Annotated in this window: 46 protein-coding genes and 1 pseudogene (2 of these 47 only partly in view); 18 read left to right on the top strand and 29 right to left on the bottom strand. The window is 60.1% G+C overall.

Translation table 11 applies throughout. The features are described from left to right. From AO388_RS24870 to mexE, 5 genes are all read right to left on the bottom strand, one after another. Positions 1 to 291: the 5' portion of a histone-like nucleoid-structuring protein, MvaT/MvaU family gene (locus AO388_RS24870; RefSeq protein WP_058417361.1), read on the bottom strand. 72 nt of this gene lie to the left of the window's left edge; the window shows 291 of its 363 coding nt (coding positions 1-291); it begins with the start codon at positions 289 to 291; its stop codon lies beyond the left edge, outside the window. A 485-nt stretch (positions 292 to 776) separates the two neighbouring features. After that, the gene (locus AO388_RS24875; RefSeq protein ID WP_024663677.1) at positions 777 to 1,871 is read right to left on the bottom strand and encodes a HEAT repeat domain-containing protein; all 1,095 of its coding nucleotides are present in this window, start codon (positions 1,869 to 1,871) and stop codon (positions 777 to 779) included. Positions 1,872 to 2,013: 142 nt separating this feature from the next. Continuing rightward, positions 2,014 to 3,411 carry an efflux transporter outer membrane subunit gene (locus AO388_RS24880; protein ID WP_003364436.1) on the bottom strand — a complete coding sequence of 466 codons (1,398 nt, stop codon included), beginning with the start codon at positions 3,409 to 3,411 and terminating at the stop codon, positions 2,014 to 2,016. Next, positions 3,411 to 6,602 (bottom strand): efflux RND transporter permease subunit, encoded by a 3,192-nt coding sequence (locus tag AO388_RS24885; RefSeq protein WP_024663676.1) that lies wholly within the window; start codon positions 6,600 to 6,602, stop codon positions 3,411 to 3,413. Before AO388_RS24885 ends, AO388_RS24880 begins: the two co-directional genes overlap by 1 nt. Positions 6,603 to 6,614: 12 nt before the next feature. Continuing rightward, positions 6,615 to 7,856, bottom strand: coding sequence for a multidrug efflux RND transporter periplasmic adaptor subunit MexE (gene mexE, locus AO388_RS24890; RefSeq protein WP_004413738.1), 1,242 nt, complete (start codon positions 7,854 to 7,856; stop codon positions 6,615 to 6,617). 317 nt (positions 7,857 to 8,173) lie between these two features. On the opposite strand from mexE, the pseudogene AO388_RS30470 reads away from it, so the two are divergent. Both AO388_RS30470 and AO388_RS30475 read left to right on the top strand, forming a co-directional pair. Further along, positions 8,174 to 9,196 (top strand): annotated as a pseudogene (locus AO388_RS30470) (methyl-accepting chemotaxis protein); the annotation flags it as partial. Positions 9,197 to 9,397: 201 nt separating this feature from the next. Then, a complete protein-coding gene (locus AO388_RS30475) occupies positions 9,398 to 10,102 on the top strand; it encodes a methyl-accepting chemotaxis protein (protein ID WP_371914164.1) in 705 nt (234 codons plus the stop codon). A gap of 67 nt (positions 10,103 to 10,169) precedes the next feature. Here AO388_RS30475 and AO388_RS24900 read toward each other — a convergent pair whose 3' ends face one another. The 8 genes from AO388_RS24900 to AO388_RS24935 all read right to left on the bottom strand — a co-directional run bounded on the left by AO388_RS24900 (position 10,170) and on the right by AO388_RS24935 (position 18,620). After that, complete coding sequence (locus AO388_RS24900) at positions 10,170 to 10,967, bottom strand: amino acid ABC transporter ATP-binding protein (protein ID WP_004413734.1); 798 nt, start codon at positions 10,965 to 10,967, stop codon at positions 10,170 to 10,172. Beyond that, the gene (ehuD, locus tag AO388_RS24905) at positions 10,960 to 11,610 is read right to left on the bottom strand and encodes an ectoine/hydroxyectoine ABC transporter permease subunit EhuD (protein ID WP_004413732.1); all 651 of its coding nucleotides are present in this window, start codon (positions 11,608 to 11,610) and stop codon (positions 10,960 to 10,962) included. Before ehuD ends, AO388_RS24900 begins: the two co-directional genes overlap by 8 nt. Before the next feature lie 3 nt (positions 11,611 to 11,613). Then, on the bottom strand, positions 11,614 to 12,291 hold the full coding sequence (gene ehuC, locus AO388_RS24910) for an ectoine/hydroxyectoine ABC transporter permease subunit EhuC (RefSeq protein ID WP_003383635.1): 678 nt from the start codon (positions 12,289 to 12,291) through the stop codon (positions 11,614 to 11,616). Between the two features lie 57 nt (positions 12,292 to 12,348). Beyond that, on the bottom strand, positions 12,349 to 13,221 hold the full coding sequence (ehuB, locus tag AO388_RS24915) for an ectoine/hydroxyectoine ABC transporter substrate-binding protein EhuB (protein ID WP_003364424.1): 873 nt from the start codon (positions 13,219 to 13,221) through the stop codon (positions 12,349 to 12,351). A gap of 243 nt (positions 13,222 to 13,464) precedes the next feature. Continuing rightward, complete coding sequence (locus tag AO388_RS24920; RefSeq protein WP_058417362.1) at positions 13,465 to 15,108, bottom strand: dipeptide ABC transporter ATP-binding protein; 1,644 nt, start codon at positions 15,106 to 15,108, stop codon at positions 13,465 to 13,467. Further along, positions 15,105 to 16,037, bottom strand: a complete 933-nt coding sequence (locus tag AO388_RS24925; protein ID WP_072366039.1) for an ABC transporter permease — start codon at positions 16,035 to 16,037, stop codon at positions 15,105 to 15,107. Before AO388_RS24925 ends, AO388_RS24920 begins: the two co-directional genes overlap by 4 nt. A gap of 4 nt (positions 16,038 to 16,041) precedes the next feature. After that, positions 16,042 to 16,992, bottom strand: coding sequence for an ABC transporter permease (locus tag AO388_RS24930; RefSeq protein ID WP_058417363.1), 951 nt, complete (start codon positions 16,990 to 16,992; stop codon positions 16,042 to 16,044). After that, complete coding sequence (locus AO388_RS24935; protein ID WP_058417364.1) at positions 16,989 to 18,620, bottom strand: ABC transporter substrate-binding protein; 1,632 nt, start codon at positions 18,618 to 18,620, stop codon at positions 16,989 to 16,991. The genes AO388_RS24930 and AO388_RS24935 overlap by 4 nt, the downstream gene beginning before the upstream one ends. A gap of 514 nt (positions 18,621 to 19,134) precedes the next feature. On the opposite strand from AO388_RS24935, the gene AO388_RS24940 reads away from it, so the two are divergent. Together AO388_RS24940 and AO388_RS24945 are read left to right on the top strand one after the other, a co-directional pair. Beyond that, positions 19,135 to 23,187, top strand: coding sequence for a CHASE domain-containing hybrid sensor histidine kinase/response regulator (locus AO388_RS24940; RefSeq protein ID WP_058417365.1), 4,053 nt, complete (start codon positions 19,135 to 19,137; stop codon positions 23,185 to 23,187). An 18-nt stretch (positions 23,188 to 23,205) separates the two neighbouring features. Next, complete coding sequence (locus AO388_RS24945) at positions 23,206 to 24,168, top strand: GGDEF domain-containing response regulator (RefSeq protein WP_004413720.1); 963 nt, start codon at positions 23,206 to 23,208, stop codon at positions 24,166 to 24,168. A 9-nt stretch (positions 24,169 to 24,177) separates the two neighbouring features. Here AO388_RS24945 and AO388_RS24950 read toward each other — a convergent pair whose 3' ends face one another. Beyond that, the gene (locus tag AO388_RS24950) at positions 24,178 to 25,062 is read right to left on the bottom strand and encodes a LysR family transcriptional regulator (protein WP_004413719.1); all 885 of its coding nucleotides are present in this window, start codon (positions 25,060 to 25,062) and stop codon (positions 24,178 to 24,180) included. 139 nt (positions 25,063 to 25,201) lie between these two features. On the opposite strand from AO388_RS24950, the gene AO388_RS24955 reads away from it, so the two are divergent. From AO388_RS24955 to AO388_RS24970, 4 genes are all read left to right on the top strand, one after another. After that, positions 25,202 to 26,314 (top strand): NADH:flavin oxidoreductase, encoded by a 1,113-nt coding sequence (locus AO388_RS24955; RefSeq protein WP_003364407.1) that lies wholly within the window; start codon positions 25,202 to 25,204, stop codon positions 26,312 to 26,314. Between the two features lie 113 nt (positions 26,315 to 26,427). Further along, entirely contained in the window at positions 26,428 to 26,721 is a 294-nt protein-coding gene (locus AO388_RS24960) for a metal-sensing transcriptional repressor (protein WP_004413716.1), read from the top strand. A 7-nt stretch (positions 26,722 to 26,728) separates the two neighbouring features. Beyond that, a complete protein-coding gene (locus AO388_RS24965) occupies positions 26,729 to 27,604 on the top strand; it encodes a nickel/cobalt efflux protein RcnA (protein ID WP_003364402.1) in 876 nt (291 codons plus the stop codon). Between the two features lie 177 nt (positions 27,605 to 27,781). Then, on the top strand, positions 27,782 to 28,207 hold the full coding sequence (locus tag AO388_RS24970; RefSeq protein WP_003364399.1) for a VOC family protein: 426 nt from the start codon (positions 27,782 to 27,784) through the stop codon (positions 28,205 to 28,207). A gap of 54 nt (positions 28,208 to 28,261) precedes the next feature. Here the strand turns inward: AO388_RS24970 and AO388_RS24975 are convergent, their stop codons facing one another. Further along, entirely contained in the window at positions 28,262 to 29,134 is an 873-nt protein-coding gene (locus AO388_RS24975) for a LysR family transcriptional regulator (protein ID WP_003364397.1), read from the bottom strand. Between the two features lie 98 nt (positions 29,135 to 29,232). Then, positions 29,233 to 30,141 (bottom strand): LysR family transcriptional regulator, encoded by a 909-nt coding sequence (locus AO388_RS24980; protein WP_003411176.1) that lies wholly within the window; start codon positions 30,139 to 30,141, stop codon positions 29,233 to 29,235. A 107-nt stretch (positions 30,142 to 30,248) separates the two neighbouring features. Between AO388_RS24980 and AO388_RS24985 the strand changes: the two genes are divergently transcribed. Together AO388_RS24985 and AO388_RS24990 are read left to right on the top strand one after the other, a co-directional pair. Continuing rightward, complete coding sequence (locus tag AO388_RS24985; protein ID WP_058417366.1) at positions 30,249 to 31,067, top strand: phytanoyl-CoA dioxygenase family protein; 819 nt, start codon at positions 30,249 to 30,251, stop codon at positions 31,065 to 31,067. 87 nt (positions 31,068 to 31,154) lie between these two features. Next, positions 31,155 to 32,123 (top strand): ABC transporter substrate-binding protein, encoded by a 969-nt coding sequence (locus AO388_RS24990; RefSeq protein ID WP_054081105.1) that lies wholly within the window; start codon positions 31,155 to 31,157, stop codon positions 32,121 to 32,123. A gap of 92 nt (positions 32,124 to 32,215) precedes the next feature. On the opposite strand, the gene AO388_RS24995 is transcribed toward AO388_RS24990, so the two are convergent. Together AO388_RS24995 and AO388_RS25000 are read right to left on the bottom strand one after the other, a co-directional pair. Further along, entirely contained in the window at positions 32,216 to 34,069 is a 1,854-nt protein-coding gene (locus tag AO388_RS24995) for an ABC transporter ATP-binding protein (protein ID WP_024663666.1), read from the bottom strand. Positions 34,070 to 34,148: 79 nt separating this feature from the next. After that, on the bottom strand, positions 34,149 to 34,775 hold the full coding sequence (locus tag AO388_RS25000; protein ID WP_004413707.1) for a TetR/AcrR family transcriptional regulator: 627 nt from the start codon (positions 34,773 to 34,775) through the stop codon (positions 34,149 to 34,151). Between the two features lie 110 nt (positions 34,776 to 34,885). Here AO388_RS25000 and AO388_RS25005 point away from each other — a divergent pair, with 110 nt between their 5' ends. Beyond that, entirely contained in the window at positions 34,886 to 36,091 is a 1,206-nt protein-coding gene (locus AO388_RS25005; protein ID WP_024663665.1) for an MFS transporter, read from the top strand. Between the two features lie 21 nt (positions 36,092 to 36,112). Here the strand turns inward: AO388_RS25005 and AO388_RS25010 are convergent, their stop codons facing one another. The 8 genes from AO388_RS25010 to AO388_RS25045 form a co-directional block, all read right to left on the bottom strand. Then, positions 36,113 to 37,039, bottom strand: coding sequence for a PfkB family carbohydrate kinase (locus tag AO388_RS25010; protein WP_024663664.1), 927 nt, complete (start codon positions 37,037 to 37,039; stop codon positions 36,113 to 36,115). Then, entirely contained in the window at positions 37,029 to 38,498 is a 1,470-nt protein-coding gene (locus AO388_RS25015; RefSeq protein ID WP_004413701.1) for a purine-cytosine permease family protein, read from the bottom strand. Before AO388_RS25015 ends, AO388_RS25010 begins: the two co-directional genes overlap by 11 nt. Before the next feature lie 160 nt (positions 38,499 to 38,658). Continuing rightward, complete coding sequence (locus AO388_RS25020) at positions 38,659 to 39,672, bottom strand: ADP-ribosylglycohydrolase family protein (RefSeq protein WP_024663662.1); 1,014 nt, start codon at positions 39,670 to 39,672, stop codon at positions 38,659 to 38,661. Then, positions 39,669 to 40,388, bottom strand: a complete 720-nt coding sequence (locus tag AO388_RS25025) for a GntR family transcriptional regulator (RefSeq protein ID WP_003364375.1) — start codon at positions 40,386 to 40,388, stop codon at positions 39,669 to 39,671. The genes AO388_RS25020 and AO388_RS25025 overlap by 4 nt, the downstream gene beginning before the upstream one ends. A 190-nt stretch (positions 40,389 to 40,578) precedes the next feature. Then, complete coding sequence (locus tag AO388_RS25030) at positions 40,579 to 41,055, bottom strand: thioesterase family protein (protein WP_024663661.1); 477 nt, start codon at positions 41,053 to 41,055, stop codon at positions 40,579 to 40,581. 107 nt (positions 41,056 to 41,162) lie between these two features. Beyond that, a complete protein-coding gene (locus AO388_RS25035) occupies positions 41,163 to 42,128 on the bottom strand; it encodes an L-carnitine dehydrogenase (protein WP_058417367.1) in 966 nt (321 codons plus the stop codon). Positions 42,129 to 42,185: 57 nt separating this feature from the next. Then, positions 42,186 to 43,073 (bottom strand): 3-keto-5-aminohexanoate cleavage protein, encoded by an 888-nt coding sequence (locus AO388_RS25040; RefSeq protein ID WP_058417368.1) that lies wholly within the window; start codon positions 43,071 to 43,073, stop codon positions 42,186 to 42,188. 74 nt (positions 43,074 to 43,147) lie between these two features. Next, the gene (locus AO388_RS25045) at positions 43,148 to 44,092 is read right to left on the bottom strand and encodes a choline ABC transporter substrate-binding protein (RefSeq protein WP_003435536.1); all 945 of its coding nucleotides are present in this window, start codon (positions 44,090 to 44,092) and stop codon (positions 43,148 to 43,150) included. A gap of 193 nt (positions 44,093 to 44,285) precedes the next feature. Between AO388_RS25045 and AO388_RS25050 the strand changes: the two genes are divergently transcribed. Next, a complete protein-coding gene (locus tag AO388_RS25050; protein ID WP_024663660.1) occupies positions 44,286 to 45,230 on the top strand; it encodes a GlxA family transcriptional regulator in 945 nt (314 codons plus the stop codon). 174 nt (positions 45,231 to 45,404) lie between these two features. Here AO388_RS25050 and AO388_RS25055 read toward each other — a convergent pair whose 3' ends face one another. Next, positions 45,405 to 46,319, bottom strand: a complete 915-nt coding sequence (locus tag AO388_RS25055; protein WP_058417369.1) for a LysR substrate-binding domain-containing protein — start codon at positions 46,317 to 46,319, stop codon at positions 45,405 to 45,407. Between the two features lie 310 nt (positions 46,320 to 46,629). On the opposite strand from AO388_RS25055, the gene AO388_RS25060 reads away from it, so the two are divergent. From AO388_RS25060 to pgm, 5 genes are all read left to right on the top strand, one after another. Next, the gene (locus AO388_RS25060) at positions 46,630 to 47,652 is read left to right on the top strand and encodes a zinc-dependent alcohol dehydrogenase family protein (protein ID WP_003435530.1); all 1,023 of its coding nucleotides are present in this window, start codon (positions 46,630 to 46,632) and stop codon (positions 47,650 to 47,652) included. Positions 47,653 to 48,241: 589 nt separating this feature from the next. Further along, a complete protein-coding gene (locus AO388_RS25065; RefSeq protein ID WP_003435527.1) occupies positions 48,242 to 49,744 on the top strand; it encodes a hypothetical protein in 1,503 nt (500 codons plus the stop codon). A 91-nt stretch (positions 49,745 to 49,835) separates the two neighbouring features. Then, positions 49,836 to 51,242 carry an aminotransferase-like domain-containing protein gene (locus tag AO388_RS25070; RefSeq protein WP_003364356.1) on the top strand — a complete coding sequence of 469 codons (1,407 nt, stop codon included), beginning with the start codon at positions 49,836 to 49,838 and terminating at the stop codon, positions 51,240 to 51,242. 105 nt (positions 51,243 to 51,347) lie between these two features. Beyond that, positions 51,348 to 53,675, top strand: coding sequence for an ATP-dependent DNA helicase (locus AO388_RS25075; RefSeq protein ID WP_058417370.1), 2,328 nt, complete (start codon positions 51,348 to 51,350; stop codon positions 53,673 to 53,675). 163 nt (positions 53,676 to 53,838) lie between these two features. After that, entirely contained in the window at positions 53,839 to 55,485 is a 1,647-nt protein-coding gene (gene pgm / locus AO388_RS25080) for a phosphoglucomutase (alpha-D-glucose-1,6-bisphosphate-dependent) (RefSeq protein ID WP_003435518.1), read from the top strand. A gap of 74 nt (positions 55,486 to 55,559) precedes the next feature. Here the strand turns inward: pgm and AO388_RS25085 are convergent, their stop codons facing one another. Continuing rightward, complete coding sequence (locus AO388_RS25085) at positions 55,560 to 55,835, bottom strand: peptidylprolyl isomerase (RefSeq protein WP_002553334.1); 276 nt, start codon at positions 55,833 to 55,835, stop codon at positions 55,560 to 55,562. 123 nt (positions 55,836 to 55,958) lie between these two features. Between AO388_RS25085 and AO388_RS25090 the strand changes: the two genes are divergently transcribed. Continuing rightward, entirely contained in the window at positions 55,959 to 57,128 is a 1,170-nt protein-coding gene (locus tag AO388_RS25090) for a PilT/PilU family type 4a pilus ATPase (protein WP_044307970.1), read from the top strand. 50 nt (positions 57,129 to 57,178) lie between these two features. On the opposite strand, the gene AO388_RS25095 is transcribed toward AO388_RS25090, so the two are convergent. Continuing rightward, positions 57,179 to 57,671, bottom strand: the end of a protein-coding gene (locus tag AO388_RS25095; protein WP_003435513.1) for an ABC transporter ATP-binding protein. The gene runs 1,085 nt beyond the window's last position; the window shows 493 of its 1,578 coding nt (coding positions 1,086-1,578); its start codon lies beyond the right edge, outside the window — the gene reads right to left on this strand; the stop codon is at positions 57,179 to 57,181.

A 57,671-nucleotide genomic window follows, 5' to 3' on the forward strand; every position in this document is an offset into this window, starting at 1 on the left:
GCCGCCCTTGGTTTCAATCAGCTCACCCGTGTGCGGATTCTGGTAAACCTTGACCACACGTGCGCGGCGACGCTTTGGACCTGCGGGTGCGGCCAGTGAGGTAGCGCTTGCAGGGTCAAGGATTGCAATGATGTCACGCAGGCTTTTGCCGTAGGTGCCCATCAGGTCCTGGAGCTTTTGCTCGAATTCGATCTCCTTTTTCAATCCGGCGTCATTCTTCAACGATTCCAGCTGTGCAAGCTGTTCCTGAAGGGCTTTCTCTGCTGCTCGAAACTCGGCAAGTCTGGACAATTAATATACTCCAACAATGTAATGGCTGTTGTCAGCCCTATAAAGCGATGAGACAAAACTGATGACCGATTCGCTCACTCGAGGGTGCCCGATACCTGCGGTTTCTATGCTGAAACTTGGCCTTCGCGGCTTGTCATTGCGCAGATAGAGGGTATTTATAACTCAGTCGCCCGCAAATGATGCACTTTTTTTTTCAGTTAGAAAATAGCCTTTTTCAAATTCGTTAAATGAAGCGGGGAGACGATGTTGGATATAGGGGATGATGTCCGTGTTGTACGCGGAGGGGCAGTGTAAGTTATTTCCGATATTAGCCACGGATGGAAAACGTGTCATGAGAGAGTGGGTAGCTTAAAAAGAGAAATATCCGACAGGCAATAGGACTATCGGATGAGGAAATGGCAGAGCAGTGCGAACGCCGCGGACTGAAAGGCGTGTAGACCATGCAAAGATAGCCTTTGGCCTGTCTCGGCGTTGCGTTTCTGACCCTACAGTCCCTGTTGCAGCACAGGGTCATCCGGGTTCTGCTGTTCGAGCTCGGCCAGCAGAATCTGCACGTTCTGCAGCTGACCGTTCTCTTTCCAGTACTGGATCAGCAGCACTCTGGCCTTGCGATTGGCGGGCTGGTTTTGAACGATCTGAGTCAACTGCCGCTGTGCCGCTTCAAGCTCGTTCAACGAGTGCAGGGCAACCGCCAGGTCATAGCGATAGTCGTTGTTATCGGGCGCCAGTTCCGTGGCCTTGGCCAGGCTGAGCACGGCGAATTCAGCCTGGCCGTGGTTCAGCAGCCACATGCCGAGGGCATGCTGGAGCAGGGACGAGCCAGGGTTATGCTCGAGCAGTTGCGCGAAAAGGCTGCGCGCCTGCTCGGCCTGGCCCTTGCGGTCCAGTAATTCGATATGCGCCAGCGCTGCTTCGATATTGCCCGGGTCCAGCGCGGTGGCGCGCTGTAGCGCCGCGAGCGCGGGTTCCAGGTCGCCGGTCTGCAGATACAGCCTGGCCAGTTGCAGCTGGTTTTGTGCGCTTTGCGGCTGGCTCTTGAGTGACTCCTGAAACGCCTCGGCACTTTGCTGCAGGACGGCAAAGTACAGGCCCAGCTCATCAGGTGAGAGGCCAAGCAGGGCGCTGGTGGCGCGAAACCTGACGGATTGTTCGGCGTCATCCAGCAGGGGGCCGAGCAACAGACTGCGCTGACTGTTGGAGACCAGCCTGACACTGACATCGATGGCCGCTTCGCGCACTTGCGCGGACGGGTTACTCAAGGCCGCATCAAGCAACTTGAGGGCCTGGGGGCTGGGATAGTCGCTCAGTTCGGCGAGCAGGCTGATGCGTTGCGTGTCAGACAGGTCAGTCCGTCCCAGTTGTTGATACAGCACGCGCGCGGCACCCGGTTTACCGTCGTGTGCCTGTTCCAGCGCCTGGGCATAGGTATGACTCAGCCTGGCCGGCGCGGTCTGGACGGGCGTGCGCCACCACCAGAAAACCAGCGAAAGCATCAGCAGCGCTGCAGCCGCTGCGCCGATCAGCCAGCGGCGTCGAGAAGTGGGTTGAGGCGATAACCCCATGGTAGAAAGTCTGGGCATATCGATTTCCAATGCTTGACGGGTTGCAGCTTCGGGGAGTGGCTGGCAGCTGTCAAACGGCAATCATGATGCAGCCGGATTTCAGGCAAAAAAAGCCCCGCGGCCTGATCGGGCGCGGGGTTTTTTTACCGGTTTTTCAGGTTCAGGCCTGAGGTTGCCAGCCGCCACCCAGTGCCTTGTAAATGGCCACGATGCCACGGTACAGCTCGATTTCTGCCTGCGCCTGAGCATCCTCGGCTGCCAGACGTTCGCGCTCGGCATCCAGCAGGACCAGGAAGTCCGCCGTGCCTTCTCGATATTGCACCGAGGCCAGCCTGGCCGCCGAGCGACTCGCATCGCTCTGGCGCATCAGCGAGACCAGCCGCTGCTGGCGTTTGTCGTAATCGCTGAACGCGTTCTCCGACTCCTCCAGAGCAAGCAGTACCTGCTGCTCGTAGTTGGCCAGTGCGCCCTCGGCGTCGGCGTCGGCACTGCGAATCTGCGCCCGGACACTGCCCAGATCGAAGGCCGCCCAGGTGATGCTCGGCCCCAGCGACCAGGCTCTGGCCGCTGACGAACCGATCTGCGAGCCGCGCCCAGCGGTAAAGCCCAGAAAACCGCTCAGACTGACCCTCGGGAACAGGTCGGCAGTCGCGACGCCGATACGTGCGGTCGAGGCAGCGAGTTGTCGCTCGGCTGCACGGATGTCCGGCCGATTGCGCAGCACTTGCGTCGGGTCGCCGATCGGCAAGGCCTTGGCGATGGCAGGCAGCTTGCTCGGGCTCAAGTCGACGCTGAGGTTTTCCGGGCGCTCGCCCAGTAACGTGGCGATACGATTGCGTTGGCGAGCCTGCTCGGCCTGCAACTGTGGAACGGTGGCCTCGACGGCAGCCAGTCGTGCCTCTGCACGCACCACATCCAGCTCGTTGCCCACGCCCGCATCACGCAATTGCGTAGTCACGTCCTGAGAACTCTGCTGGTTTTTCAGGTTGTCGCGGGCAATGGCTTCACGCAGCTGTGCGCCGCGCAGTTGACCGTAGGCGTCGACCACCTCGGCAATCAGCGTGACCTGAAGCTGATAGAGGTTGGCCTCTGCAGCATCCTGATCGGCATCGCTGGCTTCCAGTTGGCGCTGAATACGCCCGAACAGGTCCACTTCCCACGCCATGTCCAGGCCCAGGTCGTAGCGCTCGCTGTTGACCCGGCGCTCGGTGATGCCGGGTTGCTGACCCTTGCCGATGTCACTGCTGGCGCGACTGGTCACCACGGGCATCACATCGTTGGCGACGTCATCGCGTATGGCCCGCGCCGACTTGAGGCGGGCGAAGGCGACGCGCAGATCGCGGTTGCCGTCCAGTGACCTGGCCACCAGTTTATTGAGGGTCGGATCCTCGAACTGCTGCCACCACACCCTGTCCACTTTGCTGCGGTCATAGTTGCCCTGGGCGGCGGACGCCAGTTTGGCTGGCGCCGTGACCGGTGCCTGGTAGTCCGGGCCCACGGCGCAGGCCGCCAGCGCCATGACCAGCAGGCTCGGGATGAAGACTTTGTAGGCGCTCATCAATGCATCTCCGCAGGCAGGTTTTGCTGGCTGTTTGCTCTGGCGGCCTTGCGGGCCTCCTGGCGTTCGACGTAATTACGGATAAGCACGTAGAACACCGGCGTCAGCAGCAGGCCGAAGAAAGTGACCCCCAGCATCCCGGAGAACACCGCGACACCCATGGCATGGCGCATCTCGGCACCCGCGCCGCTGGACAGCACCAGCGGCACGACCCCCATGATGAAGGCGAACGAGGTCATCAGGATCGGACGCAGACGCAGGCGGCATGCTTCCAGTACCGCATCCAGCGGGCTCATCCCTTCGGCCTGTTTGTCCTTGGCGAACTCGACGATCAGAATCGCGTTCTTGCACGCCAGGCCTACCAGTACGATCAGGCCGATCTGCGTGAAGATATTGTTGTCGCTGCCGGCGATCATCACCCCGGCAATCGCCGAGAGCAGGGTCATCGGTACGATCAGGATCACCGCCAGCGGCAGGCTCCAGCTTTCGTATTGAGCCGCCAGTACCAGAAACGCCAGCAACACACAGAGCGGGAACACGAACAGCGCGGTATTGCCCGAAAGGATCTGCTGATAGGTCAGGTCGGTCCATTCGTAGATCATGCCGGTGGGCAGTTCCTCGCGAAGCAGTTTCTCGACCGCCGCCTGAGCCTGGCCAGAGCTGTAGCCTGGTGCTGCTGCACCGTTGATTTCAGCAGTGATGAAGCCGTTGTAGTGCATGACGCGGTCGGGGCCGGCGGTGTCGCTGACCTTGACGAAGGTCGCCAGCGGGATCATCTCGCCCAGGTTATTGCGCACCTTGAGCTGGCCGATCTGGTCGGCATCCTGGCGGAACTGCTGCTCAGCCTGGACATTGACCTGATAAGTGCGGCCGAACCGGTTGAAGTCGTTGGCATACAACGACCCCAGATACACCTGCAGGGTGTCGAAAATATCGCTGACTGCCACGCCGTGGGTCTTGGCCTTCTCGCGGTCAATCGCGGCATCGACTTGCGGTACGTTCACCGTGTAGCTGGTAAACAGCCCGGCCAGTTCCGGCACGCTGCGGCTTTTGGCGATGATGTTCTGGGTTTCCTTGTACAGCTCGTCATAGCCCAGGTTGCCACGGTCCTCGATCTGCAGACGGAAGCCGCCGATGGTGCCCAGGCCTTGTACCGGTGGTGGCGGGAAGATCGCCATGTAGGCTTCCTGAATCGAGGCGAACTGACCGTTCAGCGCGCCGGCAATCGCGTTGGCCGAGAGGCTCGGGTCCTTGCGCTCGTCGAACGGCTTGAGGGTCACGAACACCACGCCGTTATTCGGGCTGTTGGTGAAGCCGTTGATCGACAGACCCGGGAAGGCAATGGCGTCCTGCACGCCAGGCTGCTTGAGGGCCAGCTCCGACATGCGTTTGATGACATCCTCGGTGCGGTCCAGGCTCGCGGCGTCCGGCAACTGGGCAAATGCGACCAGGTATTGCTTGTCCTGGCTCGGGACGAAACCGGTCGGTGTGCTGGCAAAGCCCATCCAGGTCAAAACCATCAGGCCCGCGTAAACCAGCAAGGCAATGCCGCTGCTGCGAATGACCCTGGCAACGGTGCCGACATAGCCGTGGCTGGCTTTCTCGAAAAAGCGGTTGAACGGGCGGAACAGCCAGCTGCCGAGCATTCTGTCGAGGAAGCGCGAGAAGCGATCCTTGGGCGCGTCATGACCTTTGAGCAATACCGCCGCCAGTGCAGGCGACAGAGTCAGCGAGTTGAAGGCGGAAATGACCGTCGAAATGGCGATGGTCAGCGCGAACTGCTTATAGAACTGACCGCTGAGTCCGGAGATGAATGCCGCAGGCACGAACACGGCGCACAGCACCAGCGCCGTCGCGATGATCGGCCCTGTTACTTCAGCCATGGCCTTGTGCGTGGCAGCGACCGGTTCCAGGCCCAGCTCGATGTTCCGTTCGACGTTCTCCACTACCACGATGGCATCGTCGACCACGATACCGATCGCCAGTACCAAACCGAACAAGGACAGCGCGTTCAGCGAGAAACCGAACATGTGCATGACCGCAAAGGTGCCGATCAGCGAGACCGGTACGGCCACCAGCGGAATGATCGATGCGCGCCAGGTCTGCAGGAACAGGATCACCACCAGCACGACCAGTATCAGTGCTTCGAACAGCGTGTGAATCACCGCCTCGATGGAACCGCGGACGAAGATCGTCGGGTCATAGACGATGCTGTAGTCCATGCCTTCCGGGAAGCTTTGCTTGAGCTCGGCCATTCGTGCCCGTACATCGTTGGAGATGTCGATGGCGTTGGAGCCGGGACGCTGGAAGATCGGGATCGCTACCGCAGGCTGATTATTCAGCAACGAGCGCAGCGCATACTGGCTGGAGCCCAGTTCGATGCGTGCAATGTCCTTGAGGCGAGTGATTTCGCCATCGGCACCGGCGCGCACGACCACGTTTTCGAACTCCTCCTCACTGACCAGGCGGCCCTGGGTGTTGATCGACATCTGAAAGCTGGTGGCATTCGGCGAGGGCGGGGAGCCCAGCTGACCAGCGGCTACCTGACGGTTCTGTTCGCGAATCGCATTGACCACATCAGTGGCGGTCAGGTTGCGTGAGGCGGTCTTGTTCGGGTCGAGCCAGACCCGCAGCGAATAATCGCCCATGCCGAACAGCTGCACATCACCGACGCCGCCCAGTCGCGCCAGCTCATCCTTGATGTTGAGCACGGCGTAGTTGGACAGGTACAGCATGTCGTAGCGTTTGTCCGGCGAGGTCAGGTGCACAACCATGGTCAGGTCGGGGGAGGCCTTGTCCACGGTGATGCCGATGCGTGTCACTTCTTCAGGCAGCTTCGGCTCGCTGCGGGTCACGCGGTTCTGCACCTGCACCTGCGCATTGTCCAGGTCAGTACCCAGTGCAAAGGTGATGGTGAGGGTCAGCTTGCCATCGGCAGTGGCCTGCGAAGACATATAGAGCATGCCTTCGACACCGGTAATTGCCTGTTCCAGTGGCGAGGCCACGGTTTCGCCGATCACCTTGGGGTTGGCGCCGGGGAAGTTGGCGCGTACCACCACGGTTGGCGGCACGACTTCCGGGTATTCACTGATCGGCAGCTGGAACAGCGAGATGGCACCGGCGATCAGGATCAGCAGCGACAACACTGCGGCGAAGATCGGCCGTGAAATAAAGAATTTGGAGAAGTTCATCGGACGAGTCCCTTAGCCGCGCGGCGCGGCAGCGCTGGCGATTTTGACGGCCGCTTTGGGCGCCACTTGTGGCAGGTTGCTGGCTTCAAGGGCCTGGCGTTGTTTGAGCAGTGCGGCGAGGGTGTCGGCGCTGGCCATCGGAGTGACTTCAGGGTCTACAGGCTGGCCGGGACGTACGCGCTGCAAGCCTTTGACGACGATGGTGTCATCCTTGCCCAGGCCATTGCGCACAATGCGCAGGCCTTCGATTTTCGGCCCCAGCTCGACAGCCCGGTAGGCAGGCTTGTTGTCCTTGTCCATGACCAGCACAAACTTCTTGCCCAGGTCGGTGCCCACTGCTTCGTCATTGATCAGCACGGCCGAGTAAGTGCCGCTGCCCACCAGTTTCAGGCGCGCATACAGGCCGGGAGTGAACGCACCGTCGGCGTTATCGAACACGGCGCGGCCACGAATGGTGCCGGTCCTCGGGTTGACCTGATTGTCGACAAAGTTCATCTGGCCCAGATGCGGGTTGCCGGGTTCGTTGGACAGCCCCAGATACACCGGCGTGCTCTGACCGCGCTGGCCTTTGCGGGCCAGTTCGGTGTACTTGAGGAACACGCGCTCGTCTGCGTCGAAGTAGGCGTAGACCTTGTCGGTGGAAACCACGCTGGTCAGGGCAGTGACATCGGCGGTGACAATGTTGCCGGCGGTGATTTCGGCACGACTTACGCGGCCTGAAATCGGTGCGGTGACACGGGTGAAACTGAGGTTCAGTCTAGCCAGGTCCAGTTGCGCCTGAATGGCCGCGACACCGGCCTTGGCTTCCTGCGCCGAGGTGGTACGCGATTCGGCCAGCTCGGCGGAAATCGCATTGTTGCTGCGCAGACGCTCGCCACGCTGGGCTTCGCTGTCACTGCGCGAAGCGACTGCGCGGGCCTGTTGCAACTGGGCTTCGAGACGGCGGACTTCCGACTGGAAGGGGCGAGGGTCGATCTGGAACAGCAGGTCGCCTTTCTTGACCAGCGAGCCGTCGGTGAAGGCTACCTGATCGATCTGACCGGAGACTCTTGGGCGAACTTCGACCGTTTCAGGTGCTTCGAGACGACCGGTAAATTCATCCCACTCGTTGACTGGCTGTTCCAGTACCTTGGCCACACTGACTTTGGCTGCGCCAGGCGCACTGGTGGCTTCCGGCGCACGGCCGCAGGCACTGATGACGATCAAGGCGAGGGCGGTGAGAGGGTAGCGCAGATGGCTGATTGTCTGGTGCATGGGAAGTTCCGCCAATAGTGAAGAATGGGGCGGATTCTGTTGCGCACGGGGTGTTATTAACGAATCGAATAAACCGAAGGTTACTATCACTGGCAATGATGAGTACCCATAGGTCTTCGAAAACCTTCAGCCGGGTGACCCGCAGGGTGGATGGCGGCCAGGCATTCGGGGCTGAGAATGCTCCCCTTATGGTGAGCCAAAAAAGCTCATGCCATATTGCTATCTCTTCGATCAATCTTTGCAATCGCCGCGGCTATCAAGTTGTCCAGCGAACAGTCGATCCTTGGTTATTGCGATAAATCCCGAGGAAAAGTTTGATGAAGTCGACATGGCTGGACAATTTGAAGGTCAGCAAAAAGCTGAGTGTAGGCTTCGGTCTGATACTGCTGGGTGTGCTGACGGTCACCGCGATCGGTTACCTCAGCACCAACCTGCTGATCGAGCGGCTGGGCAAGGCAGCCAGGGTTTCTGAGGTGAAGGCCGATGCGCTGAGCCTCAGGATCGCTGCGCAGGCCTATACCGCCAAGCCTGACGCGAGTAATTCGCAGGGCTACACGGCCGCCCTGGACAATCTGGGCAAGACCATCGAGGAAGGCCTGAAGATTCTGACCGTTCCGGCCAACGCCGATATCCTCAGAGGTATTCGCGATCAGGCGGGTGGCTTGAGACAAACGTTCAGTCAATTGGTCGATAACAATCGGCAAATTGATCAGGCCATGCAGCCGCTGATCACCATTTCCGAACAAGTGAGCGGAAGCTTTGAGACACTCCTGCAAAAGACCTTGGACGACGTTTCCCGATCGCTGGATCAAAGCGGTATCGACCAGGTAAAGATTGCTGGCGACCTGCGCAATGGCATGACCAATTTTCGGCTGGTGTTTCGCCGTTATATCAGTATCCCGACCGCTGAAAACAGGCAGATCACCTTCGATGCTGCCGACTCACTGATCGCTCAGGTGAGCAGTGCGCGCAACCAATTGCCGAACAAGGCCGGCCCGGCGGTGGATGAGGCGCTCGCGGCGCTGCAACAGTACAAGTCGTTGATGGTCTCCATCTCGCAACTGATGCAACAGAACGATCAGATTCGCGACAGCCTTCGCCAGCAGTCAATGGACATCGTCACCAGTACCGAAAAGCTGATGGCGGGCCAGGTAGTCAGTGCCAATAAAGAAAAAGACAGCGCCGTAACCCAGTTGCTCACGGTGGCGGTGATCGTATTGCTGCTGGGCATCTTCGCGGCGATTCTGATTACCCGTCAGATTACCCGTCCGCTCGATTCCACGGTGATCGCTGCGCGTCGAATTGCCGGCGGCGATTTGACCAATGACCTCAGCACCACTCGCCAGGATGAGCTGGGCCTGCTGCAAAACACCATGCAACACATGACCGTATCGCTGCGTACCCTGATTGGCGGTATCAGCAATGGTGTGACACAGATCGCCACGGCGGCCGAGGAGCTTTCAGCCGTCAGCGAACAGACCAGCGCGGGCGTTACTCAGCAGAAACTGGAAGTCGACCAGGTGGCGACCGCCATGAACCAAATGGCGTCCACCGTTCAGGAAGTGGCGCAGAACACTGAAGATGCATCGCAGGCCGCCAGACAGGCCAGTGACCGCGCAACCCACGGCAGCAGTGTGGTGCAAAACGCCACGCGTGAAATCAGCCAGCTTGCCGGTGAAGTGGGGCAACTGGGCGAGGCCATGCAGCGCCTGATTCAGGACAGTGACAAGATCGGCGGTGTCATTGATGTGATCAAGGCGGTCGCGGAACAAACCAACCTGTTGGCCCTCAACGCGGCGATCGAAGCCGCACGTGCGGGTGAGCAGGGGCGCGGCTTTGCCGTGGTGGCCGATGAGGTGCGCTCGCTGGCTCAGCGTACACAGTCATCCACGACTGAAATCGAGGCGCTGATAAAGTCCTTGCAGGATGGCACCGGCGCGGCATCGGATCTGATGAATGCCAGCCGTCAACGTACCGAAGGCACCGTGGCGCTGGCGCGGCAGGCCGAAGAATCGTTGCTTGAAATCACTCATTCGATTGTGACCATCGAACAGATGAGCCAACAGATTTCTGCTGCCGCTGAAGAGCAGAGCGCCGTCACCGACGAAATCAATCGCAGTGTCATCAGCGTACGGGACATCGCCGACCAGTCGGCTACGGCCACCGAACAAAGCGCAGCGTCTACCGTGGAGCTGGCGCGCCTGGGCAGCAACCTGCAGGACATGGTTGCGCGTTTCCGGATCTGATTGTCGCCACTTTCAAAAAGTCGCGAGGCCCAAAAGTCTCATCCTGTAAAAAGAGCGGCGCTGGCAATCAGCGCTGCTCCACCCTCTGCAGAAACCTTCGAGTCCGCTCGTTTTGCGGATTCAGCAGAATTTCGCTCGGGGTGCCGTCCGCCACGATGCGCCCGCCCTCCATGAACAGCACCCGGTCAGCGATGTCCTGAGCGAATTTCATCTCGTGGGTCACCAGTAACATGGTCATCTGAAACTCGTGGGCAATCGAGCGAATTACCGCCAGTACCTCGCCGACCAGCTCAGGGTCGAGCGCTGACGTGACTTCATCGAACAACATGACCTGCGGACGCATGGCCAGTGCTCTGGCAATCGCTACACGTTGTTGCTGACCACCGGAGAGCTGGCTCGGATAGGCATCGGCCTTGTGAGCGAGCCCGACCAGCCCGAGGTATTGATGCGCGCGTTCAAGGGCCTCTTCGCGAGGCAGCCTGAGTACCCGTAGCGGTGCTTCGGTGACATTTTCCTGCACGGTGAGGTGTGGGAACAGATTGAACTGCTGGAACACCATGCCTACCCGATGTTCCACCGGAGCCTTGCGTGCGCCAGGCCAGTGCCATCCGGATGTGCGCGCGGGCACTGCTTCGCCTGCGACTTCTATGCTGCCTTGCTGATAGTTTTCCAGCCCCTTGATGAGGCGCAATACCGTTGATTTACCCGAGCCACTGGGGCCGATCAAGGCGACTTTCTGACCTTGAGGAATGCTCAGGTCCAGATGGTCGATGATCCGGTTGCGGCCGAAGTCCTTGACCACGTGTTTCAGCTGTATCTGCGCAGTGGTGACGGGTGGGGTTGCGGTGTGTGCGAGATCAGACATGGCTGCGCCTTTCCAGGTATTTGAACAGCAACGAGGTCGGCACACTGATCGCCAGAAACATCAGCGCCATCACTGTGTACGGTTCGTTGTAACGATAGGTCATGCCGGCGACCTGCTTGGCAGCCTGAAACAGTTCAGGGATGGTGATCACCGCCAGAAGCGGCGTTTCCTTGAACATGCCGATCAGGTAATTGCCGAGCACCGGCAGCATGGGTTTCAACGCCTGCGGCAGGATGATGCGCCGCCAGGTGTCGCCACGATTGAAATCAAGGGCGCGTGCGGCTTCCCACTGTCCGGCCGGGATGTCGTCAATGGCACCGCGATACGCTTCGGCGATATAGGCCGCGTAATAGCAGCCAAGACCTATCACACCGGTGGTGATCGCCGGGAAGGTGATGCCCGCCAGCGGCAGCGCGAAGAACAGCACATACAACTGGACCATCAACGGCGTATTACGGAAAAAGCTCAGGTAGCCTTTGCTCAGGCGATGCACGATGGTTATCTGCGAGCGCAGTGTCAGGGCCAGGATCAGACCGAGCAAAACCGCGAGCAGGAACCCCAGCACCACGACCTGCACGGTCACCAGCAAGCCCTGAAACAGCTCCGGCAGAATCGACCAGACGAATGCGATATCAAACTCCATCGTTCATCCCCTGGCCGTGCGCCACGCGGTGGCGTGCTGCTCATAACGCTTGACCAGCCAGCTCAATGGCCAGGCCATCACGAAATAGCACACCAGCACGATGCTCCAGATCAGCGTTTGCTGGCCCAGCGTGGTGATCAATTGACTGCCGGTAAAGGTCAGGTCGGTGAGGGTGATGAGTGAGACCAGTGACGTGGTTTTCAGCAGCTCGACCAATTGATTACCCATCGGCGGGATCATGAACGGCAGGGCCTGCGGCAGAATGATTCGCCGAAACGCGCTTATCGGCCCGAAGTCCAGCGCACGCACAGCGTCACGTTGACCCTGGCTGACGTTGATCAATGCCGAACGAATGATTTCCGCGCCATACGCCGAAAACGTCAGGCCCAGCCCCAGCACGCCGGTGGTCATGGGGGACAGGCGGATGCCGAACAGCGGCAGAATGAAGAACAGGTAAAACAGCAGCACCAATGCCGAGATGCCACGCAGCACCTCGACATACACCGTGGCGAACCAGCGTAACGCCCGGAATGGCGACAGGCGCATCAGGGCGATTACAAATGAGAGCACCAGTACCAGCAGTTCGGCAAGCACGGTGATCTGCAGGGTGATCCAGGCGCCGTGGGCCAGTTGTCTGGCAATGAAACCTGCGGTTTCCAGTGTTGCAGCATCAACAGGCATGGCCGTACTCGTGTGGGTCAGGGCCGTTTACTGCGCGCCCTTGCGGGGCGGGGCAGATCATGGGTTGCAGCGTTGGGCTGCGGTGATGGCCGGGTCAGCCAGTTCGTTTTCGGTATAGCCGTACTTCTGCAGGATTTTCAGCAGCTCGCCCGACGCCCGGAGTTTGGCCAGTTGTTCGTTGAAGGCCTGTTCGAAGGCCGGATCGTTTTTTGGCAGGCCGTAGGCGTGGTAATTCCAGCCCGGTTTGCCACTGGCGTCCGGAATCTGCTCGAAAGGCAAGGCGCGCTCGATGTCCGGACTGTTGGCTTTCTTGATCAGACTGATGACTTCGGCGTCCGGGAAATACACCACGTCCACGCGACCCGCCTGCAAGGCGGCCAATGCCTCGGTGTCCTTGTCGAACAACACCACGTTGCCGTTGGCGATACCGCTGTCTTTGGCTTCCTGAACCTGATTGCTGCCAGGTTGAGTGGCCAGGCGCACCTTGGCGTTGCTGGCGACGTCCTTGAGGCTGTGCAGGTTCAGCGGGTTGCCGGTTTTGACAATGAACGCACCGCCGGATCGCGTCACCGGGTTGGAGAACGCGATGACCTTGCAGCGATTCGGATTGATGAACAGGCCTGCACCGATCAAGTCGAAACGACCTGCTGCCAGACCCGGCACCAGCGAACCGAAGTCAGTGATAGGCGTCTCGATCTGCTTGATGCCCAGCGGTTCGAGAATCGCCCGCAGTATCTCGACGTTGGCCCCGGTGGCTTTGCCATCGGTGCCGATGTAGGCATAGGGCTGTTCATTGGCGATGCCAGCGGTCAGGCCGTCAGTGCGGCCTTTTTCCAGCAGTCCGGCCAGGGCAGGGAATGAAACGACGGCATTCAGCAGCAGCGCTGAACCCATCAGGGCTGGGAACGACAGGGGGGTGATGCCTTTCATTGCGGGTGCTCGAAGTAGGAGGATGGGGGCTTGTTGCTGATGCGGCCTGAACATGCGAGTCAGGTGCGCAAGGTAGCCTGGTCTTGCCTGCATCCTGCTTCGGCAACGTTTGGTGCATAAGGCGAAACTCTATAGCTATTAAAAAGATAATTTAAATATCGATAAGGAATATGCATATACGCAGTCGCCGAGGCCATGGGTTGCAAACGTCGTGCGACCAATTGGTGCAAGCCCAGGCATTTGTCAGTGCGTCCCTGTTTGTAACTCCAGACGCCGGCCAGGTATCGCGGCAATCAACTCCTGGGTGTAAGCCGCTTCAGGCCTGGCAAAAACATCCTCGGCCAGACCCTGCTCGACGGTCTTGCCATGCTTGAGCACCAGTACCTGATGGGCAACGCTGGCGACCACTGCAAGGTCGTGGGACACCAGCACGTAGGCGATGCCCGATTCGGCTTGCAGCTCGACCAGCAAGTCGAGAATCTGCGCCTGCACCGACACGTCCAGTGCCGAAACCGGCTCATCGAGCAGCAGCAGATCGGGCTGCAGGGCCAGCGCTCTGGCAATGGCAATCCGCTGACGCTGGCCACCGGAAAGCTCGCGGGGCAGGCGGTCCAGATAGGCCACGGGCAACTGCACTCGCTCTATCAACCGGCGTGCGGCCTGCTCCAGTTCGCGGCCTTTGAGCAGGCCGAACGAGACCAGGGGTTCGACGATGCTTTCGAATAACGTGAAGCGTGGGTCAAGGGCCGCGAACGGGTTTTGCTGCACTAACTGGATACGCCGCCGCAGCGGTCTGAATTCGCGCCAGCCCAGGTCGGTGACATCCTGGCCGTCCAGCTGCACTCGTCCGTGGGTGGGTTTTTCCAGACCCAGTGCGATGCGCAACGCAGTACTTTTACCAGAGCCGGACTCGCCGACGATGGCCAGGGTCTGGCCGGGATACACCTTGAAGTTGACGTCTTGCAGCGCCTGGAGGTCGGCGTCTTCGCCTTTCACGTAGGGCAGACGATAGGTCTTGCCGATGTTGTTCAGGGTCAGCAGAGGTGTGTCGCTGCTCGCGACCGGTCGCACTGTTGCCGGGCTCTTGCGCTGGCCGAAAGCCGGTGCTGCGGCGATCAGTGCGCGGGTATAGGCATGGCGAGGCGCGATGAGTATCTGTTGCGGAGGGCCTTGTTCGACCAGTTCGCCCTTGTTCATCACCAGCACTTGGTCGGCCCGGTCGGCCGCCACGCCCAGATCGTGGGTGATGATCACCAGGGAAATACCACGCTCGGCCACCAGACGTTGCAGATGATCAAGGATCTTGCGTTGTACCGTCACGTCCAGCGCGCTGGTGGGCTCGTCGGCGATGATCAGGCGAGGATTGCCAGCCAGGGCGATGGCGATCAGCACGCGCTGACGCATGCCACCGGACAGTTCGTGCGGATACTGGCGAGCGCGCAATACCGGCCTGTCCAGACCGACCTGCTGCAGCAACTCCAGCACATCGGCATCCACTGCCGGGTAACGCCGGCCGTGGGGCTGAATCAGTGCTTCGGCGATTTGTCGGCCGATGCGCAGGGTAGGGTTTAGGCCGACCATCGGGTCCTGGGGCACCAGGCCGATGGTGCTGCCGCGAATTCGCCGTTTCTCGCGTTCGCCGGCATGGCCAAGATCGTGTCCATCGACGTGCAGATCGCCGCTGGTGATGGCGGCATTGTCCGGTAACAGGCCGAGTATGGCGTTGGCCATCGTCGACTTGCCGGAGCCGGATTCGCCGACAATCGCTACGGTTTCACCCCGGGCGACCTGAAAGGATACGTTGCGCACGGCCTGGTTGATCTGGCCGTCGAAACGGTAAGCGACACTCAGATGACGAATGTCGATCAGTTGAGCGGTATCGGTCATCGTTGAGTCTCTTCCAGAGTGCGGGCGATGTGGTTGAAGCTGAACACTACGCCAACCACGAACAGGCCCGGCAGCAGCGACACCCAGGGTGCGGTTATCAGGAAGTGACGACCGTTGGCGATCAACGTGCCCCATTCGGCAGCCGGTGGTTCGGCACCAAAGCCGAGGAAACTCAGCCCGGCAGTCGCCAGAATCGCTGCACCGAAATCCAGTGTGGCGAGCACCGCTACCGGGCCCCAGGCGTTCGGCAGGATGTGGCGCAGCAGGGTTCGCGTCCAGCTTGCACCGCCCAGCCGCGCGGCCTCGACGTAAGGCAGGGTCTTGACGCGCAATACTTCGGCGCGGGTGGTGCGCGCGAAGCCGGGGATGATCCCCACGCCTACTGCTATGGCTACCGGAAGGGTGCCGAACCCGATGGCGGTGACAATCGCCAGCGCCAGTAGCAAGCCGGGCAGGGCCAGCAATACATCGATCAGACGCATGATCACTGCATCGATGCGCCCGCCTGCGAAACCGGAAATCACCCCCAGGCTCAGGCCACCGGCCATGGCGATGCCCACCGCCAGCAATGCGGCCTGTACCGAAAGGCTCGAACCGTGTACCACGCGGGTATAGAGATCACGACCCAGTTCGTCGGTACCGAACCAGTGCGCTGCATTTGGCGCGGTGAGCTTGTCGCTGGGCGAGGTGGCGTAAGGTGCGTAGCTGCTCAGCAGGTTGGGTGCCAGCGCCGCCAGCAACGCAAAGGCGACCATTGCCACAGCGAGCAGAAACCCCGGGCGGCGCAGCAGGGGCCTGGCGGCCTCCACGGCGCGACTCAGGCTGCTGCGTCGCTGCCACTGCGCGGCAGGTGCGTTGTTGCCGGGAAGGTTTTGACTGGGATCAACAAGGCGGGTCAGGCGCGCAAGGCGGTTGTCGAAGATAGTCATGGCGTCAGGAGACCTTTGGCGTGTGGGCGATGCGCGGATCCAGCGCGGGGTACATCAGGTCAACGATCAGATTGACCACGACGAACGCAGCTGCAGAGACCGCAACGATGGCCAGTACCACCGGGATGTCCTGGCGCAAAACGGCTTCCTGGGCAAGTCGACCGACCCCGGAGCGGGCGAAAATGGTTTCCACCAGCACTGCGCCGGACACTGTGTTGCCGACCTGTAGGCCGATCAGTGTGAGCAGCGGCAGGGCAGCATTCTTGAACGCATGGCGGGCCTGAACCTGCGCGCGGTTCAGGCCCTTGGCATAAGCGGTGATGATGTAGGGCTCTTTCCAGACGCCCTGAAAGCCACGTTGCAGGACCTGGGCGTACACCGCGGCGCTGGGGATCGCCAGCGTGACGGCGGGCAATATAAGGCTGGAGAATCCCTGATTGCCGGTCGCCGGGAACCAGCCAAGAGTGAACGCGAACAGTTGAATGAACAGCAGGCCCATCCAGAAGACCGGCACCGAGAAGCCCAGCGACGGCAGGCGTGACAAGGCGACTTTCAAGGGCTGCCAGCGTACGTAGGCGGTGAGATACGCCAGACCTGTCCCGCCGATCAGTGACAGAACAATGGCCAGCCCCGCAAGGCTCAGGGTTTGTGGCAGACGCTCGATCAGTAATTCCGAAACCGGGCGGTTGAGCGTCAGCGAATTGCCGAAGTCGCCATGTAACGCTCCCCACAGCAAATCGACGTATTGCTCGAAGATGCCGCGGTCCAGTCCGTAATAGAGCTTGGCCTTGGCGAGGTCCTGCGCGGACAGGGAGTCGATTTCGACACCCGAGGCGCTGAGCATGATCGACAGGCTGTCGCCGGGCAGCAGGTAAAGAATGAAATAGGTGACGCTGTAGGCACCCCAAAGTACCAGTAGCGCTTGCGCGATCCGACTGAGGATATAGCGACTCATGGCGTTGCCAACTCGATGTCGTTGAACAGCGCAAAGCCTTCCGCCGTCCAGTGGAAATTGCGTACGTTTTTCGCCGTGGCGGCTTGCCAGACGCGCTCGTAAACCGGGATCGCCGAGCCCTCGTCGACCAGCAGGTCCTGCAACTCGCCATAAGCCCTGGCGCGCTGTTCGCTTTGCGTGGCGGTCAGTCCTGCGTCGAACAGCTCAAGGGCCTTGGGCAGCGTTTCCGGCGCGTAAAGGTTGGTCGCCAGCGTCGAGCTGTTGGCACTGCGCGGGTCGATGATGGTCTGCAGAATGATCGGGTCGGCGCGGGTCATGTAGGTGGACGTCAGGTCATAATTGCCTGCCGCATTGGCCGCAGCCCACTCGGCGGTGGTCACCACGTTAAGCTTGAGCTCGATACCCACCTTGCGCAGTTGATCCTGAATCAGCACATCACCAGCGGTTTCGGCGGGTGACAGGTTGTAGGCCAGCTTCAGGCGCTTGCCTTCCTTATAACGATAGCCGTCGGCGTTTTTCTGCCAGCCCGCAGCGTCGAGCAGGCGCTCTGCACCTTGAGGGTCGTAGGTCAGTTTGTCGGCCTGGCTTTTATAAAACGGCGTGGTGACGTCGTAGATGCCGGAGACCACCGGGAATTGCGGGTTGTAAACGGTGGCTGCGTAGGTCTTGCGGTCGATTGCCTTTTGCAGGGCCAGGCGCACGTTGCGGTCGGCAAGAATGCGATTGCCACGCGTGTTGGGGTACAGGTTCAGCGCAGGTCCTGGCAGCGAACGGCTCTGAATGGTCGCGCCCCTGGACTTGAACAGGTTGAGGTCCACCTCGGAGAACGGATTGCGCGGCCAGAGGATGTCCACCTGCCCCTGAACGAACTGGCCGTTACGGACGCTTTCTTCCGGCACGTAGCTGACCTCGACCGCATCCAGATGCGCCTCGCCCTTGTTCTGCGCATTGGCCGATGGCCAGGCATAGCCCTTGCGTTTGATCAGGCGCAAACCGCTTTCAGGCGTGTAGCGCTCCAGCACGAATGGCCCGGTGCCAATGATCGCGCCCAACGAACGCTCCTTGACGCTGAGTGCGTAGGACTCTGGAGCAAGAATGGCGAGATTGGTGGTGGAGGTGGCTTGCAGGAAGCCCGCGTTAGGTTGGGCCAGCACCAGTTTGATGGTGAAGTCGTCCAGTACCTCGGCGTGGTCGTAGCCTTTGAGGTAAGTGGCGCCGAAGGTGGCTGGCAGTTGTGCGGCGAACGACTTGTCCGCGTCGTAGGCCGTCTTCACCGCTTGAGCGTCGAAACGTGTGCCGTTGCTGAAGGTCACGTCCTTGCGCAAGTGAAAGGTATATTCCAGCGCGTTGTCACTGACTTCCCAGCGTTCTGCCAGCCAGGGAATGATCTTGCCGGTCTGCGGGTCCTGATCGGTCAGGGACTCGGCTATATTGCGCAGCACCACCCGATGCTCCAGCCAGTACACCTGAAAGGGGTCAAGGCTGACCAGCGTGGTGTTGTCTCTGAAGAACGCCACTTTGAGGGTTTTGGCTGCCTGGCCGTCCGGGCCGGAGGGTGAGCAGCCGAGCAGGGTAATGGCTGTGAAGGCGGCGAGCAGCAGGCGCGGGAGGAACGTGCGCCCAGTCATCGCACTGCGCTCCGGGGGGCGAGTCCAGTCGAAAAAGTCGAAGGCGGTGTACGGCGCATGGGAGGTCCTCTTCAAGTCGAGCACAGTGCTTCAGCACTGATTTCTTAAGACCGTATTCTTATGGTCATGCGCTGTAAAAGTCTTTTTTCTTCTAAGCTAATATAGGTTTTTGTGATTAATTTATTTTTTATTATGCTTATTTAGTATCTTTTAAGGCTTTATGTTCTTGGCAAACAGCGCTTTGTCAAAAACGAGACTTTTGGTCGTCGTCACTGAGTCCGATCAAAATCGTCCCTTTCATCGGCCAGACCGACGCCCGAAGTTGCAGGTGGCTGCTGGCAAATGCCCTGCGACCACTTGCACGCGATAAACCATGCAGCGATGGCGATGGCAACGTCACTGGCGCTTGGTCGAAGACAATCTACGCTTGAGGTCGCAGAGACACGCCAGGGCAGGCGGACGGTGTCCTCTGGTCACCTCACAGTATTCAGGATTGAAAACGAGTGTCTGATTGATGAAGAAAAGCTCTCTCACGTGGCTCGTTGGCTGGATGGCTGTGGTTCTGCTGGCCGGGCTCAGCGTCAGCTTTATTGCCAGCCATGAACAGCGCAGATCGATCGATACGCGTATAGAACAGGCGCTCAACGAGGCCGGAGAGGGCATCGGCGATAACTTGCAGGCACGACTTAGGGTGTACGAGTACCGTCTTCGAGGCCTGCGCGGTGCCGTTCATATGCTGGACCTCGAGCATATCAACAGCAGCCAGATGAGCCGCTACAGCAAAGGGCGCAATATCGAGAAGGAATACCCTGGCGCGCGCGGGTTCGGCTTCATCCGTCGTGTCGCGGCCAGCGATGAGGCCGAATTCGTGAGGCGTGTCAGGGCAGATGGCAGGCCGGACTTCAGTCTTGGTCGGCTGGGTGCCCAGCAGGGAGACCGTTTCATCATTCAATTCATCGACCCGCTGGCCCGCAACGTCCAGGCACTGGGGCTGGACATCGCCTCCGAGGAGCATCGTCGCGATGCAGCCCTTCAGGCCATGCGCAGTGGCGCTGCCACCCTGTCGGCGCCCATTACCCTGCTGCAGGACAATGATGACCACTTGCGTGCTTTCCTATTCCTGTTACCGGTTTACAGCACCCCTGAAACCCCGACCGATATCGCCCTGCGCGAAACATCCCTGATCGGCTGGACCTATGCGCCGTTGGCCATGCGTGAGGTGATGAGCAATCTGGACCCTCTCAACCACAGAGTGCACTTGAAGCTTTATGACGTCAGCGAAGGCCAGCATCTGATCTACCAGACTCCGGAAAGCGGTCATGAGCAGGAGGTCTTGCAGACCTATGCTTTCGAACGAGACATCTATGGGCGCGTGTGGCGCATGGAGGTAGGCGCTCACCCGGCATTTGCCGAGGCACTCGATCCGGTTCCGGCGGGCAGGGTGTTCATCATCGGCACACTGGTCAGCCTGATGTTGACGGTGCTGGTTGGCACTCTACTGTTGTCCCGTCAGCGCAAACAGCAGGTGGTTGCCGGTCAGGCCAGGCTGGCCACTATCGTCGAAAACTCCAGCGACGCGATCATCGGTGAAGCCCTGAACGGTCGGATCATCACCTGGAACCGGGCTGCCGAGCAGATGTTCGGCTATGACGAGCACGAAGTGCTGGGCTGTCCATTGGCGCCACTGCTGGTTCCGCCAGATCTGGTTCATGAAGACGAACAGTTGTTGGAAAGGGTGGCCCGGGGTGAGCGAGGCCCGACGCTGGAAACCCGGCGTCTGCACAAGAACGGTCAATTGATCGATGTGACCATTACCTGCAGCTTCATCCGCGAGACGGACGGCACCATACTCGGCGCGGCGAAAATGATGCACGACATCACCGACCGCAAGCGCGTCGAACGCTACCTCATGGAGTTCAACGCACAGCTTGAGCAACAGGTCAGCGAGCGCACTGCAGAGCTGTCCAGAGTGGCGGGTTTGCTGCAGGGGGTGCTGGACGCCTCTTCGGAGGTTTCGATCATCGCTACCGATATGCAGGGGCAGATCTTTGTGTTCAATCGGGGCGCCGAATTGCTGCTGGGCTACAGCAATGCGGAAATGGTCAGCGGCAACGGTCCAGGCGTGTTTCATCTTCCTGAAGAAGTGGCCGCACGCTCCGCTGAGCTGAGTCGTGAATACGGCACCCCGATCGAAGGCATTGACGTCTTTTGCTACAAAGCATCCCTCGAAGGTTCGGAAACCCGACAATGGACCTACGTACGCAAGGATGGCACGACGGTCCCTGTGCTGATGATCATCACCCCGATCCGTACCGCCGACGGAGAACTCATCGGTCATCTGGGTATCGCTCAGGACATCACCGAACGGCTGCACCATAGCGCCGAATTGCACGCGGCCAAGTCCAGCGCCGAAGCTGCCAATGCGGCCAAAAGTCTGTTCCTGGCCAACATGAGCCATGAAATTCGCACGCCCATGAACGCCGTGATCGGCATCTCCCACCTGCTGCACAACACCGCCTTGAACGACCAGCAACGCCAGTTGCTGACCAAGCTGCAGATTGCCGGCCGGACCTTGTTGGGGATCATCAACGATATCCTCGACATCGCCAAGATCGAGGCGGGAGAGATGCGGCTGGAACATAACCCCTTCAGCCCTCGACAACTGCTCGACGAACTGGGCGAGCTGTTCACGCCCCAGGCGCAGGAGAAAGGCCTGCGTTTTTCTGTCAGCGTCGTGGCATCGCTGCCTGGCCAGTTGATAGGAGACGCATTGCGGGTCAACCAGATCCTCATGAATCTGGTCGGCAATGCGCTCAAGTTCACCACAGTCGGCGGAGTCGATGTGACAGTGAGTCGTGAAGACGATCACGCCGATACTTGCTGGTTGCGATTCTCTGTGCAGGACACGGGCTGTGGCATACCGGCCAATGCACTCGGCCAGCTGTTTGCGCCGTTCACACAGGCGGATGCGTCTACCACGCGGCGTTTTGGCGGCACCGGACTGGGTTTGTCGGTGGTGCGCGGGCTGGCCGAGCAGATGGGCGGCCGGATAGGGGTGGAGAGCGAACTCGGCACCGGCAGCGAGTTCTGGGTGGAGTTGCCGTTTCAGAGCAGCCAGAGCGATCTGGAGCCGTCCGGCCCGGGAAGCAGTCTGGAGGTCATGCTGCTCAGCGACGACGTACAGTCGTCCACGGCGCTGCAACGCTTATGTCGCGGCCTGGGCTGGCGAGTGGCAAGCCTGACCGACGAACAGGCGCTGCACGTGGCCTTGCAAGAGCGTAATCACGTCAACGCGCCATTGCCGGATGTGTTGTTGGTGGACTGGCAGCAGCCGCAGGTTGAGCAGGTGCAACAACTGATCGAGGCGACGCCGCTTCCGGTCATTCTGGTGAGCCCGTCCGGGATCCGGGAAGAACTGCTCCCTCTGGTCGACAAGGTATTGCTCAAGCCGCTGGACAGCTCGGCCTTGTTCAACGCGGTCAATGCCTGTATCGCCAAGTACCAGGGCAGCACCGAAAGGGTCATTCAGGCCACGCGAATGGATACCTCCATGACGCTCTGGCTGAGTGGATTGCACCTGCTGCTGGTGGACGACAGCGAGATCAATCTGGAGGTCGCCAGCCTGTTGTTGCAGCAACAGGGCGCTGTGGTTCAGACCTGCAGCAATGGTCTGCTGGCCCTTGAACGACTGCGTCAGACGCCAGATGTATTCGATGCCGTGCTGATGGATGTGCAGATGCCGGAAATGGATGGTTATGAGGCCACGCGGCGCTTGCGCAATGAACTGGGCCTGACACGATTGCCCGTGCTGGCGTTGACCGCAGGCGCCCTGGCAGAGGAGCGGCGACAGGCCGAGCTCGCGGGTATGGATGACTTCCTCACCAAGCCTCTGGACCCCGCCGCCCTGATCCGGGCGGTACGTCGTGCCGTCGAGCGTGTTCGAGGCGCTCCGCTGGCGGTCGGCACCTTGCTGCAGGAAGCCCCGACAGGCTCTGCATGGCCGGTGATCGAAGGTATCGACACCCAGGAGGTCGCCGCTCGGCTAGGCAATGATGTGCCCTTGTTTCTCTCGTCCCTGCGGCGCTTTTTCAATGAATTTGCCGCGTTCGGCGAGAGCGAGAGCCTTCTGGCACGGGCGCGACAGAGCCCCGATCAAACGATGGCTGACCTGCACAAGCTGCGCGGTGCTGCGCTGCTGCTCGGCGCTAGGCAATTAGGGCTGCATGCCGGGCAGGCGGAAGCCCTGCTGCGCCACGGTACGGACCCTGAGCCGGCTCTGCGGGGTGTGAGCGCCGCTTTCCGTGCTTTGCAAGACCGCACGCCGGTGCTTGAGGAAAGGACACCGGCCCCGCGTATCGATGCGGATCCCGATGCCTCCCGACAGGCGTTATCGACCTTGCGTGAATTGCTTGAAAACCGTGATATCGCCGCGCTGGACCAGTTTCCGCTGGCTGCTGTCGCGCTTCAGGAGCTGGCCGGACAGGCACTGGTCGAACAGCTCTGGCAAACCATTGAAGGACTCGAGTTCGAACAGGCACTGCACCTGCTCGAACGTGCCGACTTATAAAAAGGAGCTTCGTCCATCATGCAACCTGTACCTAGCCTGCTGATTGTCGATGATGATATTTCCGCCATTCGTGTGCTGAGCAAAGTTCTCAATGGCCTGGGACAGATTCGTTTTGCCACGGGTGGCGCCCAGGCCCTGAAGATGGTCCGGGACATGCGTCCGGACCTTATCCTTCTCGACGCCGAGATGCCTGGAATGAGCGGGTTTGAGGTCTGCGAGACGCTAAAGGCCGATCAACTGCTGGAAGACGTCCCGGTCATCTTCATCACCAGCCATACCGAAACCCGCATCGAGGAAGCCGGACTGGCGCTGGGTGCGGTGGATTTCATCGGCAAACCCATTCAGCCGTTGATCGTCACGGCGCGCGTAAAGACCCACCTGCGCCTGAAAATGGCGATGGACCAGCTCAACCTGCTGGCCCAGACCGATGGGCTGACGGGGCTGGCCAACCGGCGTTTTCTCGACGAGAGCATCGAGCGTGAATGGCTGCGCGTGCGGCGCAATCAGGGGGCATTTTCGCTGCTGTTGCTCGATATCGATTTCTTCAAGCGCTACAACGATCACTATGGCCATTTGCAAGGCGATGAGTGCCTGATTGCCATTGCCCATGCCGTGAAACATTGCGTGCACAGGTCTACCGATCTGGTGGCCCGTTATGGGGGCGAGGAGTTCGCCGTGCTATTGCCGGATACCGGCGCAGAGGGTGCCTGCCGGCTGGCGGAGGAAATCGTGGAGCACATTCATGGCCTTGCCAGGCTCCATGAAACCAGCGACCTGGGCCGGGTGACAGTGTCGGTGGGGGTGGCAAGTCTGGAGGCTGGCGCGCTGCCCATCCCGCGCCCGGGCGTGGCGGCCGGTACTGCGCCTGACCCGATTGCAGCAGCATTGCTGGCGGAAGCCGACCGGGCCTTGTACCGGGCCAAGCATGAAGGACGAAACTGCAGCCGGTTTGAGCCGATACAGGTTGCACCATGGCACTGACACCTTGCTTCAAACCGTATTTTTCTTGAGCTCTGCTTCAAGGCGGTCGACGAACAGGCGTACCCGGTGAGGTACGCGCTGGCGGGTCGGCAATACGGCCGTCACCGACAGTTGCTCGGGGATGACGTCTTCGAAGTGTATCTGCAGAAGGCTGCCTGCACGGATTTCCTGCTGAACGTCCCAATAGGTCAGCATGGCCAGCCCCAGGCCCTGTTTGCACGCCGTGCGCACCGCTTCGACGCTGTTGGCCGAGAACGTACCCTGAGCGCGAATGGCCACCGGCTCGCCCTCTCTGATGAACGTCCAGTAAGGCATCGCATGCAAGGTTATGCATGGGTGTTGGCGGAGCTCGTCGAGTACCGATGGCTGGCCGCGCCGCATCAGGTAGTCGGGGCTTGCACACACGACCCGTGGGTTGGGCGCCAGCGATCTGGCCACCAGCGCAGAGTCACGTATCGTGGCGATCCGAATGGCGACATCGATGCCTAACCCGGCGATGTCCACGATGCTGTCCGACAGTGTCAGGTCGACACTCAGTGCCGGGTTCTCCTGCATCAATACCGGCAGCAGCGGCATGATGACAGTCTGACCAAACACGCTGGGTGCTGTCACCCGCAACACGCCACTGGCCTTACCGGTATCGCCTTTCAGCGTGGCGCGGGCGGTTTCGCTGGTGTGCAGCATGGTTTTGGCGTGGGGCAGAAACACTTCGCCCTCCGGCGTCAGCGATACCGAGCGGGTTGTGCGGTGAACCAGCCTGACGCCCAGGTCGTTTTCCAGCGCAGCCAGACGCCTGGAGATTGCCATCGGCGACAACCCGAGTCGACGCGCCGCTTCCGACAGGCTCCTGCTGGAAGCAATGGCGGCGAACACCTCTATGTCAGATATTTGCACGGATTCTATCCATTTTCGTTAAAGCGCCTTATCTGCACGGCCGGGTTCCAATGGGCTGCGCCACCCCTTACCGTTGCTGCAGGTTCTGTCAATGACAGCGGGCAATTGGTAGCCGGTCTGCACAGTGAGGATTTGAAGTATGAACGAGACAAACAAACACGTTACAGCTCCGTTCGATATCGGTCATCTGAAACTGAAGAACAGGTTTGCGGTGGCGCCCATGACACGCGTGAGCGCGGACGAGCAGGGCAGTGCAACGCAGGCCATGACGCGCTATTACGAGCGATTCGCCAAGGGTGGTTTCGGCCTGATCGTCACCGAGGGTAACTACACCGATCGCCGTTTTTCCCAAGGCTACCGCTTCCAGCCCGGGCTCACCGATGACGAGCAGGCTCAGGCCTGGCGTGCTACGACCGATGCTGTGCACCGGCATGGCAGTGTCATGATTGCGCAACTCATGCACGCCGGCGCGCTCAGCCAGGCCAATCGCTTCGTCAGCGAGTCTGCGGGTCCTTCGGCCATTCGTCCCAAGGGCGAACAGATGGCGTTCTATTACGGCGCGGGCAGCTACCGGATCCCGCAAGCGATGAGTGACAAGGACATTGCCGAGGCCATTGACGGGTTCGCCCACGCGGCGCAACTGGCGATTGGCACTGCAGGCTTTGACGGTGTCGAGATACATGGGGCGAACGGCTACCTGCTCGATCAGTTTTTGACCGACTACAGCAATCAGCGCACCGATCAATGGGGCGGTGAGGTCGGACAGCGTCTGCGACTGACGCTCGAGGTCATCGCCGCAGTGAAAAAAGTCGCCGGGCAGGCACCGGTGGGCGTGCGTCTTTCACAAGGCAAGGTCAACGACTTTCAGCACAAATGGGCGGGGGACGAGAGCGATGCCGAAATCATTTTCGATGCGCTGGCCGATGCCGGCGTCGATTACATCCATGTGACCGAACATGAAGCATGGCAGCCGGCCTTTGCCCAGGGTGAAGCCAGCCTGGTCGAACTGGCCCGTCGCTACGCGCCGGGTGTTGCGCTGATCGCCAATGGCGGCCTGCACGATCCGCAAAAAGCCGACCAGGTGCTTCGCCAAGGTGCGGACATCATCGCAGTGGGCAAGGGTGCGCTGGCCAATCCGGACCTGCCAGAGTTGTTGCGTCAGGGCGCGCCACTCCGCGACTTCGATCCAGCCATTCTCGGGCCGATTGCCAATATCAAGGACAGCGAGCTGGCATTCAACGGGATGAATTGAACAGGTTTTCATAGGTGGGCTCGCTTCCGGTTCCAATCCTGCATTACCTTTGACTCTATCCTCCCTGGGAGGATAGAGTGCCGGTCTGAATTGTCCAGGCCAGAGCTCAAGCCATGAGTGAACACGACCACCCCCACGGCCATACGCACCAGTCCCACATAGCTGTTATCAAGCGCCTGAAACGGGCCGACGGCCATTTGCGCAGCATCATCACCATGATCGAAGACGGGCGCGAGTGCGTGGACATCGCCCAGCAGCTGCACGCGGTCGAGAAAGCGGTGTGCCAGGCCAAGCGAACGTTGATTCAGGATCATATCGATCACTGCCTTGAAGACACGCTCGGTTCACTCGCCAAGGGCGAGCGGGCACCGCTGGAAGCCTTCAAGCAAATCACCAAATACCTCTAGGTCTCACATGCCCAACTTCGTCGAGCTGTTACAGCAAGGGGGGTCGCACGCCTGGCTGTATTTCCCCAGTGCCATTTTGCTGGGCGCGTTGCACGGGCTGGAGCCTGGGCATTCAAAAACCATGATGGCGGCGTTCATTGTGGCCATTCGTGGCTCTGTGAAACAGGCCGTGATGCTCGGCGTCGCCGCTACCGTTTCGCACACCGCCGTTGTCTGGCTGGTGGCAATCGGCGGGATGTATCTGGGCCAGGGGCTGGATGCTGAAACCACGGAACCTTACTTCCAGCTCGGGTCATCTGCCGTGATCATCGCCATTGCATTGTGGATGCTATGGCGCACCTGGCGTGGCGAGCAGTTGTATAAGGTCGAAAGTGCCAGGCTCAGTCACGGGCATACAGGCCATGGCCATGAGCACGGCGTGGACTCCCATGAGCACGAGCATGGTCACAATCACAGCCATGACCACAGTGATCTGGACGGCTTGAACCTGAGCGCCGAAGGCTATCAGGACGCCCATGAAAAGGCCCATGCCGACGACATTCGCAAGCGCTTCATCCATCGCGAGGTCAGCAATGGCCAGATCCTGATGTTCGGCTTGACCGGGGGGCTTATCCCTTGCCCAGCAGCCATCACCGTGTTGCTGCTGTGCCTGCAGGTGAAGCAGGTCACCTTGGGCGCGATGATGGTGATCTGTTTCAGCCTGGGTCTCGCCGTCACGCTGGTCACCGTTGGCGCTGCCGCCGCCATCGGTGCGCGAAAAGCCTCGAATCGTTTCCCCTGGCTCAGTGCAGCTGCTCGACGCGCACCTTACCTGTCCAGCGTCCTGATTATCTGTGTCGGGATGTATGTAGGGATCAACGGCTGGATCAGCCTGCATTCGTGAGCTGGCCTGGTGCTTGAGCGTGGCCGCTATCACAAAAATAATTTGTGAATCTTTAAAATATATATTGATTTTTATTGGTATCGCCCGGCCTTAGCATGAGTGGAACTTGAATAAGTCGCCGGACAGCGAGCACGCTGTCAGGCTCACACGCCACCAAGAGCTGCAATCGGAGTCCTGATGAGTCTTTCTCCTTTCCACCTTGCAATCCCGGTTTATGACCTGGCCGCGACACGTGCCTTCTACGGTGAAGTGTTCGGTCTTTCCGAAGGGCGCTCCAGCGATCAGTGGGTCGACTTCGATTTCTACGGGCACCAGTTGGTGATTCATGAACACCCGAAAACCGCCTCTCAAGAGAGCGTGCACAGCAACCCGGTAGACGGTCACGACGTGCCGGTTCCGCACTTCGGCATCATTCTGGAATGGGCTCAGTGGGAAGCTCTGGCCGAGCGCTTGAAATCCTTCGGCACCGAGTTCGTCATCGAACCCTACATTCGATTCAAGGGGCAGGTGGGTGAGCAGGCCACCATGTTCCTGTTCGATCCCTGCGGTAATGCGCTTGAGTTCAAGGCGTTCAAGGACATGAGTCAGCTGTTCGCAAAATAGTAAAAAGCCTGGCGCACACTATGTTGCGCCAGGCCTGCTAGAGCGGGAGCAGCGCTAACGAGTCAGAGCGTGTTCGTTGATCAGTTGGACCAGCGCGGTTACCGGTTCGGTCAGGCTGCGGCGAGCGCGATGTACCAGCCCGATATCGCGATGGAACGTATGCTCTTTCAAGTCGATAGAGCGCACACCGGCGTGCCATCTCTGCAGGGTTGCCGTTTCCGGAACCAATGCGACGCCGACGCCGTTGGCGACCAGTTTCATAATCGCATCCAGTTCATCGAGCTCGCAGACTTCGCGCAGCGAGACATGGGTCTGGCGCAGGAACCTATCGACCTGTCGGCCACCAAATGACGATCGATCGTAACGAATGAATGGATGAGCCGAAATCAGTTCGGCCCAGTCATCCCCCTGCATGTCAGCAGGCACGATAAGGCGATAGGGTTCACGGACCAGCGTTGTCCAGCGCAAGTCGCTTTGCAGTGAGAAGGGCGGGCGGATGATCGCTGCCATGTCGATCTCGCCAGCATCCACCTGATTGACCAGGTCCATGGACAGGCCGGGAATGACGCGCGTCCTGCACGCGGAGAATTGCTGATGAAACCGAGCCAGCGCTTCCGGCAGAAAGGAGCGTTGTACAGAGGCAATTGCGCCGATGGTCACCAGCACGCTCGCGGGTAGCCCTACTGTCGTAGTGCCGAGGCTGCTGAACTGGCGCACCAGATCCTGACCTTGTAACAACACCTGCTGCCCCATGCGGTTGAGCTGGGCTGAACGTCCTTTTCGGTCGAACAGCTCGACGCCCAGTTCAGCTTCAAGGCGCTGCATCTGCGCACTGACAGCGGCCTGGGTGAGCCCGATCTTGCTGCCCGCCGCAGCGAACGTGCCTTCTCTTGCCACGGCGATAAACGTTTTCAGTTCTTTGATCATGGGCAAAGAATAATTGTATTTTTGCTAAAAATGCATTTGTTTATTTTGTTGTTGGCAGGTTGTCGCCGCTTCAGCGTCATAGGCGCCCGGGCGCTGCCTCAGACAAAAGGTACTCTTTCCTGGAACCAGGCAACGGCCTGGTTTTTGAATGCTTCGGCGGGCGGCGTTAACGGGTAGCGCTGATCGTAGGCCAGTACGATGCGCTGGGTGGGCAGCGTTTCGCGTATCGGGCGACACACCAAGGGCTGACCGTCGTAGCTGCGGTCGCCGAAGGGCCTGGTATAGGTCAGGGAAACACCGAATCCGTTGGCGACGAGGCTGCGCTGAAACTCGAAGCTGTGGGTGCGCTGGAGGCTTTGAGGCGACAGTCCATGCATGTTGAACAGGTCCAGCACGTGTTGCCAGCTGTGGACCTGATCAGTAACTACCAGATTGCCTTCACTGAGTGCGTGCAGACTGACATCGGGCTCGTTTGCCAATGGGTGATCAGCCGCCAGCAGGGCATGGGCAGTCAGTTGACGCAACTCGATACACGCCATGTTTGCCGGCAGCCCCAGGTCGTAGGTCAGCGCCAGCTCCAGAGTACCTTCGGCGAGGCGCTTGCCCAGATAGTCGAAGCCGCCTTCGCGCATGTCGACCCTCACTCGCGGATGTTCCTGTTGCAGGCGCCTGAGGATCTGCGGCAGGCAATAGGGTGCCAGGTCCTCGTAACAACCCAGTACCAGCTCTCCGGAAAAGTCGTTGTTGTCGCTGCCGATGTCTGAAAACGTCCGGGCTTCGGCCAGAACCCGCCTGGCCTGGGCCATCACTGTGCGCCCGAAAGGCGTAAGCGATACGCCCAGTCCGCGTTGACGAACAAACAGCGGCTGACCAAAAAGCTGCTCGAGTTCGGTAATCGCCGTTGAAATTGACGGTTGGGAAACATGCAGCTCTTCGGCCGCCAACGTGAGATTGCCGTGTTTGGCGGCAGCGAGCGCATAACGGAGTTGTCGCAGACTGAACTTCATAAGAATTTCTTGGGTGATAAATCAATACATATTATTTTATCTTCGCTGAGTGTCATGAAATATTTGCCCTTGCCCACATTTATTCTTCTCCGAGGGAGTTTCAGGTCATGACACAACATTCGTTTGCCCTCACGACAGAAGACATTGAGGCCTTTCAGCGCGATGGCGCAATTTGCCTGCGCGGCGTTTTCCGCGACTGGATCGGCACCATTGCCGACGGAATCGAGCGCAACCTCGCCGAGCCGGGTGCTTACGCCAGCCGTTACGTCGAGAAGGATGACAAACCGGGCGGCTTTTTCGACGACTATTGCAACTGGCAGCGGATTCCAGAGTTTCGCGCCATGGTCGAGGATTCACCGGCAGCGTCTGTCGCGGCTGCCGTGATGCGCTCCAGATCGTCACAGTTTTTTCATGACCATGTTCTGGTCAAGGAACCCGGCGCGCAGAAGGCCACGCCATGGCACCAGGACATCCCTTACTATTTTGTCGAAGGTAGCCAGAACGTAAGCTTCTGGATCCCCGTGGACCCGGTGCGCGAGTCGACGCTGAGGCTGCTTGCCGGCTCACACCGTTGGGAGAAGGGCATAAAACCGGTGCACTGGGCCGATCAAAGCGATTTCTACAAAGATGCTGGCGGGTACCGCGACGCGCCGGATCCAGATACTGATACCGAGCAAGGCCTGCAGGTACTGGAGTGGGAGATGCAGCCGGGCGACGCGGTGCTGTTCGATTTCCGTACCGTGCATGGTGCTAGAGGCAATGCGTCGGCTCAGCGCCGTCGTGTCTTGTCGCTGCGCTGGCTTGGCGACGATATACGTTACTTCGAGCGTCCAGGACGGACCTCTCCACCGTATCCAGGGCATGCGATGCAGACCGGTCAGAGACTGCGCAAAGATTGGTTCCCGACGATACATCAAGGAGCTTGAGTTTCATGTAGATGAAACAGGTTCGCCACTGATGTGACGAGCATTTGCACTGCCGTAACCCTGTTCACTGTGTTGGAGCGTGCGATTGTGAAGATCAGAAAAAACCTTACCGCCACACTGATTGCTCTCGGGCTGTTTGCCGGCAGTGCTGCAAGCCAGGCCGCCGGTTGGTGCGAGTCGGGTAAACCGGTCAAATTTGCCGGGCTCAATTGGGAAAGCGGCATGTTGCTCACCGACATGCTGCAGATATTGCTCAAGAACGGCTATGGCTGTGCGATCGATACATTGCCAGGCAACTCCATCACCATGGAAAGCGCCTTGAGCAATAACGATATTCAGGTACTGGCGGAGGAGTGGATCGGGCGAAGCGAGGTCTGGAACAAGGCGGCGGCCAGTGGGAAGGTAGTCGGTGTGGGGGCACCGATTATCGGGGCCACCGAAGGTTGGTATGTGCCACGTTATCTGGTCGAAGGCGATGCCAAACGCAACCTCAAGCCCAAGGCTCCCGATCTGAAGAAGATCGCCGACCTGACCCAGTACGTGGCGCTCTTCAAGGACCCGGAAGAACCGGACAAAGGCCGTTTCTACAATTGCCCGGCGGGTTGGACCTGCGAGTTGGAAAACAGCGAGATGCTTAAGAGCTATGGCCTGGAAGCCAGTTATACCAACTTCCGCCCGGGTACAGGCCCGGCGTTGGATGCTGCCGTTTTGTCGAGCTACAAGCGGGGCGAGCCCATTCTTTTCTACTACTGGTCGCCGACGCCGTTAATGGGACAAGTCGATCTGTTGAAGCTGGAAGAAAAGCCGGGCGTCGATAAGAAAATCAGCATTCAGGTAGGGCTTTCCAATGTCTTTCACGAGCAGGCACCGGAATTGGTAGCCGTTCTGGAAAAGGTCAATCTGCCGATCGACCTGTTAAACCAGAACCTGGCCCGCATGAGCAAGGAGCGTATCGATTCACCCAAGCTGGCGAAGATATTCTTCAAGGAGCACCCGGAAATCTGGCACACCTGGGTCAGTGACGCTGCTGCCAAAAAGATCGAAGCAACGCTTTAAGGCAAGAAAGGGCATGGATGCCCTTTCTCTTATCGCCGCTGGAGTGCTTGCGTACGCCACCAGCGACCTGGCCGGGCTATTGGTCAGTCTGCCTAATCGATGATATCGGCCACACCCTGATCCTCCCCGAGAAACCCGCCGCTCTGGTGCTGCCACAGCCGCGCATAGGTACCGTTTCTGCCCAGCAGTTCGGCGTGAGTGCCTTGTTCGATGATGCGGCCGTCGTCCATGACAATCAGCCGGTCCATGGCGGCAATCGTGGACAGACGGTGGGCGATGGCGATCACCGTCTTGCCCTGCATCATTTCATCGAGGCTTTCCTGGATTGCCACTTCGACTTCCGAGTCCAGCGCACTGGTGGCTTCGTCGAGCAGCAGGATCGGGGCGTTCTTGAGCATCACCCGGGCGATGGCGACGCGTTGGCGCTGGCCGCCCGACAGCTTGATACCGCGCTCACCCACCAGCGTGTCGTAGCCACTGTGGCCTTGCTTGTCGCTCAGCTGGCTGATGAACCCGTCGGCTTGCGCACTCGCCGCAGCGCTACGGATTTGCTCATCGGTCGCATCGGGACGTCCGTAGGCGATATTGTCGCGAATGGAGCGGTGCAGCAGCGAGGTGTCCTGCGTGACCATGCCGATGGCGCTGCGCAAGCTGTCCTGAGTAACGTGCGCAATGTCTTGCCCATCAATACTGATCGAGCCCTTGTCCACGTCATAAAAGCGCAGCAGCAGGTTGATGAGCGTGGACTTCCCGGCGCCGGAGCGACCCACCAGGCCGATTTTTTCACCTGGACGAATGCTCAGGCTCAGGGCATCCAGTACCTGGCGTTCGCCGTTGTAATTGAAGCTCACGTTATCGAAGGTGACCGCGCCGCCTCGGGTGACCAGAGCCTTCGCGTCCGGCGCATCCTGAACCTTGGGACCGCGAGTCAAGGTTTGCATGCCGTCCTGGACGGTGCCGATGTTCTCGAATAACGAGGTCATCTGCCACATGATCCAGTGCGACATGCCGTTGATGCGCAACGCCATGGCGGTGATCGCCGCAACCGCACCGGTGCCGACCTGGCCCTGGTGCCACAGCCAAAGGGCGTAACCGCCAGCACCCATGATCAGTGCGACCACCAGGGCCTGATTGACGATTTCGAACTGACTGACCAGACGCATCTGGCGCAAGCCGGTGAGCTTGAAGTCCTCCATCGCCGCGCGCGCGAAATGCGCTTCACGCTTGGAATGGGAGAACAGCTTTACTGTGGTGATGTTGGTGTAGGCGTCCGAGACACGTCCGGTCATCGATGAGCGCGCGTTGGCCTGCTCCTGCCCGACCTTGCCCAGGCGTGGCACGAAGTAGCGCATGGCCAGACCGAACAGCATCAGCCAGACAAGGAAAGGCAGCATCAGCTTCAAATCGAAGGCGCCGGCCAGGGCAATGATCGCGATGAAATAGACGCCGATACCGGGGACGATTTCGATGATGGTGAACAGCACCTCGCGCACCGACAGCGCTGTCTGCATCACCTTGGTGGTGACGCGGCCGGAGAACTCATCGGAGAAGAAAGACAGGCTTTGCCGCAACATCAATCGGTGGAAGTCCCAACGCAACCGCAGGGGCAGGTTGATCGCCAATACCTGGTGCTGCACCATCGTGCGCAATGCCACCAGCACGATGCTGCTCAGCAATACCAGGCCAATACCCCACAGCACGCTGCTTTCCTGCGCGGCCGTATCGCCGCCAGCCTGCCACGTGGACAACAGATCCACGACCTGCCCGAGGAAGGAAAACAGCCAGGCTTCGTAAATCGACACACCGGCACACAGCAGCGCAAACGCAAGGATGTAACCGCGTGCCCCTCGCGTGCAGGCCCAGAGAAACCGTGCCAGGCCGTCAGGTGGTGGCGGCACTTCGTCAGGCGGGAAGGGGTCAAGCCATTTTTCAAACGCGCGAAGCATGGTGTTCTCCAAAAAAATCAGTGCAAAGAGTCTGGCGTCCTCGACGCCTCCCGAACCTCTTCCATATTGAGCTTCAGGGTCAATGATTGTCGGCAACACTGCCCAGGCTGTCCCACAGTCTCATCACCTGGGTCACTGCGGCGTCCAGTGTGGCATGTGGGACACCGTCGCGCGCCAGTGTAGACAAGCCCAGAAGAAAACTGTCAAAAACGGCCGCGAGCGTTTCCGGTATTACCGTTGCGGGCAACTCGCCTGCCGCAACGGCGCGCTGGATGCAGGCCACGATACCTGTGCGGTTCAGATCCCTGGCCCGAGCAAGGGGTTCGGAAATGGCCTTGCTCTCGTCCGAGCAGGCGCTCATCAGCCCCAACGCCACCAGACACCCTTTAGGATGCCCAGGCTCACACTGCATTTTCGCTGAGTGACGAAGGGTGATTTCAATCGCGTCTCTGGGCGGCAGGGTCGTATCGAACAGGCTGTCGGTGACTCGGCCGTAGGTGTCGAGGTAGCGCTCCATCACTTCATTGAACAGGGCGTTTTTAGAGCCAAACGCTGCGTAAAAGCTCGGCGCCGTGATGCCGCCACCTATGTTTGCCTTGAGCTGGCTTAGGGAAGTTGCGTCGTAGCCGTGCTCCCAAAACAGGTGTAGCGCCTGGGTGATCGCCAAGTCACGGTCAAATGTACGCGGACGCCCCAGCTGTGCCATGTCGAGTCTCCTATGGAATTACTTAAATACTAATCGATACATAAGTCGTTGACCACCTGACTCCATCTGCCTATATTTGTACCGATCAGTATATTAGTGAGGGTTTTGCAATGATTACAGATGAGAAGCAGGGCGAAACACTCCCGCTGGGGGCGTTGCTGGCGCTGGCAATGACGGGTTTCATCTGCATTGTCACCGAGACTTTGCCGGCAGGTTTGTTGCCGCAGATCGCCGACGGGTTGGAGGTGTCTGCATCGTTTGCCGGGCAGATGGTGACTGTTTATGCGTTGGGCTCATTGCTGGCCGCCATTCCGCTGACGATCGCGACGCAAAGCTGGCGGCGCAGGACGGTCTTGCTGGTGACGATTGCCGGCTTTCTGGTTTTCAACAGCGTCACTGCGTTGTCGTCCAGTTACGGACTGACGCTGATCGCAAGGTTTTTCGCAGGCGTCTCGGCGGGCCTGGCGTGGAGCCTCATCGCCGGGTACGCGCGGCGCATGGTGGTCCCGCAACTGCAAGGCCGTGCACTGGCCGTGGCGATGGTCGGTACGCCCGTTGCCTTGTCGCTGGGCGTGCCTCTGGGAACCTGGCTTGGCGGGTTCATGGGCTGGCGCATGGCGTTTGGCTTGATGTCCGGGATGACCGTGCTGCTGATCATCTGGGTGCTGGTCAAAGTGCCGGACTATTCCGGCAAGTCCTCCGCACAGCGCATGGCGTTACGTCAGGTCTTTTTCACGCCCGGCGTACGCTCGGTGCTGGGCGTTGTGTTCACCTGGATGCTGGCTCACAACCTGCTTTATACCTACGTCGCTCCCTTCGTTTCCGCGGCGGGGCTGGCGAATGATGTGGACCTGGTATTGCTGGCATTCGGGGTCGCCGCACTGGCCGGCATCTGGGTCACGGGACGGCTGGTTGATCGACATCTGCGCAAGACAGTACTTGCCAGCCTGGCAACATTCGCAGCGGTGTCAGTGTTCTTCGGCGTGTTTTCCGGCTCTGCACCGGCCATTTACGTCGGTGCTTTTATCTGGGGACTGACCTTCGGTGGCGCCGCCACACTGCTGCAAACCGCGCTCGCCGATTCGGCAGGTGAGGGCGCAGATGTCGCGCTTTCGATGAACGTCGTGGTCTGGAACAGCGCCATCGCAGGCGGAGGGCTACTGGGTGGCGTTTTGCTTGGCCAATGGGGGGCAGGCTCCTTTCCTTGGGTCTTGCTGATGCTGTTGTTGCTAAGTCTGGTGATCGCACTGCGCGCAGGTGCTCATGGTTTTGCACGGGGCAGCCGACTGGACCGGGAGTGTGGTCTGGCTGGTTGAGCACAGCGAGCTCAAGCCAGCCTAAAAATCGGCCCCCACCAGCGCATCTACCTCCTCACGGCCAGGCGCCGTCGCCGGCCCCCGGCGTGTGACCGCAATCGCTGCTGCCGCATTGGCGCGCAGCGCCGCGCGGTCGACACTGCTGCCTCTGGCCAACTCGGCCAGCAGCACACCCGCGTGGGCGTCGCCAGCTCCATTGGTGTCGATTGCCGTGACGGCAAAGCCGGGTATGTGTCGCGTCTGTCCGGCATGGTGGACCCAGCAACCTGCGGGGCCGTCACGAATCACTATGAGCGCATCTTCGCGCAGAATGGACGCCAGGTGGTGGAGCGCGTCGGCGCACGTCCGGGTTTGCGTGAAGCGCAGGGCTTCTTCGCAGTTGCTGGACCATACGCTGATAAGAGGAAGTACGGCGCGCATCTCGACGCCATGAAGCGCATCAACCAATGGGCCTGGGTCGAATACCACGGTAGTGCCGCCGGGCAATCCGTCCAGCCAGGCGAGCAGGGCCGTGACCTTGTTTTTGTGTGCCAGGCTGTAGCCGCTGACAACTACGTAATCTTCGGCGCTGACCTGCACGCCCTGCAGGTCATCGGCAGACAAACCACCTTCAGCGCCCACATAGGAGATGAACGAGCGCTCGGCCGAGGCTTCCACCAGGGCAACGGCCAGGCCGGTATCCTCACCGGGAACAGGCATCGTAGCAATCTCCACACCTTCGTCGCGCATGGCCTGGCGAGCAAGGTCGCCGAAGCGGCCCTGGCCATGGCGACCCAGATAAACCGTAGGCAAGCCATTGCGGCAGGCAGCGGCCATCACATTAAAGCCGCCTCCGGCCTCGAACGTGGCGCTGCTGGCCAGTACATCTCCGCCCGACGGCGGCAGGCGGTCGATGGCCATGACCAGGTCAACCACGACCTGGCCGGTGTAGAGCAATTTAGCGGGCATGGGCAGCCTCTTCGGTAACGACACGGCGATCACGCGCCCCGCCGAGCAGCGCATACAGGCCACCGGCGACAATGAAGGTCACGATCCAGCCCAGGCCGTTATGACCCAGCCAGGAATCGGCGAGAAAACCTTTGAACAGCACATGCTCCGGGGTGGTCGCCACGGTGGTGAAGCTGAAGCCGAGCACGATAGCCAATGCCCACGAGCCCAGCGCGCGCCATTCGACACCGCCGCGATACCAGTAGGCGCTCTTTGGGGTCTGGTCCAGCAGGTCGTGTGGGGAGTAGATGTGGCGATGCAGCAGGTCGACGACAAAGATGCCGACCCACGCGGTAATGGGCACCGCCAACATCGAGATGAACGTAATGAAGGGGCCGTAGAAACTGTCGGCGATCAGCATGAAATAGATCGAGCCGGCAAAGATCGCGATGATATCGACGATGACTGCGTGTACTCGCTTGACCTTCAGGCCGAGGGTCAAGGTGGTCAGGCCAGCCGAGTAGACCGACAGGTTATTGGACAACAGCAGGCCGCCGAACGCAGTGATCAGATACGGCACGGCCATCCAGGTGGGCAACATTTCGCGAATGGCGATAATCGGGTCGGTGGCTGACGCCAGATGATCGTTGCCCACCGACAGCAAGCCGCCGAGGGTGATCAGCAAAACCAGAGGGATCCCTGCGCCAAATGCCGCCGAGGCCACCAGTCGAGTGGCCTTCACGCTGGCGTGCTGATAGCGCGACATGTCGGCGCCCGCGTTGGCCCAGCCGATACCCGTGCCGGCGGCCATGGTGCCGACGCCAATGATCATGGCACTCAGTGGCGCTGCCGGCGCGTCGAAGACCAGGCTCCAGTCGATATGGGTGAGTAGAAAGCCACCGACCACCAGGTTCAGCGCGCCGAACAGGTAAGTCGCCCATTTCTGGATGACCAGCAGAGTGGCATGGCCCAGGCCCGAGACGGTCAGGGTCAGCAGCACGAACAAGGCGATGAACAGCAGGGTCAGGCCAGGCGAGTTTTTCGCCTCCACGGGGGTGCCGAAAAGGATCGCGAACAGTGACAGCAGGACGAACGCGGCGGTGGTGGTGTTGACCGTTTCCCAGCCCAGGCGCGACATCAGTGAAACCAGCGTGGGCCCGATATTGCCTCGCACCCCGAAGATGGCCCGGGACAGCGTCAGGCTCGGTGCCCGCCCGCGGCGCCCGGCAATGGAGATAACGCCGACCACGGCGAACGAGCCGGCGGCACCGAGGATGGCGACGATGATTGCCTGCCAGATGGCCAGCCCCTGAAACGCTACCAGGGTGGCACCCAGCGGCAAGCCCAGGATGCTGATGTTGGCGGCGAACCAGACCCAGAACAGTTGCAGCGGGTGGCCGTTGCACTCGTTTTCAGGAACCGGCTCGATGCCGCGGGTTTCCAGCTGACCCGCACCTTGAGAGGCGGACGATGTCGTCATTTGCGTTGCTCCTATTGCCTTTATTGTGGTTGTGGCAGTACGTCAGCAGGTGCAATCCAGTGCAAATTGGCTATTCCGAAATCGGGTCAGCCAGATCGCCGCTCGGAAGGCTGAGGGCGAGGGTGATCTCGTTCACAGTGGGCGAGCACGACCCGGTCTATCAACCGGTGCGCAGGGCCAGCAGTTGTTCGACCAAGGGCGCGAGATCGAGCGTGTTGACCGCATCAATTTGCTCGATCAACGCCGCCGGCCAGGCTTGCATGCCATTGCAGGCACCCAGCATGGCGCCGAGAATGGCGGCAATCGTGTCGGTGTCACCGCCCAGGCTGGCCGCCATGCACACTGCATCGAACGGACTGAGCTGGCTGCTCGCCACGCGGTGGGCGAGGGTGAAGGCAGCGACCACTGATTCCTGTGAGGCGACCGAGGTACCAATCACATCGTGCACCCGGTCGGCCAGCTGTTCGTCTGTGCAGTCAGCGCACAGTGCCTTGGCCCATTGAATGCGCGCGGCGATACGCCCACCCGCAACCCAATGACCATGGCGTTCGGCACTCAGGGCTACCTCAGTACCTATCTCCAGAGCTTCGGCCAGGGGCGTGCCATTGATCCCGGCGGACACCACGGCCGCGACCGCCGCCGCGCTGGAGATGCCCAGCGTGGTGTTATGGGTCACCTGACAGGCTTGCACCACCAGCGCCATGAAGGCCTCGCGGTTGCTCACGTCGGCTGCGATGCCCACCGGTGTAATACGCATTGCCGCGCCATTGGTGGTGCCGAAGCGGCCGGCTTCTTCGGGGCTGTGGCCGTCAAGGATCATTTCAATCGCGCGCTTGGTCGAAGGCCCCAGCAGGTCGTAGGAGCCCTTGGCTTTCATCGCGGCTTCCCACTCGATCAGGCTGTGGGCCAGGGCTGTCGGGTCGATGCTGCCGCAGCCGGCCACCAGCAACTGTGCCACCAGGATCGCCTGCTCGGTGTCATCGGTGATGGCGCCCGCAGGCATGTTCGGTGCGATCGGCTGGTCGGCATCGGCACCGATCAGCGTATTGATACGGCCATAGCGTTGCAGGATCAACGCGCGCGGCAGCGACTGCGTCGGCATGCCCAAAGCGTCGCCCAAGGCCAGGCCATAAAAGGCACCCAGGCCTCGGTCTTGCAGAAATGTTGCGCTCATGTGGACGATCCGAAGGCGAGGTGAAGGCGAAAATGCACAGGGTCCAACAGGCTCTCTACGTGCTCCATAAAACGTTCACGGCGGTCAAAGGTCGTGCGCACGGCCTTGAGAAACACCGTGCCGGGCTCGCGTGCCAGCAGCACGGCATCATCGCGGTTCAGAGGCCCTGCACCGATCCACTGATCGCCCTTGTCGCCGATGAAGCCGTGGGCGGCCATGGTCACTGTCAGTGACTGTTCCAGCAGACCGTTTTGCGGCAGGTTTTCCAAACCGTCGACCGCCGGGATCAAGGCGCGCTCCAGGGAAACGATACTGCCATCAGCGGCGATACGCCGGCGATCCAGGGCCACCAGGCTGGAAGTGCCGAGGCGCACCTCCATGTCGGGCCGTTGCACCGCCACCAGACGCAGGATTTCCGTACGCACGCCAGCACCCGTGTCGGCCAGGGCCTGAGCCCAGCCGGCACGCTGGTCCAGGCTGAAGCCGTCGTAGGTGACGATCGAACCCACGCCGGTCTGGGTGGCAATGAAGTTACGCCGCTTGAGCTCGGACAACGCCTCGCGCAGCGTGCCGCGGCTGACGTTGAATTCCTGGGCCAGAAGATTTTCCCCGGGAAGCAGGGCGCCGGAGCTCATCTGGCCGCTTTCGATACGGCGGATCAGCTCATTGATCACCTGGGTTTTCTTGTCGAATCGAACCTGTCTAGTCATGTACATTTTATAGTTGCATGTTGGATCGGAATGCAAGCTGTTTTTGTGCGTAAATTGAGATGCGAGGCACCAATGTTCAACGGGTTACGCGAATGATGCTCGCAGTTCGACAAGTCACCTCGCGGTCACACGCTCTCCAGTGCCATTCAAGGCAGTCCGATGCGGGCCAAAACTTTGGCAGTAGGGGGCTTTTCGATTATTTTCCTGTGTGCAACCCGATCACTCGGCCGAGGAGTTTGGGCCTCGGCAGATCGGACTGCCCGGCGCTTATAGCGTCAAGTCTTTCCTTTGTTGCCTCGGTAAACATCGTTGCATGCGGGCCGCTCAGGTCGACGTGCAACAGCATTTGCTCATTGCCGGCCAGCTCCATGTCATCACCTGCCAAATGCAGGCTGTGATAGAGATGCACGCGCTTGGCGTCGTGGGCGATCAGTTGCGTATGCACCTCGACCTCGGCGCCGAGTTTCACTTCGTGCAGGTAGTTGAGGTGCAGTTCCAGGGTGAACAGCGAGTGGCCGCTGGCTTCGCGGTTATCGCTATCCAGTCCCAGGGCGTCCATCAGCCCGTCAGTGGCGTAGCTGAAGATCAGCAGGTAGAACGCGTCACGAAGGTGGCCGTTGTAGTCGACCCAGTCGGGTTGGACTCGGGTGGTGTAGGTGGTCAGTGCAGGCATGTCGGAGGATTCCGGGTCAGTTCTGATCAAATGAGGTAACTGGCGTGCTTTGCAGGGTGATGGAAGACTCACAGCCACCCACCGGAGGCAAGCCAGCTACCGTAGGTTCACTCCGCGAAGCTCATGCCATGCCTGGCCTTGGTAGTCTTTACCGCCTCCAGCACGGCGAGCAAGCAATCGTCACGGTAGCGCTCCAATTCCGAAATACTGTGTTTACCCAACTGGTCAGTGGTGCCGTCGACCACATCGTCGATCAGTTTGTCGGTCAGTTCCGGTGCCGGCAGGTAGGTCCACGGCAACTGCAGTGCCGGGCCGAACTGCGTCATGAAGTGGCGCATGCCTGCATCGCCACCCGCCAATGTGTAGGTGAGAAAGGTGCCCATGAACGACCAGCGCAGTCCGGCGCCGAAGCGAACCGCATCATCGATTTCACCGGTGGTTGCCACGCCGTCATTGACCAGGTGCAGCGCCTCGCGCCATAGCGCTTCGAGCAAGCGGTCAGCGATAAAGCCGGGGACTTCCTTGCGCACATGCAGCGGGCGCATACCGAGTGATTCATAGACCTTGATTGCCGCCTGTATGGCCGCCGGAGCAGTATTTTTGCCGCCCACCACTTCCACTAACGGCAGCAGGTACACCGGATTGAACGGGTGACCGACTACGCAGCGTTCCGGGTGCGCGGAGCCTTCGTAGAAGTCACTTGGCAATAGGCCGGACGTACTCGAACCAATTAACACATTCGGCCTGGCCGCCGCGCTGATTCTGCTGTGCAGATCCAGTTTCAGTTCCAGGCGTTCCGGGGCGCTTTCCTGAATGAAGTCGGCGTCGCTGACACATTCCTCGATGGTGGCCACGAAGCGCAGGCGGTTCTGGGATGCACCGGGTACCAGACCCTGTTGTTCCAGCGCACCCCAGCAATTGGCGACACGGTTACGCAACGCTGCTTCGGCGCCGGGCGCGGGGTCCCAGGCGACCACATCCAGTCCATGGGCGAGGGCGCGGGATACCCAGCCACTGCCGATGACGCCGCTGCCAAGAGCGGCGAAGGTTTTGATTTCAGTGATAAAGCTCATGGCGACGATCCTGAAGAGTGCGGTGATTCAATCACAGGGTTTTATGTCCTGAAGGCATTAGCCGCGCTTGGCAAGGCCCATCTTGATGCGGCCTTCTGCCGGGGTCATGACTCGTGCGCCCAGGCGGCTGAGAATTTCACTGGCGCGTTCCACCAATTGACCGTTGGTGGCGAGCACGCCCTTGTCCAGCCACAGGTTGTCCTCCAGACCGACCCGGACGTTGCCGCCCAGCAACACCGCTTGCGCGGCCATCGGCATCTGCATGCGGCCAATACCAAAGCCCGCCCACACCGCATCGGCGGGCAGATTATCGACCATGGCTTTCATGGTGGTGGTGTCGGCGGGTGCGCCCCATGGAATACCCAGGCACAGCTGGAACAGCGGGTTGTCGAGCAGACCTTCCTTGATCATCTGTTTGGCGAACCACAGGTGGCCGGTGTCGAAGATTTCCAGCTCGGCCTTTACGCCCAGCGCCTGGATACGTCTGGCGCCGGCGCGCAGTTGCGACGGGGTGGACACGTAAATAGTGTCGCCGTCGCCAAAGTTCAGGGTGCCGCAGTCGAGGGTGCAGATTTCCGGCAGCAGTTCCTCAACATGGGCCAGACGTGTCATTGGGCCGACCAGATCGGTATTGGCACCAAACTCCATCGGGCGTTCACCGCCGCCAATCTCCAGATCGCCACCCATGCCAGCGGTGAGGTTGACGATGATGTCGATGTCGGCCTCCCGAATGCGCTCCATCACTTCGCGGTACAGCGCCACGTCGCGGCTGAATTTGCCGGTGTGCGGGTCGCGCACATGACAGTGCACCACGGTGGCACCGGCTTTGGCGGCCTCAACCGCGGCGGCCGCGATTTGCTTGGGCGTGACCGGTACGTGAGGGCTTCGGGCGGTCGTGTCGCCAGCACCGGTGAGTGCGCAGGTGATGATGACGTCGTGGTTCATGGGGTGGCTCCTTACAGGCGTGAGGATGCCGTTCGCGACGATGGATGATCGCGAAGCGGCCGTTCAAAATCAGGTTATTGGCTGCTCAATTGAAGATTTGCCGCAGCCGGTTTGCCGTCGAAGGTGGTGACGCCCTCCAGCCAGCGCGCCTGGTCTTGAGGATGGTCTTTGAGCCACTGTCTGGCGGACTCGAGAGCATCCTTGTGATCCAGTAGCGGCTGCATCATCCGGCTCTCGTCGGCGGCGGTGAACGTCAGGTTAGTCAGCAATCTATGCACGTTGGGGCACTGTTCGGCATAAGTCGGCGAAGTGACCGTCCACACCGTAGCCATGCCCTCGTTCGGGCCCAGGGCGTCGTCGCTGCCATTGAGGTAAGTCATCGCCACGTTGACGTTCATCGGGTGCGGCGTCCAGCCGAAAAACACCACGGCTTCCTTGCGGCGTACGGCACGGTCCACGGCGGCGAGCATGCCGGCTTCGCTGGACTCCACCAACTGGAATTTGCCCAGGCCGAACTGGTTTTTGGCGATCATCGCCTTGATCTGGGTATTGGCGCCTGAACCAGGCTCGATGCCGTAGATTTTGCCGCCCAGTTCCTTCTCGAACCTGGCGATGTCGGCAAAGGTCTTCAGGCCCTTGTCCGCCAGGTAAGTCGGCACGGCGAGGGTGGCGCGAGCGTCTTCCAGGCTCGGTTTGTCGAGCACTTTGACCTTCCGTGCCTCGACAAACGGCGTGATGGTCTGGGTCATCAACGGGTTCCAGTAGCCCAGAAAAAGGTCCAGGCGCTGGTCGCGGATGCCGGCGAAAATGATCTGCTGGGAAGCGCTGGTCTGTTTGGTCTTGTAACCGAGGCCGTCGAGCAACACTTGGGTCATGGCGCTGGTTGCGATCACGTCAGTCCAGTTCACCACACCCATGCGCACGTTCTGGCATGAAGCGGCATCAGCCGCCATTACATTGCTGCTCAAGAGCGCGCTGGCGCTGAGTGCAAGCACGCTGCAACTAATCAGTCGGTTCATGGTGGGGCCCTCGGCAGATCGTTATTGTGGGGTGTCGGCGTCTTTGTGCACCGTGGAAACAAATTACCCTGCCTGGAGGGCGGCCAAGCGCACTGCAGCGACCCGCTTTTGCACTGCGGCGACCTGCCCCTTGAATGTGCCCATGAACGGGAGTATCAACGTGCCACGCTGCAGGTCCGAGGAGAGCGTTACCATGGCCCAGGATTTCTATTTTTTGCTGATGCCGGGGTTCTCGGCCATCGGCTTTATCTCCGCGCTGGAGCCCTTGCGGGTGGCCAACCGCTTTGGTGGCGAGCTGTACCGCTGGCACGTCCTCAGCGCCGACGGCGGCGCGGTACAGGCGAGCAACGGCATGTCGGTCAACGCCGACGCGGCGCTTGAATCGCTGAAAAAAGGCGCGACCCTGCTGGTGGTGGCAGGCTTTGAACCGCTGCAGTTCGCCACGCCGGCCCTGCAGCAATGGCTGCGTCGCCTTGATCATGAAGGCGTGACCCTGGGCGCCATCGACACTGGCGCCTGCGTGCTCGCTGAAACCGGCTTGCTCGATGGCCATCGCCTGACCCTGCATTGGGAAGCCATCGAAGCGTTCAAGGAGTCCTATCCACAGCTCACCGTGACCCAGGAACTGTTCGAGATCGACCGCCGCCGCATCACCTGCGCAGGGGGCACAGCGTCCATCGACCTGATGCTCGACCTGATCGCCCAGGCGCACGGCCCCGAGTTGGCGATTCAGGTATCCGAACAATTCGTACTGGGCCGCATCCGCACGCGCAAGGACCACCAACGCATGCAGATCGCTACGCGCTATGGCATCGCCAACAAGAAGTTGGTGCACGTGATCGGAGAGATGGAACAGCAAACCGAACGCCCCCTCAGCACGCTGGCCCTTGCCGAAGCGATCAACGTCACCCGGCGCCAGCTGGAACGCTTGTTTCGCCTGCACTTGAACGACACGCCGAGCAACTTCTATCTGGGCCTGCGCCTGGAGAAAGCCCGGCAACTGCTGCGGCAAAGCGGTCTGAGTGTGCTGGAAGTGAGCATCGCCTGCGGGTTCGAATCGCCGTCGTATTTCACTCGCAGTTATCGAGCACGTTTTACGAAATGCCCTAGGGAGGATCGGCGGCGGGAGGGGATTTGAGTCTTGTTTTCAGGGGGCGAGGTTGGGCTTTGCGTAGGCGGGTTTTGGTGTTGGCTATAGCTGTACTCTTCGGCTGGTGTTGGTAGCAGTGGAAGTAGGAGCGCCAATTTGAGTGATTATGTTCGTGCGTTTAGCGGGGGCTGTAGATGTCTAGGCGATAGGGTGTTAATTCGTTTAGAGGCTATCCGGATCCCCAAAAAACATCTGAATCCGCGACCTCAACCAACGCTCCCCCGGATCATTATCCTGCGCGCCGCGCCAGGCCATGTGCAGTTCGAACGTTCGGGTTTCAATCGGCAGGTCCTCAGAGCGCACGCCTCCTGCTGCGGTCAGCACTTGCGCCGCATAGTCGGGCACGGTGGCGATGATGTCGGTGCCGGTCAGCAGTGTGGCCAGGCCGTTGAACTGGGGCACGGCGAGGACGACGTGGCGTTTGCGGTCGAGTTTCTCGAGGTGTTCGTCGATGAAGCCGCTCAGGTCGCCGGCGAAGGAGACCAGTGCGTGGGGGCGGGCGCAGAAGTCGTCGAGGCTCAACGGGCCGGGTATCGAGTCGGCGCGCAGCAATTGCGGCTTGCTCCTGCGCAATACCTTGCGCTTGGCATTGGCAGGCAGGTCCTGGGTGTAGCTGACGCCGACCGAGATTTCACCCGAGGCCAGCAATGGCGGCATGAGGATGTAATTGACCCGTCTGACCACCAGCACAATCCCCGGAGCTTCAGAGCGCAGGCGTTTGAGCAGGGTGGGCAGCAAGGCAAACTCGACGTCGTCCGACAAACCGATGCGGAACACCGAAGTGCTGGTGGCCGGGTCGAACTCTGAAGCACGGCTGACCGCTGTCGAGATGGAGTCGAGTGCCGGGGAAAGCAGGCCGAATATTTCTGTGGCGCGGGCGGTGGGCTCCATGCTGCGCCCGGTACGCACGAACAGTGGATCATCGAACAGGCCGCGTAGCCGCGACAGCGCAGCGCTGATTGCCGGCTGGCCGAGAAACAGCTTTTCCGCCGCACGTGTGACGCTGCGCTCATGCATCAGGGTCTCGAAAACGATGAGCAAGTTGAGGTCGACGCGACGCAGGTCGTTGCGATTCATGCGGAATATCTCGGGCCATTTGTCGGTTGAGGACGTGAGCAGGGTGCGATAGTACGAGCAAATGCGGGTCGGGCGCAGCGAAAATTACTGTGAGGGTTACTGAATGTCCACACGGCTTGCAATGTTTCGTCGACATGCGAACAATGGCGGCCATTACGCGCATCGATGCCCAGACGCTGTCTGGCTGCGCCGTGCAGCGCACAGGACACAATCGATGACAGGCATGTCGACTATTAATAGCCACCGATGGTGTTGCCGGCAATGCCCGGATAAAGTTTGTGGCATGAAGGTTCACCAGGCGAGGTTCTAAATGTCCCGCACGATCCGTTTTCACCAGTTTGGCCCGGCCGAGGTGCTCAAAGTCGAAGAGCATCCTGTCGCGTCGCCTGTCACCGGCGAGGTGCAGGTGCGTGTTCAGGCCATCGGTGTCAGCTGGTACGACGTTCTTTGGCGGCAAAATCTCGCATCTACCCATGCCCGGCTGCCTGCCGGTCTGGGTTATGAGATGGCTGGCGTGGTTACCGCGCTGGGCGACGGTGTGGATGATCTGCAAGTAGGCGACAAGGTCGCCAGTTTTCCTGCGGCCGATGCCAACCAGCACCCGGTCTACGGCGAATCCATCGTCATGCCGCGCCGTGCATTGACCCGCTACCCGGATGCGTTGACGCCGGTCCAGGCCAGCGTGCATTACACGCCGTATCTGGTGGCGTACTTTGCATACGTTGATCTGGCGCGTATCAAGTCCGGTCAAACCGTACTGGTCACCGACGCCAGCCACTGCTCCGGCCCTGCATTCGTGCAGTTGGGCAAGGCACTGGGGGCTCGGGTTATCGCCGCGACCAAGACCGAGGATGCTCGTGAGTACCTGCTGTCACTGGGCGCTGAAAAAGTGGTGGTCACCGAAGAACAGGACTTGTTGATGGCGATCAACAAGTACACCGACAACCGTGGTGTCGATGCCGTCTTCGATGGCCTTGGCGGTCCGCAGATGTCGATCATGGGCGATGTGCTTGCGCCGCGTGGCAGTCTGGTGCTGTATGGCCTGCAAGGCGGTAATCAGACGCCGTTTCCGGCCTGTGCCGCTTTCCAGAAGAACATCCAGTTCTACGTGCATTGCCTGGGCAATTTCACCGGCAAGCCCGAGCTGGGCATTACCCAGGATGAGGCCGCACTGCAACGCGCCTTGCAGCAGATCAATCAGATGACCGCCGACAAGGTATTGGCGCCGTTGCAGACGCGCAGCTTTCCGTTCGAGCAGGTGGTGCAGGCGCACCGTTACATGGATGTCTGCCCGATTGGCGGGCGTGCGGTGCTGGAAGTCGAGGGGGTCTGATTCATCACCTCCTGTCAGCGCTCGTTATTGAAAAGCCTTCCGAACGGAAGGCTTTTTGCATTCCGCATCGAAAAAGAACACCACGAATTAAACACTTCTGAATAATGCCCCTGTCAGTTTTTCTGGAAGTGGGGTAGCCGTGAATGAATATTAAAAAGAGCATCGCAGCGGCAGGGCTGTCTCGACTGTTTATTTAAGTGTATTGGCGCTGACAGTCACGGCGACTTATAAATGTCCTTTCCCACGGGCTAGAATGAAACAGTAACTGGATCGATGCCCCAAGGGCATCGGTAAAGCCTGAACAGCCTGCCTGAAGGGTTTGCAGGCTATGGCTTTCAAGCGTTTCGCGTGTCTCATGAGTTCGATAGTACAATTAAACGATTTGTTTAAGTTGTTGAGGATGTTCTGCTGACTGCACTGTTTTTTAAAGCAAACTGTCTATTGTAATTGTTTTAAAGATACTGATAATGCGTCGGTAATTACCACTCAGGGAATGAGTCATGCTCGACTATAAATTGAGTTGTCAGCTTGATGTTCAATATTCTGTCTGCACCGTGTCATGCCTTGAGCGACAGGCAGGTGACGCACGATGAGTTCTATTCACGAACAGGCAATGAATTATGTCTACCAGCAAGTGCTGCAACGCTTGTTGGGGTACTTCTCGCGCGCAGAGCGCACCGCGCTGCAGCTGTTGATCCAGCGCCTGATTGTTGCGGCTGGCGGCATCGAGCAGATTGCCGGCTTCAAGGTGCTGGTGGCTTTCGGTGGTGGCAAGGACAGTGCCTACACGCTGGCCTTTCTGCGCGCTGCGCAGTTGAGTATTGCCTGCCGTTCGCCCGGCACATTCAACCTGCGGGTTGCCAATCGGCGTCACGCGGGCATGACCCCTGCGGTGATGGATAACATCAACCGCACCTATTCAGCGTTGTTTCTGTACGACGACCCGCGTGTCGAGATGCTGATGATCGACAGTCAGTACACACAGGCCTTCGAGCCGGATCTGCCTTTTTCCAGCGCGGGGCGTGAGCAGAATCGTCTGGACATGCTGCTGGGTGGGCACCTGTCCGCTGGCGACGCCCGCACCACGTTTTGCAATACCTGTTACCTCGGGCTTGCGGAGTTTCTAGGACGCGCCCTGAGCTGGGGCAATGGCGTCGATGCGGTCGTCAGCGGCGACTCGCGCAGAGAGCAGCGTCAGTATGCGACCTGGATCATGCGACTGGCCCAGCGTACCGGGCAGTATTCGGGCAGTTGGGGCAAGCAGACGCTGGCCAGCGTGCTCAAGGTCATCGATACGATTGGCGAGGCTTACTATCACGAGCTGTACGGGGAGGGCGATGACAGCCCGCCGGCAAGTCGAGCCATGACGCTGCCTGAAAAAAGCAGCTCGCCGGCGTTCATTACCATTGCCGATCTGGTCAGTTGCAAGGCGGACGAACACTGGAACCTGCTGACCGAGTTTCTCGATTTCCGCTTCGATGATCTGTCGTTCAGCTTCAGTGAGTCCGATTGCGCCAACCCTTTGTTGATGGCCCACATGCGTGGCCTGACCGCGCAATACCTGCAAGCGCGTACTTATGCCGACGGGATCGCCGAATACCTTGAACTGGCGACGTCACTGATGCGCAGAAAGCAGATGCCGCCACGATTGATCGACCAGACGCTCAGCGCTTATGCCGGTCGGGCGCGCATCGAGGCGCGCCGCGAGCTGGCATCGGGCTTCGCTCAGGAGGGCTTCGGCCTGAACGAGACTCAACTGGTGTGCATGCTGTTTTCGCCGTTCGTCGATCATGGCCATGGCCTGGAGTCCTTTCTGCGCAGTTGCCACCCAGGGATGCTGGTAGCGCTGCCGGATCTGCACAAGGCGCTGTCGGGTTCGACAGCGCCGGATCAGGTCATGCAGTGGCTGGTGGATATCAGCGGTCTGAGCCTCAAGTCATTGCACAACCTTTACGGCAAGCAGCGGGTGAACTTCGACGACCCGCAGTCAATCATCGCCAGAATCCGTGCAGCCGATCCTGACAAGCGCCGGATCATGACCGTCGACCCGGCGACGGGGCAGGCAGTGGCCGAGATGCTCTCGGGACGCTGATCCGGTTGCCAGGCATGGCTGCTACCGGCAAACGGCGGCGGTCATATAGCAATGTTCTGAAGCCTGTTCTGGTTGAACGGTGGATACCTGCATGAAAAACAACACGGATTTCGCCTATCAGGCGGTCTACCGCTACCTGGTGCGTCTGGTTGACCAGCAGCAGGGCGAGCTGGCACTGAAAATGCCGTCATTGCGACAGCTGGCCCAGCGACTGAACGTATCAATATCGACGGTGCAAAGCGCCTACTCGCTGCTGGAAAAGGAAGGGCGCGTTTATTCGCTGCCAAAATCAGGCTATTACTCGGTACCGCGCAGCTTGAGTGCGCAGGGCCTGGTGATACCGGACGCAGACGGCGATCTTTTGCAGGCCTTGTATGACAACGCCCGTCGCCCCGGCATGGCGTTGCTGGGCTGCGATGAACCGGCGCTTTTGCACGCTCAGGACAATCCGCTGCCGGCAATGGAGCGCGAGCTGGGCAGGCATTACCCGCGTCAGCGGGACCCGGTTTTTCAGCCATGCGGTGAGCCAGAACTTCGCACGGCAATTGCCGCCCGTTATACCTACGATGCAGTGCATTGCTGGCACGCTGAGAATGTCTATATCGCTGCTGACTTTCATGGCGTATTCAAGGCGGTGCTCGGCACGCTGGGCCTGCGCGGCGGCACGGTACTGGTGGAATCGCCCTGTGCCTGGGCGTTGTTGCGCTTGCTGCAATCCTTCGACATCCGGGTAATCGAACTGCCGCTGGACGAGACCGGCTGCCTTGATGCTGTCCGGCTCGACGGCCTGTTGCGCGGCCATGACATCGGGCTTGCCGTGTTGCCCTCGTTGCTGAACCCGGTGCGAGGCAGCATGCGTGCGCAGAACAACAGCCAGACTGTCGCCGAAGTGCTCAACCGTCATCAAGTCTGGGTGCTGGAAAACGACAGTCACGCCGGGTTGCAATTTGCCGCCGGGCAGTCTCCGCTGCGGCACTGGATCGACCCTCAGCGGTTGGTGGTCATGGGCGGATTCGAGAAAAGTCTCGGGCCTGAGGCGCCCTATGCTTACTTGCTGTGCAAGAGCCTGGATGCGCGTTGGCAGCAGTATTTCTGCCTGCGAGCATTCGAGCTGCCGCCGCTTCGGCAAAGGGCCATCGCCAGGTTATGCAGCAGCGGACGTCTGGACAGGCAACTGATGGCGTTGCGCGAGACGCTGACCGAACGCATGCAGTCGATGACCCAGCAACTGGATGAACGGACTGGCGGGATGCTGCGTTATCAGTTGCCCGAGGGCGGCTGCGGCATATGGGCCGAGAGTGCATACCCCGTGGACCTGCGCCAGGTCTTCGTTGCGCTGCTGGCCCGGTCGATTGTCGTCAGCCCCGGTGAACTGTTCACTTTGCAGAACCGCTACTCGCAACATCTGTGGATCAGTTATGCCACTGACTGGACTCGTGAACCTGCCAAGCTGCTGGGCGCATTGGCAGAGGCATTGACTCACGCTCGTCTGCCATAGACCTCGACATGGCAGGCCGTCGATCCATTTGTGTTTGCCAGACGTGGTTCAAGGTTGTTAACTGGACGCCTGTCCAGTATTCACAACCAACGGCTCCCCAGCGCAGTGACCCCGAACGCCCCCGTAAACCCTGATCCCGAGCCTGTTCTCGCCAGCGACCTGCCTGCGCGTTATGTCGTGGCCGTGCGCGCGTTGTGTGAGTTCACCGCCAAGGTGGGCGACCTCGACCTGCGCTTCACGCCGTCACCCACGGCGCAGGAAGGCATTGCCGGGCATCGCACGGTTGCCACGCGGCGCGGCGCCGATTACCAGGCCGAGTTGTCGTTGAGTGGCGATTATCGCGAGCTGACGGTAAGGGGCAGGGCGGACGGCTATGACGTCAGTCGCAATCAGCTGGAAGAAGTGAAGACCTATCGCGGTGAACTCGACGCGATGCCGGCCAACCACCGTCAGTTGCACTGGGCGCAGGTGAAGGTCTACGGCTGGCTGCTTTGCCAGCGCCTGCAGCTTGAAAACGTGACGCTGGCCCTGGTGTATTTCAACATTGTCAGCGAGCAGGAAACCCTGATTCGCGAGCCGTTCAGCGCGGCTACGCTGCAAGCGTTTTTCGAACGACAGTGCTCGATTTTCCTCGGCTGGGCGCAGCAGGAGCTGGCGCATACGCAGGCGCTGCACACGACACTGGGCAGCCTGAAATTCCCCCACGCGTCTTTCCGCACCGGGCAGCGGGTGCTGGCCGAGTCGGTGTACAAGGCCGTCAGTACTGGTTGTTGCCTGATGGCTCAGGCGCCGACCGGTATTGGCAAGACGGTGGGCACGCTGTTCCCGTTGCTTAAGGCCGCGCCCGGCCAGAAGCTCGACAAGATTTTCTTTCTCACCGCCAAGACGCCAGGGCGTCGACTGGCGCTGGATGCGCTGGAAGTCATTAATCACAGCGCGCCGGAGCTGAAGCTGCGGGTCCTTGAACTGGTGGCGCGCGACAAGGCCTGTGAGCATCCGGACAAAGCCTGCAACGGTGATTCCTGTCCGCTGGCCAGCGGCTTTTATGATCGTCTGCCAGCCGCTCGCTCGGCGGCGCTGACCTCGCCGTGGTTGAATCAGGCGGGCGTACGCGATGTCGCCTTGCAGCATCAGGTCTGCCCGTATTATCTGAGCCAGGAACTGGCGCGTTGGGCTGACGTGGTCATCGCAGACTACAACTATTACTTTGACCTGAGCGCGTTGCTGTTCGGCCTCGGTCAGCTCAATCAGTGGCGCGTCGCAGTGCTGGTCGATGAGGCCCACAACATGGTCGAACGGGCACGCCAGATGTACAGCGCCAGTCTTGACCAGAGCCAGCTGAAAGCCTTGATTCAGACAGCGCCGGAACCGGTGAAAAAAGCCTTGCAGCGTCTGGATCGACAATGGAATGCGCTGCACAAGGCACAGCCCGGCGCCTATCAGGCTTATTCGGCAGCACCGGAAAAATTCATCGGCAGCCTGAACCAGTGCATCTCGACCATCGGTGATCATTTCAACGAGCACCCGCAGGCAGTGGATGTCACGTTGCAGGGGTTCTACCTGGAAGCCATCGGCTTTGCGCGCATCGCCGAGCTGTTCGATGAGCATTTCATTTTCGACATCACCCGGCGCGAGGCGGGCGGCAAGCGCATTCTGTCGCGCCTCAGCCTGCGCAACGTCGTCCCCGCGCGTTTCATCCGCCCGCGCCTGACCGCTGCGCGCAGCACCGTACTGTTTTCCGCAACGCTCAACCCGCGCCACTATTACGCGGATCTGCTGGGTTTACCGGGCAACACGGCATGGATCGACGTGGAGTCGCCGTTTCATCACGATCAGCTCGACGTGCGCATCGTCAGTCGCATTTCCACCCGTTTCACCCATCGTCAGGCTTCGCTGGCGCCGATTGTCGAACTGATGGCCGAGCAGTTCGACGCGCGGCCGGGCAATTACCTGGCGTTCTTCAGCAGTTTCGATTACCTGCAACAGGTCGCCGAGCTGATGGCGCGCACTCACCCGCACATCAGCCTTTGGCAGCAGGCACGGGGGATGGGCGAGAGTGAGCGCCACGCATTTCTCGACCGGTTCACCCTGAGCAGTCAGGGCATCGGTTTTGCCGTGCTGGGCGGCGCGTTCGGTGAAGGCATCGACTTGCCGGGCGCACGCCTGATCGGCGCGTTCATCGCCACCTTGGGCCTGCCTCAGCTCAATCCGGTCAACGAACAGTTCAAGCAGCGCATGGCGGCGCTGTTCGGCGCCGGTTACGACTACACCTACCTTTATCCCGGCGTGCAGAAGGTGGTGCAGGCTGCGGGGCGGGTTATCCGCAGCCAGAGTGACAGCGGTGTGGTCATGCTCATCGATGACCGTTTTGCCGAGCACAAGGTGAAGCAGTTGTTTCCAGCGTGGTGGCGGCCCGAAACGTCAATGGCTTGAGGTCGGTTGCCGTTTTGGCGATTGAGCTGAAACAGAAGCAGATACCGGGGATCGATACTCAAGCAGCGCTGTCGAACTGCCAGTAAACTGCGGCATTGATCACCTTGGCAGCCGCAGCAAGTCTTTATTTTTTCTCCGTATTTCATTTCTTCGTGGAGGTTGTATGAGTCTCAGTCCTTTCGCCGGCAAGCTGGCACCTGCGCAGTTACTGGTCGATATTCCGAGACTGGTCACGGCTTACTACACCGGCCAGCCCGATGCATCGGTGCCCACTCAACGTGTTGCGTTCGGCACTTCCGGGCACCGTGGCACATCGTTTGACCTGGGTTTCAACGAATGGCACGTGCTGGCTATCAGTCAGGCGATCTGTCTGTACCGCAAGGCCAACGGCATCGACGGCCCGTTGTTTCTGGGTGCCGATACCCACGCGCTGTCGACCCCGGCCGCGGCCACCGCGCTTGAAGTGCTGGCCGCCAATGGCGTGCAGGTGATGATTTCGCAAGGTGACGAATACACCCCGACGCCTGCGGTGTCCCACGCGATCATCTGCTACAACCGCGGCCGTACTTCAGGGCTGGCGGACGGCATTGTCATTACGCCTTCGCACAACCCGCCGCAAAGCGGTGGCTTCAAGTACAACCCGCCCAATGGCGGCCCGGCCGACAGTGATGTCACCAAGTGGATCGAGAACAAGGCCAACGAACTGCTGGCCGAGAAAGTCACTGGCGTTTCACGCATCAGCCATGAAAAAGCGCTGCGTGCCGATACCACGCACCGCCATGATTACGTCAACACCTACGTGGCCGACCTTAAGAACGTGATCGACATGGACGCCATCCGCAATTCGGGTCTGCGTCTTGGTGTCGACCCGCTGGGCGGGGCCGGGGTGAGCTACTGGTCGGCGATTGGCGAGCATTACGGCCTGAATCTGGATGTGGTCAATAAATTTGTCGACCCTACGTTCCGCTTCATGACCGTCGACTGGGATGGCCAGATTCGCATGGACCCGTCCTCCAGCCACGCCATGCAAAGCCTGATCGGTCTCAAGGACCGCTATCAGGTTGCATTTGCCTGCGATCCGGATCACGACCGTCATGGCATCGTGACCCCGTCTGGCGGACTGATGACGCCCAACAGTTACCTCGCCGTGTCCATCGACTACCTGTTTCAGAACCGTCCTGAGTGGCGTGCCGATGCAGCGGTCGGCAAGACCGTGGTCAGCAGCGGCATGATCGATCGTGTGGCCAAACGCCTGGGCCGTCGCCTGTATGAAGTGCCGGTCGGCTTCAAGTATTTCGCACAAGGCCTGTTTGAAGGCTCGTTAGGCTTTGGCGGCGAAGAAAGCGCTGGTGCCTCGTTCCTGCGTCGCGACGGTACGGTCTGGACCACCGACAAGGACGGTCTGATTCCGGCCTTGCTGGCTGCGGAAATGACCGCGCGTACCGGTCGCGATCCAAGCCAGATCTACAAGACCATGACCGAAGAGCTGGGCGAGCCGTTTTCGACCCGCGTCGATGCCAAGGCCAACCCGCAACAGAAGGCACTGCTGAGCAAACTGTCGCCGGAGCAAGTGACTTCCACTGAACTGGCGGGCGAGCCTATTCAGCAGGTGCTCAGCAACGCGCCGGGCAACGATCAGGCGTTCGGTGGTGTGAAGGTCATGACCGAAAATGGCTGGTTTGCCGCGCGCCCTTCAGGGACTGAGGACATCTACAAGATCTATGCCGAGAGTTTTGTCAGCGAAGATCACCTCAAGCGTCTGGTGGCAGAAGCTCAAGTGCTGGTAGATGGCGCCATTTCGCCGAACTGATTGCCACACTGGTCAATGCCTGAAAAACCTCGAACCTCACTCGGTTCGGGGTTTTTCAGCTTTTGGCGTGTGCTTCAGTCGCGATAGAACACCTGCACCAGGTGATAGCCGAATTTGCTCTTGATCGGCCCATGCACGACGCGTAGCGGCTTTTTGAAGATCACCTGATCGATCGCACCGACCATTTGCCCAGGCCTGACTTCACCCAGATCGCCGCCACGTTTGCCGGACGGGCAGCTAGAATGCTTTTTAGCCAGCACGTCAAACGCCTCACCCTTGGCAATGCGCAGCTTGAGCTGTTCGGCCTCTTCGGCGGTCTTCACCAGAATATGGCGGGCTTGGGCTTTCATGTCGCAATATCACCTGCTGCAAAAGGCTGCCATTATGCCTGCTCTTGCTGAGCGACGCCCGCGCGTCACGCGTGCCGTCCTGACGGCCGTGGTCTTTTTACTTCATTTTGTACGGTATTGATTATGGATTTCCCGGCGCTGTTGAAGATTCTGGCCAGTCAGGACGGATCGGACCTTTACCTTTCCACCGGAGCGCCACCGTGCGCCAAGTTCAATGGTGTGCTCAAGCCACTGGGCAGCGAAACCTTCAAGCCGGGAGAGGTGGCGGTGATTGCCCAGGGGCTGATGGACGAGGAGCAGAAGCTCGAGTTTCAGCGCGAACTGGAGATGAACCTCGCCGTTTCGATGGCCGGCATCGGCCGGTTCCGGATCAATATCTTCATGCAGCGTAACGAAGTGTCCATCGTCGCGCGGAATATCAAGCTGGACATCCCGCGTTTCGAAGACCTGTTTCTGCCGCCCGTACTGCTTGACGTGATTATGGAAAAGCGCGGTCTGGTGCTGTTTGTCGGGGCCACCGGTTCGGGCAAGTCGACCTCGTTGGCGGCGCTGATCGACTACCGCAACCGCAACGCCAGCGGCCATATCATCACCATCGAAGACCCGGTCGAGTTTATCCATCGCCACAAGAAGTCGATCGTTAACCAGCGCGAAGTCGGGGTCGATACCCGCAGCTTCCATGCGGCACTGAAGAACACCCTGCGCCAGGCGCCGGATGTGATTCTGATCGGCGAGATTCGCGATCGCGAGACCATGGAGCACGCGCTGGCGTTTGCCGACACCGGCCACCTGGCAATCTCGACACTGCACGCCAACAACGCCAATCAGGCGCTGGACCGGATCATCAATTTCTTCCCGGAAGAGCGTCGCGCGCAGTTGCTGCATGACCTGGGCAACAACCTCAAGGCGTTCGTCTCGCAGCGACTGGTCAGAACCCCGGATGGCAAGCGTCGTGCGGCGGTGGAAGTGATGATGGGCACGCCGACCATTCGCGACCTGATCCAGCGCAATGAACTGACCGAGCTCAAGGGCATCATGGAGAAGTCCGGCAGCCTCGGTATGCAGACGTTCGACTCGGCGCTATTCAATCTGGCCGTCGAAGGTGCGATCAGTGAAGAAGAGGCCCTCAAGAACGCCGACTCACAAAACAACGTGCGCCTGCGCCTCAAGCTGCACAGTGAAGGCGGCGTCGGAACACTGACCACAGCGCCGCCGGCTCCGACCGGCAGCAGCACGGCAAGCACCGCCGAGTGGGGGTTGGTCGATGATGACGAGCCGGGTCCGCAAGCGTAAATCGGAGACGCTCCTAAACCTTCCGGGCAGAAGCTTCGTTGTGGGTCAGATCATTCAGGATGCGCGGCCGCCAGCAATTCTTGTGTGTACGGGTGCTGCGGCGCATCGAAAACGTCATGGCTGGCGCCGCGCTCGACGACTTTTCCATCCTTGACCACGATCACGTCGTGGGCAAGGGCTTTGACTACCGCCAGGTCATGGCTGATGAACAGGTACGTCAGGCCGTGCTTTTCCTGAAGTTCGCGCAACAGCGCAACGACCTGTTTCTGCACGGTCCGGTCCAGCGCCGAGGTCGGCTCATCGAGCAGAATCAATGCGGGTTTCAGCACCAGCGCTCGGGCAATGGCGATACGCTGACGCTGGCCACCGGAAAACTCATGGGGGTAGCGATGCCGGCTCTGCGGGTCGATGCCGACTTCTTCCAGTGCCCGAATGACCTCGGCATCGCATTTCGCCGGGTCGTACTGGCTGTGTACCTCCAGTCCTTCACTGATGATCTGCGCCACTGACATGCGTGGGCTGAGGCTGCCGTAAGGGTCCTGA

Source organism: Pseudomonas sp. ICMP 10191 (genome assembly GCF_001467335.1).
GTDB lineage: Bacteria > Pseudomonadota > Gammaproteobacteria > Pseudomonadales > Pseudomonadaceae > Aquipseudomonas > Aquipseudomonas cerasi.

Excerpts from the sequence above, each read along its gene's own strand:
- AO388_RS24875 (WP_024663677.1), bottom strand. The coding sequence starts at position 1,871 with ATGCCCAGACTTTCTACCATGGGGTTATCGCCTCAACCCACTTCTCGA.
- AO388_RS24880 (WP_003364436.1), bottom strand. The coding sequence starts at position 3,411 with ATGAGCGCCTACAAAGTCTTCATCCCGAGCCTGCTGGTCATGGCGCTG.
- AO388_RS24885 (WP_024663676.1), bottom strand. The coding sequence starts at position 6,602 with ATGAACTTCTCCAAATTCTTTATTTCACGGCCGATCTTCGCCGCAGTG.
- mexE (WP_004413738.1), bottom strand. The coding sequence starts at position 7,856 with ATGCACCAGACAATCAGCCATCTGCGCTACCCTCTCACCGCCCTCGCC.
- AO388_RS30475 (WP_371914164.1), top strand. The coding sequence starts at position 9,398 with ATGGCGTCCACCGTTCAGGAAGTGGCGCAGAACACTGAAGATGCATCG.
- AO388_RS24900 (WP_004413734.1), bottom strand. The coding sequence starts at position 10,967 with ATGTCTGATCTCGCACACACCGCAACCCCACCCGTCACCACTGCGCAG.
- ehuD (WP_004413732.1), bottom strand. The coding sequence starts at position 11,610 with ATGGAGTTTGATATCGCATTCGTCTGGTCGATTCTGCCGGAGCTGTTT.
- ehuC (WP_003383635.1), bottom strand. The coding sequence starts at position 12,291 with ATGCCTGTTGATGCTGCAACACTGGAAACCGCAGGTTTCATTGCCAGA.
- ehuB (WP_003364424.1), bottom strand. The coding sequence starts at position 13,221 with ATGAAAGGCATCACCCCCCTGTCGTTCCCAGCCCTGATGGGTTCAGCG.
- AO388_RS24920 (WP_058417362.1), bottom strand. The coding sequence starts at position 15,108 with ATGACCGATACCGCTCAACTGATCGACATTCGTCATCTGAGTGTCGCT.
- AO388_RS24925 (WP_072366039.1), bottom strand. The coding sequence starts at position 16,037 with ATGACTATCTTCGACAACCGCCTTGCGCGCCTGACCCGCCTTGTTGAT.
- AO388_RS24930 (WP_058417363.1), bottom strand. The coding sequence starts at position 16,992 with ATGAGTCGCTATATCCTCAGTCGGATCGCGCAAGCGCTACTGGTACTT.
- AO388_RS24935 (WP_058417364.1), bottom strand. The coding sequence starts at position 18,620 with ATGACTGGGCGCACGTTCCTCCCGCGCCTGCTGCTCGCCGCCTTCACA.
- AO388_RS24940 (WP_058417365.1), top strand. The coding sequence starts at position 19,135 with ATGAAGAAAAGCTCTCTCACGTGGCTCGTTGGCTGGATGGCTGTGGTT.
- AO388_RS24945 (WP_004413720.1), top strand. The coding sequence starts at position 23,206 with ATGCAACCTGTACCTAGCCTGCTGATTGTCGATGATGATATTTCCGCC.
- AO388_RS24955 (WP_003364407.1), top strand. The coding sequence starts at position 25,202 with ATGAACGAGACAAACAAACACGTTACAGCTCCGTTCGATATCGGTCAT.
- AO388_RS24960 (WP_004413716.1), top strand. The coding sequence starts at position 26,428 with ATGAGTGAACACGACCACCCCCACGGCCATACGCACCAGTCCCACATA.
- AO388_RS24965 (WP_003364402.1), top strand. The coding sequence starts at position 26,729 with ATGCCCAACTTCGTCGAGCTGTTACAGCAAGGGGGGTCGCACGCCTGG.
- AO388_RS24970 (WP_003364399.1), top strand. The coding sequence starts at position 27,782 with ATGAGTCTTTCTCCTTTCCACCTTGCAATCCCGGTTTATGACCTGGCC.
- AO388_RS24975 (WP_003364397.1), bottom strand. The coding sequence starts at position 29,134 with ATGATCAAAGAACTGAAAACGTTTATCGCCGTGGCAAGAGAAGGCACG.
- AO388_RS24980 (WP_003411176.1), bottom strand. The coding sequence starts at position 30,141 with ATGAAGTTCAGTCTGCGACAACTCCGTTATGCGCTCGCTGCCGCCAAA.
- AO388_RS24985 (WP_058417366.1), top strand. The coding sequence starts at position 30,249 with ATGACACAACATTCGTTTGCCCTCACGACAGAAGACATTGAGGCCTTT.
- AO388_RS24995 (WP_024663666.1), bottom strand. The coding sequence starts at position 34,069 with ATGCTTCGCGCGTTTGAAAAATGGCTTGACCCCTTCCCGCCTGACGAA.
- AO388_RS25000 (WP_004413707.1), bottom strand. The coding sequence starts at position 34,775 with ATGGCACAGCTGGGGCGTCCGCGTACATTTGACCGTGACTTGGCGATC.
- AO388_RS25005 (WP_024663665.1), top strand. The coding sequence starts at position 34,886 with ATGATTACAGATGAGAAGCAGGGCGAAACACTCCCGCTGGGGGCGTTG.
- AO388_RS25010 (WP_024663664.1), bottom strand. The coding sequence starts at position 37,039 with ATGCCCGCTAAATTGCTCTACACCGGCCAGGTCGTGGTTGACCTGGTC.
- AO388_RS25015 (WP_004413701.1), bottom strand. The coding sequence starts at position 38,498 with ATGACGACATCGTCCGCCTCTCAAGGTGCGGGTCAGCTGGAAACCCGC.
- AO388_RS25020 (WP_024663662.1), bottom strand. The coding sequence starts at position 39,672 with ATGAGCGCAACATTTCTGCAAGACCGAGGCCTGGGTGCCTTTTATGGC.
- AO388_RS25025 (WP_003364375.1), bottom strand. The coding sequence starts at position 40,388 with ATGTACATGACTAGACAGGTTCGATTCGACAAGAAAACCCAGGTGATC.
- AO388_RS25030 (WP_024663661.1), bottom strand. The coding sequence starts at position 41,055 with ATGCCTGCACTGACCACCTACACCACCCGAGTCCAACCCGACTGGGTC.
- AO388_RS25035 (WP_058417367.1), bottom strand. The coding sequence starts at position 42,128 with ATGAGCTTTATCACTGAAATCAAAACCTTCGCCGCTCTTGGCAGCGGC.
- AO388_RS25040 (WP_058417368.1), bottom strand. The coding sequence starts at position 43,073 with ATGAACCACGACGTCATCATCACCTGCGCACTCACCGGTGCTGGCGAC.
- AO388_RS25045 (WP_003435536.1), bottom strand. The coding sequence starts at position 44,092 with ATGAACCGACTGATTAGTTGCAGCGTGCTTGCACTCAGCGCCAGCGCG.
- AO388_RS25050 (WP_024663660.1), top strand. The coding sequence starts at position 44,286 with ATGGCCCAGGATTTCTATTTTTTGCTGATGCCGGGGTTCTCGGCCATC.
- AO388_RS25055 (WP_058417369.1), bottom strand. The coding sequence starts at position 46,319 with ATGAATCGCAACGACCTGCGTCGCGTCGACCTCAACTTGCTCATCGTT.
- AO388_RS25060 (WP_003435530.1), top strand. The coding sequence starts at position 46,630 with ATGTCCCGCACGATCCGTTTTCACCAGTTTGGCCCGGCCGAGGTGCTC.
- AO388_RS25065 (WP_003435527.1), top strand. The coding sequence starts at position 48,242 with ATGAGTTCTATTCACGAACAGGCAATGAATTATGTCTACCAGCAAGTG.
- AO388_RS25070 (WP_003364356.1), top strand. The coding sequence starts at position 49,836 with ATGAAAAACAACACGGATTTCGCCTATCAGGCGGTCTACCGCTACCTG.
- pgm (WP_003435518.1), top strand. The coding sequence starts at position 53,839 with ATGAGTCTCAGTCCTTTCGCCGGCAAGCTGGCACCTGCGCAGTTACTG.
- AO388_RS25085 (WP_002553334.1), bottom strand. The coding sequence starts at position 55,835 with ATGAAAGCCCAAGCCCGCCATATTCTGGTGAAGACCGCCGAAGAGGCC.
- AO388_RS25090 (WP_044307970.1), top strand. The coding sequence starts at position 55,959 with ATGGATTTCCCGGCGCTGTTGAAGATTCTGGCCAGTCAGGACGGATCG.